Origin of the sequence: Bacillus sp. 491mf (assembly GCF_900112415.1) — a bacterium.
Classification (GTDB): domain Bacteria; phylum Bacillota; class Bacilli; order Bacillales; family Bacillaceae_G; genus Bacillus_A.
This window is the reverse complement of the sequence record NZ_FOLV01000001.1, coordinates 346,030-403,700: the sequence shown is the minus strand read 5'-3', so window position 1 is coordinate 403,700 and position 57,671 is coordinate 346,030. Positions and strand designations below refer to the sequence as shown.

Here is a 57,671-nt window from a genome sequence, read left to right as displayed (position 1 = left end):
TGTGCGTCCTTACAAAGTACCGCTATACCCTATTATCCCGATAATTTCCATTGTAGGTGGATCATTTATTGTTATTAATACTCTATTCACACAAACGCTATTAGCGTTATGCGGTATAGGATTAACTGCTTTAGGACTTCCAATTTACTATGCAATGCGAAACAAGCATGTAGAACCTAATAAATAATCATTTAGTTAGACGTGTATAAAATCCTTATGCGAAATAGATAATGGATTTTATACACGTTTATTTTTTAAGCCCCTATTGATATCCGTTAACTAAAAAATGCACTTCAAATACCACGTTGTACATCTTTTGTTCATTGAGGAGATGTTATTTCTCCCTCATTTCTTAATGCCCTTTTCACGATAACTGCCATTACAATCATCACTATACTTACAATCAGTGTAGGAAGATATACCTTTATACTAAAAGCTTCAAATATGACACCATATATAACTTGACCTACAGGTGCCATGCATTGTGCAACTGCCATAATAATCGCCATGACTTTCCCTAAATTTTCATTTGGTGTTTTCTTCTGCACAGCGGTAATGACAAAAATAGAAATAATAGTCATCACTACTGCAATAAGGATTGCACACAAGATAAAGAGTAGAAATGATGGATAGTATCCGAAACTAAGCGCAAAAGGTGTAATCGATAAAGCCATTGGTATAATCAATAACGCCATTATGAGAAACCAAAGATAAAGTTTTTTCATTTGTATCTTTTTTGCAAAAAAACCGATGGACAATGCCCCTAAAATTGTAGCAAAATCTATGAGGCCCATTCCAATGCCATACATCGTGTCACTACTTTGCATAACTATCCGTATAATGATGGGGCCTCCAACAACAAACAACGGCGTGAGAATTAAATTGAGGAAAGCTGCAAGTATTATACATTTCAAAATAAAAGGCTGCTTAACCACATAGATAAACCCAACCTTTAAATCGTTTACAATTATCGATATGATATGTCCATCCTGCGTTCTTTTCGCGAACGGGATGTGAATAAAGATCGCTAAAACTGCGGCTAAGAAAAAAGCAATACAACTCATTACAACCAATGTTTTTAACCCTACAATGCCATACAATACCCCGCCTAAAACAGGAGCTGCTACACTTGATAGTGCTTGAACACCGTTTACAATACCGTTTGCCTGCTCCAGTTTATTTTCCACTACTAACAAAGGAACACTTGCCATGACAACTGGCGAGTACATGGCGCTAATCATCGCAAGTAATATCATAACAACACCAATTCGTATCACAGAAGTATTACCAGCTGCTAACAACAAAAGAAAACAAAATACAATTGCACTGCTTGCAAAATCAAAAATTATCATGAGGTTGCGGCGGTTGAATCTATCAGCAATAGCCCCGCCAAGAGGTGATAACAAAAGGGGTACATTTGATACGGCATACAAAGTCGCATATATATCTGCCCTGCCTGTTATGTCCAATACATAGAGAGATAAAGCAAAACGCAGGAGTGAAGAACCTAATATTGATACAATCTGTCCAATTACCATTAACTTAAAAGCTTTAGAAAAAGGCTCTATATTGCTATTATTTTGCATTATATATCCACCTTTCATCAAAACCTTAGACCGACTACCGGTCTATAAATTTGTATAAAACACTCATAAAATTTTAATTTTCCGACATGCAAATCATTGCTATGTGAATACAACGTGCCCTGCATTTGCTTTCTCCCTTAGTTTTAAATATAGTAGGAAAAGGTCCTGGCCGCTTCCGCTTTTCTTAAGAAGTTAGGTGGGAGATAAACTGCTGGCATGCGCCCGATTGGTGAGGGCTGATAATCAGTGGGGGATGAAGAAAACCCCCACTGATTAAAGTTTCACTTTATGTCGTTAATCTTATTAGTCATTTTCAGAATGTCCTATCAAAATATCTAAAATGTAATCAAAACTCCCTTTTTTAGCACCAAGAGTAGTCTCCGTTATGCTGATAAACGCCTTTGCTCTTTGCATCACTTCATGCGGCTGCCACTGAAACAATCCTTCATCGAATATTACTTGTGCAGAAGCAAGCAAAAATTCTAATGTTTCTTGTGGATATTCTGTTACAAAAACATGTTCATTGATTCCTTGCTCAATCACCTCCGTCAAAACAGGTGTTAAATGTAAAATAGACTGAACTAAACTTCTCTGATGCATTTCAGCATTACTTGGCTGATGAAATTGTTCAATCATTTTTTCTTTGTTCCCCCCAGCTTTTGGTGCTTGCGCCATTAAAATATGAAATAATTTATCAAGTACAGGGATATTAGGATCTGAAGCAATCTTTTTTGCGGCCGCTACATCTGCAATTACAATCCGCATAATAACCGCATCCATTACTTCCTCTTTTGATTTGAAATAATGATAAAACGTTCCTTTTGCGATACCGATTTCCTGCAGAATATCATTTATTGTCGTTTTCATATATCCTTTAGAAGTAAATAATTTTTCTGCGGTATCTAAAATTTCATTTCTGCGCTCTTCATGTTCTTTTACGATTCTCATCCATTAACCCCTTCTCCTTAGACCGACTACCGGTCTAATATAACTATATGTATAATATATAAAAGAATGTATTTTTTTACAAATACAAACAAAAAAGAAGCAAATTTATTATGCTCCTTTTCCAACAATTACTACAAAACTACTCCCGTCGCAAATCCATCATATCCTTTGCTTCCCACAGTCTGTATTGCCGTAGAAGATAGTTGTGATTCAGATGAAGAGCATCATTCCCTGGATGTTAGAATCACTGCTAGAAGCGTTTACTACCTCTCCCTTGCAAACTCCCCTATAATTACTGTACCCTTTCAAGATAATTTGAGCGCCCACTTTAAAGAAGAGATTCATGTTTCATTCGGGGCTATTCCTGGCTTCGCTGCATTTCCTGCTTCTCCATATAACTGCGCATCCGTCGCATATATTTAGGTGCGTCCACCGAATTCCCTGCGATCATTTCAATGATACAGAGTCTTTCCGTACTTTCCGTTTCAGCTTGAATTATAGCTTGATCAAGCTCTCCATAGGTCCGGACCGTAACGGTAAACGCGTTACCTCCAAAAGCTTCGGCCAATCTGGTGTAAGACCATTGAGGGATTTGATTGTACTTTTGCCCCTCGGTTTTGACATTCAAATATTTCTCGATCGTATAACCATCGTTGTTCAAGACAAAAATTATAGGCTTACAGCCGTAATAAAGCATGGAACTAATTTCTTGGGCTGTTAGCTGCAGAGCGCCGTCACCTGTAAACAGTAACACTCGGCGTTCCGGCGCGGCTATAATAGCACCGAACGCTGCAGGGGTTGCGTAACCGATGGACTGCCATCCTCCTTGCCCAATATATGTTACATTGCACGGTAGTCGCACTTCCGCCATTCCGTTATAGAATGTCCCGGTCTCAGCAATCACAATATCGCCCTCTTTCAGCATGCGCTGAAAACGGGGATAATAGTCGGCCGCCATGAGAGGCTCGTCGGCATTAGTTGTGAATTGATCGTAAGGGAATGTCCATTTCCCCGCCAAACCTTTGCCCGTGTAACCTACCTTCTGCATCGCAAGCAGCAAGTCGGATGCAAGAACATTTGGATATTCCGCCTCAGCGATTTTGACCATGTCCGGTTGAATATTGACAGTCAGAAGCGAGTTCAACTTTGCAGTAAAATTCGCGGTGTTGGTGTCCGCCCATACCATGCCGATTGCAATGATACAATCTGCATTTTCCACCGTACTTTGAACTTCAGAATCTCCGAAAGAGCCTAGGTACATTCCGATATAATTGGGATGGGTTTCGTCAAAGGCCCCCTTCCCATACATCATCGTTACAACAGGCACGTTCATGGCGTCGGCCAGCTGCCGAGCTGCCGTCTGAAGGCTGAAACGCATTGTTTTCACATCTACCAGAATAACCGGTCGGTGGGCACGCCCGAGCAGCCGATGGACATGATCCATCGCAGCCTGAAGGGTTTTCAAGTTGGACGTTGGACGTGGCGGTACCGGCTCTTTTCGGCTCTTGATTGGCTTGGTCACTAAATCATTTGCCACAACCAGATATACCGGCTTTTTCTTTTCCTTAGCAATGCGAATTGCAGCTGGAATTTCAATTTTGGCATTTTCCGGCGTAAGCACTGCGGTATAAGCCGTAATCTGCTCATACACCTTACGGAAGACATCAAAATTTCCATCCATTAAGGTGTGGTGCATCAGCTTATGCTCTTGTTGATCCTTCTCAGGAGGTGCACCCACAATGTGAATGATTGGCACATGCTCGCTGTTGGCTCCCGCTATCGCATTGCAGGCGCTGAGCTCCCCGACCCCGAAGGTTGTAATAAGTGCAGAAATTCCTTTGATTCTTGCGTAACCATCCGCGGCATAACCCGCGTTTAGTTCGTTCCGTCCTTCTATAAACCGGATGCCGTTATAACATTCCAAAGTATCAAGAAGTGTAAAATTATAGTCCCCTGCGACGCCGAAAATTTCGGTAATACCCTCCAGTTTCAGGCAATCGAACAAATACTGGCCAACCGTTTTTTGAGCCTTCCCACTTTGCGAACCAAAGCCGCCTGCATTCATCATGTTGTCCATCGCTCACTCCTTATCCATTTCTTGGGTTGTTCTGTTTTATAGTACTCTTTTTGATAATTCCCTTTCATTAAACAGGTTATCCGTTGTACTGAGCTAAATTGAGGCGCTAAACGTAGTTTTAGAAATGTACTTATCGCCAGTACAAAAGTGTTATGAAAAAGTAACCGAAACCAAAAAATAATTAAAAAAGAAGCGATTTATTCCTATCGCTTTTTTTCCTAACTCGATATTTTGTCAAAATAATAACAAAAAACTTATTATTGCCTTTTGATTTTTCTCTAGTCTAATTAATTTTCCCTCAACACAAAACCATCACATCACCCGTTTGATTAATGGCCTTTATATCTTTTCATTTCATTTCAAAATGTACTCACAAGTATTGTCTTATCATTTTCACATTGTTTTTCTACTCATATATTTTCATTATTTTTTATTTAAATCGTGGTCAAAAATGTGGTCAATGTGGTCTAGTTGAAACATGAAAAAATAAATCTACTTAATCTTGATAAATCATTAAACAGAATGAGGAAAATAACAAAATAGCCCTTCTCACATGAGAGGGCTTTCTACTTTATTCATTGAGTCTCGTGAAAAAGTATCTTCTAAGTATCTAAATATAACAGCCTCTTCTTTTGTCATTTCCCTTACATAAATAGATTCCTCACGTGTCAATGGTTCTAATAATACCAATCCCGACATATTTCTATACTCTCTTTTAAAATTCATTTTATCTTCCTCGCTCAGAAGTTTACTAAGAAATAATTCAACAGGAACAGGTGTTAAAAAATTATTATTTTCATCAATAAGATTAATATCTATGTTGTCATCAATTTCCCGAATATGAAATAAGAAATTTTTGTCTAGATGGGATACTTGTACTAAATACGATGTTACCTTTTGTTCATCGATTACTGTCCACTCCACTAAGATTATCCCCTTAATTGTTATCTCGTGTAAAATTTTAACAATTAAATATTGAGGATGTGTAAAATTATGATTAAATTTATTTATAAAATGTGGGCGGTTCCCCATGCCCATTAACTTATAAGGTTTTAATACCCTCAAATATAAAAAAACATTATTCTTTTTGTAAAAATATACAGAAAGGATGACGTTTTTTTATGGAGTGTGTGAAAAAGAATCGTTCCATTTTCATGAAGTAGGCTTTTTGCTTCATTTCGTAATGTTGATATTGTATCCAGTCTTTTCTGTATATTATAATAACATCATATCAGTTGGTATTATTAGGAATATATATGGTGATAAGGGATGTATTTGACTAAAAAGAAGGAGAGAAGTACTGGATAGAAGCAATAAACAGTATAGATAGAAAAACAAGATAAATATTAAAAGGGGTATTCTAGAATGAAACGTAAACTATTAGCAGTAACATTACCAATTTTATTAGTAGCAGGGGTAGGTTGTTCTAAAGACTCTTCTGAAACTAAAACTGACAGCCTAAAGTCAGCAGAAACAGGTAGTCAAGAGGTATCAAAGTCGAAAGCAACAGAAACGAATGTTGAAAAAGAGTACAAGTCAAACTTAAACTCTTTATTATCAGATATCACAAAACAAGCACAAGAGTTAACTACTATACTCACTAGTGATAAACCGTTCGAAGAGAAAGAAAAGGAATACATGAAGAAATCAGACATCATGTCAGATACAGCAGATAAAGTAATTGCTCTAGAGCCTGGTGAGAAATATACAAACGTACATATTGATATAAAAGGAGCAATGCTTCAATTAAAAACTGGTACTCTTCTAATAAGAAGTGGTATGAATATGAAAAACGATGAGTTCGTGCATAAAGGTGGAGAAGAAACAGAAAAAGCGTCTAAAATGTTGATAGAAGCAGATAAAAAGTTCAAAGAAATCAAATAAGGGGTAGTTAAAAATGAAAGCAAAGAGACTAGTTACGTTGGCAATCCCAACTATGTTACTATTAGGTGGTTGTGCAACAGATAAAGCAGAAACGAAAGCAAAGGATAGCAAGGTAGTAGAAGAGAAAAAGGATTACAAAATGGAAATGGCTTATCTCATGAAAGACTTATCAGAGCAATCAATGGCTATTCAAGGGATATTAACAAGTGAGACATCAATTGACGAAAAAGCAGTAGAGTTTAAAGAGAAGTCTGCACCACTTGTAAAGACAGCTAACAAGCTACAAAAGTTAGAACCTGGTGAAAAGTATAAAGACGTACATGCTACATTAAATGAATCCATGAAGCTAGTAAAAGATTCCGTAGTAAAAACACAAGAAGGTTTAGATAAGAAAGACCGTAACCTTATAACTGAAGGGTTACAGTTGATGTCTAATGGTTCTAAGCTGATAACAGAAGCACACAATAAGTTAAAAGAAATGGGTGAAGCAAATTAAGTAGTATGCTAAAGTTTAATCCATAGTAAAAAAGCCGACTCAATTAATGTAGTGACCCCAAAAAGTTAGACAGGTTATTTCATTAGGCAGCTTCCTGGGCATGAGCTCGGTATTGTACCGGGCTCATGCCCTTTAGTTTTGCCTTAATTCTTTTATGATTATAGTATTCAATATACTTTGCTAATTCTTGCTTAAAGTGTTCAACACTTTCAAATTCTTTTAGATAAAGTAATTCTGACTTCATGATGCCAAAGAAGTTTTCAATCACTGCGTTATCGTAACAGTTCCCTTTACGGGACATGCTCTGTGTAATGCCACGTTTATTGAGGGAATGCCGATATTTTTTCATTTGATAGTGCCAACCTTGATCAGAATGGATAAGGAGTGTGTCCTCATCTGTTAAGCGTTCAAAAGCTTGATCTAACATCCTTGAAACTAGTGAATAAGTTGGTCTTGAGCCAATTGTATACGTGATAATTTCGCCATTAAATAAATCTAACATCGGTGATAAATATAACTTCTCTCCAAACAATTTAAACTCCGTAATATCTGTAACCCATTTTTCATTTGGTTTTTCAGCTTGGAAGTTGCGATTTAAAATATTCGGTGCAATCTTTCCAACAGTTCCTTTATAGGAACGATATTTTTTCATACGGACTAGACATTTTAATCCTAATTCTTTCATGATACGTTGCACTTTTTTATGATTTACTTTGTGTCCGCAACTTGTAAGTTCATCACGAATACGACGATAGCCATAACGTCCCTCATGTTCGTCATAAATAGCTTGAATCAATATCAGGACGATCGAAATTTTTCACCCAATAATAATATGTGCTACGCGGAATATCTGCGAATTGAAGTAGTGCTTTCACCGAAAATTCATGCCTTAATTCATAGATTACTTGGGCCTTGTCTTGTTTTGTGATTTTTCTTTGTTTTAAACTAAGGCATTCAACTTTTTTAAATACGCATTTTCCATACGTAAACGCTCATTCTCCGCTTGTAGTGCTTCAATTGAACCTTCAACTACTTTTTGATTTTTAGTTGTGCTCAGTTTTTTATTTTGCATGGATGGACGCCCCTTTTTCTTTGATTGTAGGGCACCCAATCCTTCTGAGTCATAAGCCACTTTCCACTTCCGAAGTGTTTCGTAAGACGGAATATTGAAAATCGCCGCTGTTTCCCTGATAGATGTCCCTTGTTCGTTCATATACTGAAGTACATCTAGTTTATACTGAAGAGAGTAGAATGCATAGCGTTTTTCAAAAGCTTTTTCACCTAAAGATTCATATCGTTTAATCCACTGATAGAGTACACTGGCATCAACACCTATAGATTTAGCAATTGTCTTTCCGCCTTCAGTACCCTCTAAATATCGTCTCACTGCTTGTATTTTTTCTTTTGAAGAGAATTTAGCCATAAAAAAATGCACCTCCAATTGTTAGACCGTGTCTAACAATTGGGGTGCACTACATAAGAGCCGGCTTTTATTTTATCTAATCCAATGTACATATGACTCATCGAAATACATCCAACCTTCAACGCCTTCACCTGTTACATAAATCCAGTTCTCATAACGATAATGTACGTCATAGGCAGAGCGCTTTGTAATTTTATTGATAACAACGTCACCAGTACTTGCACCTTTTCTAAGGTTAACATCAGTTGCATTAACCCACACGACACCTTTACTTTTTCCGTCCTTATTGATTTGACAAACATCATCTCTCATCCAATTATCAAGATTTACTTTATACCAAAAATGAGCACCATCATAAAGCCATTCATAGTAAGTATGCCCTTGTCCTTTTGTTGCTTGACGCATAATAGGTGCATTTACATTAGGTTCTTTACGAATATTAGCTACATCAGCAGTCGTTGTAAGGTATCCTAAAACATTTTCTTGTGGTAGTAAGGATTGAGAACTACCAATAAACTCAGATAAAGGCTTGTCCCCATTTAAGTAATTTAAGTCTACCTTTCCGATACCATCAAGCCATCCACCTGTTTCTCCGTCTGCATATTGCCAAATGTCACAAGCGACCCTATACAAAATGAGTGGGCTAAAAATGGGGACTTCGATTATAACGAAAAGAAAGCTCAAGCAATACTTTTACCATCAAGTTCTGGTTTGCCACATGCGAAAATTTCTGCTATGCAACGAAAACGAAGAAGAATTGAGGGGTATGATACTGATATACGCTATGAATTTAATGTAAGCTATAGGGAAATGATTGAGGCAGGGGTTGATCAAAAAGTTGCAAGAAAGGTATTAGTTGATGCTTATAAATTTTTTGATAGTTTAGGAGGTTTTATAAAAGAATGATAGACTTATCTAAAATTCCTGATTTAATAAAAAATAACCCAGCAAGTGATATTGAAATTCAAGAATTAGAAGATCTGATGAAAATGGAATTTCCTAATGCATATAAGGATTTATTGAGATACACGAATGGTTTTTCAATTGGTGGAGGTTTAACTATTTATGGTACTGAGGATATTCTAGAAAGAAATGAGACTTGGGAAGTAACTGAATATGCAAGTGGATATGTTTCTATCGGTGATGATGGTAGTGGTAATGTTTTTTTAATGTTGCAAAGTGCAGATGTAAAAGAAGTATTGGTTGTTGATTCTGGTGATATGGATCCCAATCATGCTACTGTAATTACCTTAGATTTTAGTGATTGGGTAAATGCAGGATGTTTAAATGAAAAAATACAGAAGATAGCAGTGGAATTTCCTGATACGTGTAATATAGTGTTAGTAGAAACTCCTAATGGAGGATTAAAAGATTTAGTAAAAATAAAAAGTGTATTAGCACTTGACATTTCAACAGGGGATTTATTAAAGGGTTCAAAAAATCTTCCTTTTATATTAGTGAAGAAATTTCCATATGGTAAGGCAAAAAAATTAATTGAAAAATTAGGACCTGCTGGTGTAGCCCTAAGTGCAGTACCTACTGATATAAATAATTAGTATTAAATATAGACACACTGGTGGTATTGTAAGTAATGAAGGTGAAGTGGATCCTCCTACACCACAAGCGTAACATTTGAATAGAGTTAAAGAACAAGCCGCCCACCTAAAAATGAGCGACTTTCTTTATTAAATCATTAACAATCTAAACTAATATTTTTTTATTATTTTTGTTTTTTCTTTTTCATAAGAAGATATAAAACGAAGAATACAATTATAATTGAGGCAAAACTTATAATTGTATAAATTCCTGTGCCAATATTCATTATTTCCCCCCGCAATTATACCGTACACCTTTGGAAACTATTTATTTTGTATTAAATAATTGCTAAAATAGAAATACATACACCTAAAACAAGTAATATAATTCCATTCTTTAGGTTGTATTTTAATAACTGCTTACCCCATAAAACACTTATCTGATTGATTCCTAAAATAAACAAAATTACTCCTATTCCAAATAAAAATTTTACTTGAAATAAAGCGTCTAACATTGGACCAAATGCTAATATTGCAAGCACAGATAAATTAAATAAAATAAAACTAAATACAATTTTAGAAAGAATTATCACAAATTTATTAGAAGTTTCCACCGTTACCCTCCTTTCATTTTATTGCTTATTGCCAATAAAACTTATCTACACCCCAAGCCCAGTTATAATGAACTACAAAACCATCCCAGTTTGTTGAACTAACAATTCTGTTAGCAACATAAGTACATACTGCAACTACACCTGAACCAACTATTATAGTTGTCCACTATCCATTAGCATGTATGATAAATCCCCACCAAAAGAATTCAACATCAGTATAGCCATATGATTCCTGTTTTGGAATTATACTTTGTAATCCTTGTTTTTTAACTTCTTTATTAATATCATAATGTCCTGTAAATATTTTACTATTTTCTGTATTTAATTCTGTTTTTTCGAGGGTTGGGTAAAAACATTCAAAATGTTAATGTTAATCTAAATAAAAAGACATAATATTCTATTTTTTATTGAAAAATAATTAATATAAACATTTTTCTTATCCAAATTATGTTAATATTTAATCAACAATTATATGGATGAGGAGGATATTATGAACGTATCGGTGAAGGGGAATGAACAAATTACAAAGTTGCTAAATGATTGGTATCAAGCCATGTTGCAGCAACAAGTTTCAAAAGCAACGACATTAAAACAAGAAGTTGATAATGAAATTAACAATGTAGAAACAGATTACAATATATCTTTGTATCATGCATTATTAAATTTTCGCTATACTGTTCTAACTGATTGGGTTTCAATTAAAGTAGACAGTTTTGATCAAGTAGCATCCTTTGAAATCCCAACAGATAAATCCCTAGCATATTATTATCATTTCTTCAAAGCTCTTCACTTAAGACTTATTACTAACTATACTGAAGCAAAAGAACAGTTTGATAAAGCTGAAACACTATTACAATACATTGTAAATCCTTTTGAAAAAGCTGAGTTTCATTATCGTTTAGGAGAATTTTATTATCATTCATATCAACACCTTAAATCCATTGATTGTATTCGAAATGCAAAAGAAAAATTTTCTAAACAGAATGGATATGAGATTAATCTTGCTTTATGTGAAAATATATATGGACTATGTTGTATCGATTTAAAACAATTTGAATTAGCTGAAGAAGCATTAAATACAGCATTAGCTTTATTCCAAAAAATAAATCATGCAAAATATATCCTTATGGTACGCAACAACTTAGGATTACTTTATGCAAATCAAAATTTATCAGAATTAGCACTTCGTCACCTATCAGAAGTAACAAAGAAATCTCCAAATCATTTCCGAGCGTTGTATTTAGAAGCTGATGAAAATTTGAAATTAAATCATCTAAATATAGCTAAACCATTAATAAAAAAAGGGTTATACATCTGTAATCATTTGAAAAATCGAGAATATCAATATCGTTTTATGATTTTAAAAGAAATGAATACAAATACAGATACATTAGAAAAAGCTGTTTTAGAAGGAATTACGTATTTTGAAAAAGAAAAATTATTTGACTGTATTGAAGAATATACAGATCGCTTAGCCGATAAATTTTATAATGAAAACAACTATGAACAAGCAAGCAAATATTATCGTATGAGTAAGGAAGCACAACAAAAACAAAGGGAAAAAGGAGCATTAAAATGATGAAAAAAGTCCTCTTAACAACAATAGGTTGTACATTTGTAGTATCTATAACAGCTGGATTTATAGGATTCAATAAAGGCGACACAGGCGGGTCACCACAAAGACCTGATTTAGCTTATACACATGGAGAAGGTTGGTCTCCAAATTATTCACATGCTGACTTACCTATCTCTGCCGATGGAAATCACAGAGGTTCTCCTTCTTACTCTGAACACGGTGATACACCATCACCTGCTGATAATAAAGGTGATGGTGGCGGTATTATAAGTAATAAAGTTGTAAGTGATCCCGGTGTTGGTGGTGGTATGGTAAGTAATGAGGCTGAAGGTGATACACCAGCACCACAAGCGTAACATTTTAATAGAATTAAAGAACAAGCCGCCCATCTAAAATGAGCGGCTTTCTTTATTATCTAAGCCCATTTGCATAAGATTCATCAAAATACATCCAACCTTCCACAATATGGGGACGGCATCAGAATTGGAAATGTTCCCGATCATAAATCTAAACCAAAACGAACAGGTACAGGTCAAGCATGGTTTCCCGAATCCTGGACTAGAAACGGTATAAAAGAAGCTGGTGAATATGTTGCTAACCTTCAAGAAAATATAAATGTAAAAGACGGAAATATGATATTTGGTGAATATAAAGGCGTAAGAGCTGGAGTAATAAAAACAAACGATAAGATTGGAACTGTATTCCCAGATGGAACAAAACAACCTTAAAAATGCAAATAAAGGAGAATTAATTATGTTTGAAGAACAAGTAAGAAAAATTATAGAGGAACGAAAGGCAGTTCATCCTGAAAATATTTTTTTAATTGAAAAATATTGGGAAGAACTTGCAGAATTATTAAGCGAAGATATTGAGCAAACTATTAAATTTTTAGATACCGCTTCAGAAGAAGAAGTAGAATGGCTTAGTGAGGTATTTGAGGATGTAGATTTTGACGAAAAAACTAAAGAATACGTGGAGTGTTTAAAACGTTTAGTACAAAAATTTCCGAACTCTACAATAAGACCATCTGTTGAAGTTGTAGAAAAAATGATATTTTAAATACAATCGAATTTAGATGAATAGATTCAATCTCATAATGCGACATATATAGATGTCGCATTTAAAAAAGCAGCTATTTCATGCACTTAGAAGCATATACAGCTGCTTTTTATTAAGCAGAACATAGATTATTGGTTTAATTAATTATTATAAGCCCTCATTTACTTTAATTGAAATATAAGCACCATGAACTCAATGGTTATCATAAAAAAATCAAATAAAATCAGAAAAACTATATAAAAATGGACGAAAATCCTGATTATTATATCTAATAAAATAATAAATAAAAATTCGAATTTCAAAGTTGGTGGACGTTTTTACTCTCCTAAAATTATTGAATGGTGAGTTTAAATTAAATAAACCGAAGAAGTAATCTTATTTATACTAGAAAAATAGCAAAGGAGAGTAAAAATGAAAATTTGGGAATTGAGAAGTTCGTTTGATGACTATAAATCCTTTCAACTATTGAATTATAAAGAAGACAAAAAATATTTTAAAGGGAAGTTCAACTCTACAGCAGTTTTATTAGATTCATGGGGAGAAATATTCATTGAATGTATAGAAGAAGGCAATCAAAGCGACTGTCCGCATTTTTGGGGAGAAACTGGTTCAATAATGATTAGTGAAAAAGCAAAAAATTTATTAGAACCTTTAATAGGTACTAATGTTGAGTTTCTTCCACTTGTTTATAATAAAACAAATAAAGTATATTATCTAATCCATGTTTTAAATGTACTAGATGCAATTGACAGTAATAAAGCAATCTTTAAAAAATTAAGTTCAGGTTTAATAATAGGCTGTGAAAAATTTGCATTTATTCCTAGTGTTGTTCAAAATGAAATGATTTTTAAATTGTATATAAATGAAAAAATTCACCCGAACTATATTTTGGTGTCAGATGAATTTAGAAATGCAGTATTAGAAAGTGATTTAAAAGGTTTTGAATTTATAGAGGTATGGGATTCAAAATCGTATATGTGATTAAAGTACTAATTCCATCATATTGTAAACTAAAAATAGTCACTCAGCACGTACAACTTCTATCTCTGATTTTGTTATGAGTGAATTAAAACAACATCGGATTTGGCAAATAGAGAGAAAATTACAATTTAGTGTACCTTATTCAGAAAATGGTTATATTACAGCAAACGAAAAAGGTGGTCCACTGAATCCAAACTATGTGTACAATCACTTTTCTAAAGCAATAAAAAAAGCCAATGTGAAAAAAATCCGTTTTCATGATTTGCGTCATACACATGCATCACTTATGTTACTTCTTGGAGAAACTTAACCATGTCATTTTCTACACCACCTATGTAATTTTTACACAATAAAAAGAAGAGCACCTGTTTCCGCAAGCGCTCTTCTCTTCTATGGGATTTGGATTACGAGGTTCCTTTTAACAAAAGTTAAGAGGTACAAGTAGTATATGCTCGTCCTTAACAAAATGTGCAAAGAGCAACCGAATGCTCACTCACTTATTTTTCAAATACTCTTGAACACATTCATTTCCTAATCTCCAATACTCTTCGTCCATCTCAAAGCCGATATAATTTCGATTAGTATTAATACATGCAATAGCAGTTATAAAACTACCCATACAATTATCTAATACCGCTTCACCTTCTTTTGTATGAGTCTTAATTAGATATTCGAATAATGCTAATGGCTTCTGAGTTGGATGAAATGTTTTACTTTCCCTCTGGAAATCAATAACCGACTTTGGATAGTTAGTATATTTCTTTACATGTACCTTATTTAAGGATTCATTATTTCTTTTACCAAATACCCCAATGTTAGCTATTCTTTTCTTTTTGATCGGCCTATCTAACAAAATTAAATTCTGTGGGTAATATTTGGGTAACTTTTTATAGAATACTAATACATTTTCATGATTCTTTAATGGCATTCTATTTGCATTTGGGAATCCAGTTACATGATTTCCCTTCTTCCATATCCATTCATAACGAAATAACTTCATATTAGAAGCAATTAACTTTGTTGTGAACGGTTGGCTTGCTGTTAACACAATCGCGCCATTATCCTTTATAACCCTTTCATATTGTTCCCATAACAGATCAAACGGAATGATGCTGTCCCATTTACAAGATGTAGTTCCATAAGGTAAATCACATAAAATCATATCAATTGATTTATCCTCTATCATTTTCATTCCTTCTAGACAATCCATATTAAGAACTTGATTTAACAATTTTGTAACCATCCTTTTTGGCATAATAAAAAGGAGCAACATGAATTAGCTGCTCTACTATAAATACGGTAAATGAAGTTTTACTATCAATCAAAGAAAGTAAAAAACTGCTACCCAATCGGATAACAGTTTTAAATAAATAGACAAGTCATGTGTGCTCCATATTTTTTAGTTAAGGAGGTTTTACACCTCTTTCAATCGCCAACTGCATATGCGTTTCCCTGTTAGTACATAATACAATGTGATCTCGGTGTTAGCGACTGAAAGAAGAGCAAAAGCTCTTCAATACTTCAACGTTCATTCAATCTGCAACATCGAAGCTATCGGAAATCAAGTTCAAAACCATAATATAAAATGGGCCGCTTTAATTATAAAGGTATCCTTGTGGGTCGGGTTATTTCCACCACTTCTCACAATACAAATATATCACAGTAATTCCAAATCAACCGGCACATTTGCGGTCAAAAAGCGGTCACGACTCTGCCAGTTTATTTTAAATTATCCACATCTTATATTGACGGAAATAAAAAAGAAGAATACTCTTTCAAGTATTCTTCTTCACTATTATTTCATATAACCGTTGCTATCAAAATAGTATTTTGTCCCGTTAATTACTAATGATTCATTTGTTGCAAGTCCATAATCTCCTGGAATAAAATACATCCATTTTCCATTAGCGCCTTGCTCCCAACCTTCTTTTTTAGATAACTTTCCTCCCGGAGCAAATAAATACCACCTTGCTTTTCCAGCATCACGGTCAATCAGCATCCATCCATTTGTAGTAGGATTACTACATTTATTGACTGGATCAACCATAGTACGTTTATAAATATAATACCAATCTTGTCCAGATTGCACCCAACCATTATATAATGAGTTTCCATTATCGGCATATAAGTTAAAAACCCATATTTTAGAAGGGCACATCGGTCCTGTTTCCAGTTCCTCCCATTCCCCGTGAGTTCCAGCTACATATGTATTAGCTGCAAAAGCATTTGTAGTGGGATAAATAGCAAAAATAACAAAACATAATATCATTGCTTTTACAAATTTTTTCATAATTATCTAATTCCTCCCCAATAAATTCAATACTGTTAAATCATACTATACAAAGATATGATTTCATAGAAAAATTTAGGATAAATAACCAGAATCATACACTTTGAGAGACATCCATAAAAATATAGGAAATACTCTTATTAAAAGCACCGACTAGATTCACTTCAATAAGAAGATATTTATTTATAAAAAAATGTCTTAGCATTTTTTGTTTTGCCTTATGACTTACCCATATCTTATATTTTGTGTAACTGTCCCGAACGCTGAACCCATTGCTATTATTAACTTTATAACACTTTCTTTTTTGAGTTACACAACACAATAAAAATGGTTAACTATAAGTAAAAAAGAAAAAGACCGACTTCTATCGGTCTTTTCAAATATTCTTATATTGTTGGTCTCTTCTAAGACCTAGATTTTCTAGGACCTACAATTAATTTGATTGCTGTTCTTTCTTGATTATCGATTGAAATCTCTTGAAACGCTGGAATAAGAACCAAATCAATACCACTAGGAGCTACGAATCCTCTTGCAATAGCAATGGCTTTAATTGCTTGATTTAAAGCGCCAGCTCCAATCACTTGAATTTCTGCATTACCGCTTTCTCTTAATACGCCTGCAATTGCGCCTGCAACTGAATTGGGATTTGATTTTGATGATACTTTTAATATATTTTCCATGTAATTTGCTCCCTCTGTTATTTAATCATCTTTTTGGTTACTGACTGGAATGTACCTTTAACTAATATTCATATCCAAAGCAAACAATACTATTGAATGTATTTATTCGATACTTTTTATGTTGTACCTGCTCATCTACATAAATAAAAAGCGAATTACTAAATCTTAAACTTAGTCATCGCTCTATCCATTGCGTCTTGGTTTACTCCTATATATCTAAGCGTTACCCGTTCTGATGAGTGATTAAATATTTCCATTAACAATGCTATATTCTTTGTCTGCATGTACATATGGTATCCGAATGTCTTACGTAATGTATGTGTACCAATCTCATCTAAACCAAACTCTGCTGCCGTTGCTCGAAGTATCTTATATGCCATGCTCCTACCTATTGGCCTGTTACTACCTTGTCGGCTTTTAATTAGGTATTCTTGGTCTTCTCTTTCATCAATGAACCATTTCAACTCTCTTCTCAATGCTGCAGTAATTTGAATACGCTTCTGCTTACCTGTTTTCATTTCACGCATTGAAATGTGGCTCCCTTTTAAGTCACCAACCTTTAGCTTCAAGATATCACTAATACGTAAGCCTGTATTGATTCCCATTACAAACAGAATATAATTACGTTCGCTCTTTTCTTTAAGATATTCTTTTATTTGTTGTATTTGCTCTGGATCACGTATTGGTTGGACAAAATTCATTGGTCATCCCTCCCATGATGCTCTTCTATCTCATATACTTCTAATCTAAGAGCAAAGGCGAGCTTATAAAAAGCATTAGATTTATTACGTCTATATGTACGTTCACTCATGCCAATCTCGTTATAAACCATGTAATCAAATACTTCTTCATCTTCCAAATAGCGCTTTACAATTATGTCTCTTTGATTCTTACTAAAACGACTTAATGCTTTATCAATTTGAAAAGACAAACGCTGTAATCTTACTTCTCTCTCACTTAGTTTCACATTAGATAAAGCAACATCTTCAGCTGGTTTTCCCACTATGTTTGTTGGGCCGTGATATCTAACTTCACCGGAAGCTGTAACCTTCATCTCATTTCTAATCATCCCGAACTGTCTATAAATACGAACATTTCCAAGAACTTCTTCTAATCGCACTTGTGTTGCTTTACGATCAATTTTTGGTAAGAATGTTAATTGCGTCATATATAAAACACTCCTTGTCTATTTTAATAAACACAAAAAGCGGACACCAAACTACAGAACAATATTACTAATGCTCTTTATAGTTTGATGTCCGCTGGTTCTTCCAGTAGGACAAAATATTTAATTGTATCTATTGTACCATTTTTCTTAATCTATCTTTCTACTCAAAGGATTATTTTGTTCAGTTTTTCAGTAGTTCTTGATCTTCATAGATGTTACCAATAACTTCTATCGCATGATTACATGTAAAGCATTTTACATAATCTCGTTCCCTGTAATATCCACGCAACCCTTCCCTAACATATAAAAGCTCTTGGAATACAACTTCAAAACAACCATATACAAACTGAACTTCAGCTAGACAATGAAACCCTCTTGAATTTGTAAGTCTTACAATATCCCCTTCAAAAATCTTCTTTCCATTTTTATCTTTCAATCCGGTATATTGCATAATCTTATATTCAGCATGATGACCTCTCGCTATGCCATCGACAATTTCATGGATCCCTTCTTCTTCAAAGAAGTATAAATCGTCAATAATGTACATTTCTTTCCGTTTAATATCCCATGCTCTAAACTCAACTGTTTTCATTCCTCATCCCTCCGCATAATATTTCACCATCTGCGTATACTATAACTGGCTACTCATAGCTGTACTCCATTTGTAGTTTTATTTTCCTCTCCCTCGAGGAGGAGCAGTTAGCTTTTGCTATCTGCTTTTTTTCGTATAATATTTCACCAGCAATACATACTATAGATAAGCTGTTAAACAGCTTAGTCCAATTTTTCTTTCTCTTAACCCTTTTTAGGGAGCAGTTAGTTTTTACTGGCTGCTCTTTTATTGGAAACATTTACTTGATGTTATTAATTTAATATCACGTTATTATAATAACTGTTCAAATAAATCGAACTGTTATACCCATTACCCTAGGAGACTAGGGTCTTAATTTATACAAAATGAAATTTTTATCATAAAACAAACCTTGAATGTTTATGTCACTTTTAGACATCCTAAAAATAGGAGGTGATATAATATGAATAACTCTAAAAAAGAAAAAAATGATGTGACAAATAATAGTGTGCTTGGTCTTGATTTAGATGAACAGGCTATGAACGGATTATACGGAATGCCTGAAACTGATATCGAGGACAAAGATCACCGTAAAAAAAGTAATTCACAAAATATCTAATACATATCAGATATCACATAAAGGCTCCCCCTTAAGTCCATTCTCTAATGGTGAGCGGTTAGCTTTTGCTAGCTGCTCTTTACTCTACTGACCACTTTTTCATATCCATTCTCCTTATAGAATATTTATTAATTCCTTATAACCTTATTTATCAACAACCAACACGTGGAATAAAATTACCATTTTTGGTAATATGAAGGTAACCCTAACGTTTTATATATTTTTTTATAGGGCCTGTAGCGCACCTCAGGCCCTATTTTTTTACAAAGTAGCGTTCTTGTTTAGTTTTCTTCCGCTCTAGCAATAGCGATAATATTGTCTGTATTCACTGCCAAAGGATTGTATAAACCGTTTGATTGCTCAAAGAGCATAATGAATTTATCTTCGTTCAAGAGATCCATTATTGAAGCAAAACTTTCTTGGCTGTACATTGCAATTAATTTATTAGGAACCTTAAGCGTTACATGTAATTTACGATAATTACTCAACTACCCCACTCCTTTTCAAATACCGATCTTGTTTGCTTAATTGATATTATTACGCTCTTTCATCTGTTCAATTAGATAATTGATTTTAAGTAATAATGCCTGTTCACTTTTAAAATCATCTTCTGTAACGTCATCACGTTCCATGTATTTCAATATTGCATGTTTCATTGCGTGTAATTGCTTATACGAGAACTTTGCTAATATTCCACTCATTTCAATCTCCTTTCCTATTTAGACTTCATATTCTTAATGACTTCTTTCACATGCTGCACTAACTGCTCACGATCCATCTTTGTATAACCTTTTATCTTATTGTGTTTACAAACATATTTAAGGTCTTTCATAGTCCACTCTTCTACTGGCGGAATATTAATAACAATTGTTTCTTCACTCATTCTTGTTCCCTCCAAAATAACTATTTTGTTAAAAATTAATATGATAATTCTGGTCTTTCTCCCGGTTGAATAGAATCATTGTCATATGTTTCATCAAGAATTATCTGTGTACGATTCTGATTCAGCTTCATTTGCTAATTGCAGGGCTTTTGTTCGAAGTTTTCCTGCCCTGTCATAATCTCCTTTTAAAGAAGCTTTCTTTGATCTCGTCTCCCAAAGACCTGCTCTATTTAACAATTTTTCTACTTTTCGGCTCACAGTCACATTCACCTACTTCTCTACAAAATTCAAAATTGGTATTAAAGTAACTGTGTTTTCCGCTCATCAACACGAGTTACTTTTCCATTTTTATATACAAATGATTGTTCACCATGTCCGCTGTTTGGTGGATCTATCTCATGAATCTGTCCATCTTTCACAACATAAATCTTGTTTTCTTTTAAATCTATTTCAGCTGTCATTTCTGCAATATTTTCTTGAATAATTGCCAACGAAATCACTCCCATTTATGCTATAATTACTTTGTCGAATAATTATGTCGGGAGCAATCTCGGCTTTTTTTATTTTGTGTAATCTCATAAATATTTCACAACATCTTCTGGGATAAATGTTTGTTCCACTGACAAGTAAAGTCGAATTGGAATCGCTTGTTTAGTATCCCTCGCTTGCTTACATAGTTCTTCAGCTTTTTCCCAATCAAACCGCTGATCTTCCGCACGTTTATATCGCCAAATTCCAATTGTATACTCCTCAAAAAGTTCGTACTTTTCGTCATATGCGGTTGTTTGTTTTAACTCATCAACTGCTTTAGCTCTACGTGGAACTTGAACAATTACATCTGCATAACGCACTTGAGAGCTTGAATATTGAACTTTGGCTCTCTTAATATTAAATTCGGATACTGGTTCGACATCAAAGATTGTTAACTGTTTTGACATGTGCCTCACCCTTTTCTCTTCTCATCATCACAACATAGCAAGTATCTGCATTAGCTTGTCCAAAACTATAATTAGTTGTACTGATTTTTCCATTCGTTCGCTTATGAATAAACTCTTTCTGCCGCTGCGCTAATGATCTAATTGGATGAACGCATGAATATCCGCGTTTTTCTAATTCTTGTACAGCTTTAAGAATATCTTTGAACTTTTTACGTTTAATATGAACAGTGTCACCGTTACGCCAGTTTTTCGTTAGAATCATTTTTCTTATCCTCCAGTAACTTCAAACTTGTTCCTAAAATTCCCTCAAGCTGTGTCAATGTTAATTGATCTAGTGTTCTTCCATCTGACAGTTCAGCTAAACCTAAACTTAATAGTTTACGAATAATAAGTAATCTTCTCCGTTCAACTTCTTGTCGTAGCAACATCATCTCGCCTCCTGTTGCGGCCGTTCACTATATCTGCGCTCTAAATCTACAAATTTACTAAACTCTTTAATGAAGGCTAATCCTATAATTCCTACTGGACCATTTCTCTGCTTTGCAATAATGATTTCAATCACATTTTTATTTTCAGATTCCCTATCGTAATAATCATCCCTATACAAAAATGTAATAATATCTGCATCTTGCTCAAGTTGTCCTGTCTCGCGTAAGTCTGATGGCATCGGTCGTTTGTCTTGCCTACTCTCTACTGCACGACTGAGCTGTGATAAAGCAACTACACATACTCCTAACTTTCGGGCCATTAATTTTAACTTGCGACTAATTTCACTTAACTCCTGCATTCGATTACCTTTATGCTTTGGATCACCACCTTAGGCTAGTTTTTTAGCGTTCTTTGCCATTTTGGCAACATTCTCTTCAAAAAAAGGTCAGCTATGGGTACATCAAAGATATCAGCAACCATTGCTAAAGTTTCAGCAGAAAATTTATTACGACCTGTTTCTAAATAATAATATCCATTAATTGTTTTATAACCAAGACACTTAGACATCTCTTCAACTGAAAACTCTAACTTTTTTCTAATGCGTTTAATTTTGTTTAAATCAACCTTCTTAACTGTTTGTAACATTTTGCACCTCCTCATTTTGCCAAATTGGTAACTTATGACCTTATAATATATTACCATTTTGGCAAAGTTAATAACAAAATATCCTTTTCGGTAAGTTTATTTTAGCTTATTTACCGATATGGTAAAATATTAAATATAAAAGAATGAAGGGGAAAATTATGAGCACATTAGCTAAGCGAATGCGTCACGTGCGCGAAATAAGAGGATATTCTCAGACTAAAGCTGCACAAGCTTTGAATGTTTCAAATGTGCAATTATCCCGCTACGAATCAGGTGAAAGAAAACCTGATCCAGATTTTATTAAACATGCTGCTGCTTTTTATGAGGTTTCTACTGATTACCTTCTAGGGATAATTGACACATATACACATGAAAATGACACAGAAATAGACAAAGCCCTCAATGATCCTGAACTCGGATTATGGTTCAAAGACATCAAAGATGCTTCTCCAGAGAAACAAGAAGAACTTCGCCAGTTTTGGGAGTTTATCAAGGTGAAAGAAAAAAATCGTAAGCCTGGAGATGAACAAAAATAAAACACGCTCTTATTGCGTGTTTTTATTTATTCTACAGCTGTATAAAAATTACACAGTTACATAATTTTTCAGATTAGGAGTACTAGTAAATGAACACTTTTTTCGCAATTTTATTCGTATTAGGAATTATATCCACTTTAATTTTATTAATTACCTCATTTGTGTTTCGTTTTAAAAAGAAACACAACACTAAGAAATTTTTCAAATTTACCGGCATAGCATTTATTGTCTCCATTATTTCTTTTGCGGGATTTGGGATGTCTATGACACCTGAAGACAAACAAAAAGCTGAAGAAAAGAAATTAGAAGAACAGAAAAATCAAGATGAGAAACAAAAACAAGAAGAGGACAAAAAACTTGCAGAACAAAAGAAGCAAGAAGAATTTTCAAACTATGCTCAAAACATTAAAGGTGGAGCATTTATTAAAGACATAAAGCTAACTAATAATGAAGCTGAAATTACATATTATGACTCTTATTCATCTTTTAAATCTCAAAAGCCAGACTCCAACGTGAATGAAGATACATATAAACAATATTTCGCAACTGGAGACGCTATTGAAAAAATGTTGGTAAGTGAACCAGCTAGGTTACTAAGACAATTCCCTGACGTAAATGGAGTTAAAATGACTCTCCCATTCGACGGGAAAACATACAGCATAAACTTAGATAGAAAATCATTAAATAAATACATCGGATTAAAGATTGAGAGTTTAAAATCAGAAGATCAATCTTGGCAGAAGAAATTCCTTAATCCGTATGTATACGCTAAAGCTAAACGTGCGGAATATTTCAAGAAGTTTGTTACTGTTCAATAATACTGAAATTCGCCATAATTACAAAAATTCGTAACAAGTGATTTAAATTCTTCCAAACTAAAAGTAATATTGAGTTTTTTCGTCAAAATGATATATTTTCAATTCGAATCACCGCTTAACAAGATTATAACATCATATAACTAAATAACTTAATGTAAATTGTTTTCTAACACAAAATCAAATATATACCAAAAGCCCCCTTCACGGGCTTTTCTTTTTGCGTTAAAACAGGAACAAACGTTCTCATTTTACAATAATGGAGTGAAATAACATGTACAAATCACAGCCCTACTACACGACACAACTTGAAGACTATACGAAAAACTTGTACCAATCACTCTCTATCTTTGTTCCAGAACAAGTGGATATAATGAAGATTGCACAAAAGCTAAACATTTGGCTTTATTTCGCTCCGATAGAAAGTTGCGCAATAGAGCGTAATGGTCTAGCAAGCATCGTATTAGATAACCGAAAGTCTCCACAAGAACAATTCGAAGATTTTGGTCATGAGATTGCACACCTTCTCTTCCATGCTGGTAATCAATTAAATATGTCAAAGTTGTTGTTGGACTACCAGGAATCAAAGGCACAGAATTTCGCTATGCACTTTTGTATTCCGACTTTTATGTTACAAAGATTATCTCTTCCATCTACACGATCAGAAGCAATCTATTTACTTTCTATTACGTTTAATGTTACGGCAGAACTCGCTAACAAGTGTTTAATTCATTATGAAGGGCAAATACTTGCTAGTCGTATACAAGAGTTTTTACGGGTACATTACGCTGTTTAAGTAATTATTAGGAGGTCTTAGTCCAATGAAAGGATATTTTAGAAAACGCGGTGACAAGTGGTCTTTTACAGTTGATATTGGAATAGATCCAGAGACAGGTAAACGAAAACAGAAAACAAAATCTGGATTCAAAACTAAAAAGGAAGCACAAACAGCTGCTGCTGCACTTATTACCCAATTAGAACGTGGTGAGTATTTTGAAGAAAAGAAAATAACGATTAAGAGTTTTATAGAAGATTGGCTAGAAAACGTAGCTAGACATAATATTAAACCATCTACTTTTGGTGGGTATAAAGGAACCATACATAAAAGAATTATCCCTGCATTAGGTCACTATAAACTTACTGACTTGAAGCCGCCAGCTATAAATAAATTTTATAATCACCTCTTGAAAGACGAAAACTTATCTGAAGAGTATGTGGAGTATATCCATTCTATACTTAAAACAGCTTTTAATACTGCCGTGGAATGGGAATATATTCGAACCAATATATTTCATAAAGTGAAAAAGCCTCGAAGAAAGAAAAAAGAAATGCAAACGTGGAGCTTTGAAGAAGCACGTTGTTTCTTAGAAACTATAAAAGACGGTAAAAGACATTATTACATGTTGTACCTTCTTGCTATTTATACCGGAATGCGTCGCGGAGAAATTTTAGGATTGCGTTGGTCCGATATTAATTTTGAAGCTGGAAAATTAAGCATTCAAAGAACACTCTACTATACAAAAGAGCAAGGTATCATTATTCAGTCCACTAAAAATAATCACTCAGCACGTACAGTTTCTATCTCTGATTTTGTTATGAGTGAATTAAAACAACATCGGATTTGGCAAATAGAGAGAAAATTACAATTTGGTGTACCTTATTCAGAAGATGGTTATATTATAGCAAACGAAAAAGGTGGTCCACTGAATCCAAACTATGTGTACAATCACTTTTCTAAAGCGATAAAAAAAGCCAATGTGAAAAAAATCCGTTTTCATGATTTGCGTCATACACATGCATCACTTATGTTACTTCTTGGAGAACATCCGAAGATTGTATCAGAACGATTAGGACATTCATCTATCGAAATGACAATGAACACATATTCTCACGTGACTTTCGACATGCAAAAGGAATCATCAGATCGGTTTGAAAAAGCTTTTCAGCAAACAAATTGATACAATGTGGTCAAAATGTGGTCAATGTTATAAAAAATAGCGCTAAACCCTTTATAAATAAAGAGTTTAGCGCCATTTTATTTACATCACCCGCTTAAACATCTTCTCCAATTCATAAGTCGAATGATGAACAAGTATAGGTCTGCCATGCGGACAAGTATAGGGATTTGTTGTTGTTCGCAGTTCTTCCAATAAAGCAAAGATTTGATCGTTCGTTAAATATTGATTTGCTTTAATCGATGCTTTGCAGCTCATCATAATAGCTGCTTCTTCACGCAGTTTTTTAATATCGACTTTTTTCAATTTCAATACTTGCTGCATCATTTCATCGATAATTTCCATCTCTTGTCCTTTTGGGAACCATGTTGGATGTGAGCGGACAATGAACGATTGGTGGCCAAATTGTTCTAGAAAGATTCCTACTTTTTTCAGTTCTTCTAATTGTTCTTCAATGCGCAAAAATTCATTAAGCGATAAATCAATTCGGTATGGAACGAGTAATTCTTGTACCTCGGGTGCCACTTTTCCTACTTTATCACGGAAATATTCATAGTTAATGCGCTCCTGAGCGGCATGCTGATCAATCATATATAATCCTTTATCATTTTGAGCGAAAACATATGTTCCGTGCATTTGGCCTATTGGATACAACGGTGGTAAATCGTTTCCGTTCATTTCGATTTCTTGCACTTCTTCAAGTTCTTCTAATTCAAACTCTTCCTCATTGTCATCCCAATCAGTCTCTTGTGGGAGTGGTTCTTCTACGATTGGCTTAGATGGTTGCCAATTGTTTTCTTCTTTCACAAGAGACTCTGGCGGCTGCCATTCTTGTTTTGGTGGATTCCAAAGCGGCGTCTGTGACTTCGGTTTTTCTTCTTGTTCATCCATTCCACTTGGCAACACAATTTTCGGTAGTTCTTGCGATTTTGCGTGCTCAAATCGAAACTGTTCTTGGACGCTTTCATCTTTTTCTTTTTTCTTTGTTGTTACGCCAGCATCAGGAATAAGTTGGATCTTTTTAAAAGCATTCTGCAATGCTTTTTCAATAAGCTGCAATAGCTCCTGTTCTTTACTAAAACGAACCTCTAGTTTTGCTGGATGAACGTTCACATCAACTAGCATCGGATCCATTTCAATTGATAAGAAACCAATTGGATAACGGCCGACAGGTAACAACGTATGATAGCCTTGTTGCACTGCTTTCATTAAGACATAATTTCGAACGTAACGACCATTTACAATCGTTGACATATAGTTACGAGATGCACGCGTCACTTCTGGCAACGTCACATAACCACGAATCGTAAAGTCTAACGATTCTGCTTCAATTGGAACTAATTTTTTCGCAACTTGAATGCCGTAAATTGCCGCAAGAACTTGTCTTACATCACCATTTCCTGATGTATGAAGCAATTTTTTCTCATTGTGAAACAAACGCAACGAGACTTCTGGATGCGACAGGGCAATGCGATATACAATGTCGGTAATATTTCCAAGCTCTGTATGAATCGTCTTCATATATTTTAAGCGTGCTGGTGTGTTAAAAAACAGATTTTGAACCGTAATGTCTGTTCCTTTACGGCTCGCTGTTTTTTCTTGTTTTAAAATCTCGCCGCCTTTAATGACAAGGTGGGTTCCTGGTGTATCCCCTGTACTTGTCATTAAATCTAATTCACTGACAGATGCAATACTTGGCAATGCTTCGCCGCGAAAGCCGAGCGTTCGAATACGAAACAAGTCATTTTCATCTTTAATTTTACTTGTTGCATGTCGTTCAAAGGCAACAACACAATCTTCTTCCGCAATGCCATCTCCATTATCAATGATGCGAATTTTCGATAATCCAGCTTCTTCTAAGTGGATTTCAATAGATGTACTATTCGCATCGATGGAATTTTCGACAAGTTCTTTTACAACCGAGGCAGGGCGTTCTACTACTTCCCCTGCCGCAATTAAGTTAGAAAGCTGATCATCGAGTTTGCGAATTTTCCCCATCTACTTACTCATCCTTTCTTCAACTTTTTCTGTAAACGGTACAATTCATTTAACGCTTCTAACGGTGTCATATCGAGTAAGTCCATTTTTTTAATTTGTGTTAATACTGTTGTTTCTTTTGCATCAAGTACAGGCTTGTCTTCTTTTTTCAATGGTTGTTCCGCTGCAAAGAAGGATAGCTGTGATTCTTCTTCCACTTCTTCTTCTACTTCTTCTTGCGGCAATATTTCTTCTTTTACGATCACAGGTTCCTGTACTTTTTCTTCTAAAACTTTAACTTCCGTTCGTTTCGGAATGATAACTTCCTCTTGTCCTTCAAGCTGCGCTAATACTTCTTTCGCACGAGTGATTAAGCTATCTGGGAGCTCTGCAAGCTGAGCAACGTGAATACCGTAACTCTTATCTGCTGCTCCTTCTTGAATTTTATGCAAGAAGACAACTTTTCCATTCTCTTCAATTGCGGAAACATGTACATTTTTCAACTTATCCAAATTTTCTTCTAGAACTGTTAATTCATGATAGTGTGTTGAAAATAACGTTTTCGCACCAATTTGATCATGAATATGCTCGATAATTGCTTGCGCTAGTGCCATACCATCATACGTAGATGTACCACGGCCAATTTCATCAAATAAAATTAAGCTTCTTTCCGATGCATTCGCAATTGCATTTTTCGCTTCTAACATTTCGACCATAAACGTACTTTGACCTGATATCAAATCATCGGCTGCACCAATTCTCGTAAAGATTTGGTCAAACACAGGGAGAACTGCTTCTGCTGCCGGTACAAAACAACCGATTTGCGCCATAACAGTAATCAATGCCAATTGACGCATATACGTACTTTTACCTGACATATTTGGACCAGTAATTAAAAAGATGTCCATATTTTCTGGCATGATACAGTCATTTGGTACATACAATTTACCGTTTAATACTTTTTCAACGACAGGATGACGACCATCTTTAATAAAGATTTCTCGTTTACCTGTTAATGTTGGTTTTACAAATTGCTCTTCCTCACTTACAGTTGCAAAACTTTGAAGGACATCTAATTCACTAATAATTTTTGCTAATTGTTGCAATTTCGGAATAAATACTTTTACTTCTTCGCGAAGAGCTGTGAATAAATCATATTCTAATTGAACGATTTTTTCCTCTGCTTCTAAAATTAACGTTTCTTTTTCTTTTAATTCATCTGTAATAAAACGTTCTGCATTCGCAAGAGTTTGTTTTCGTTCATAACGTCCTTCTGGAAGTGCAGAAAGGTTTGCTTTTGTAACTTCAATATAGTAGCCAAAAATGCGGTTGTATCCAATTTTCAGCGATTTAATTCCCGTTATATCACGCTCACGCTTTTCAAGCTCTGCAATCCATGTTTTTCCGTTTTTACTTACATAGCGATACTGATCTAATTTCTCACTATAACCATCTTTAATAATGTCACCATCTTTTACTGAAAGCGGTGGGTTTTCTTGAATACTTTTCTCTAGTAACGCTGTTAAGCTTTCACATGGATCAGCGCCTTGAATTAAGGTTGCAGCATAGGCATTATCTAAAAGACTAACCGCCTCCAGTATGGATGGTACTTGCAGTAAAGAACGCTTTAGTTGCAGTAAATCACGTGCATTGACATTTCCATATGAAACTTTTCCTGCTAACCGTTCTAAATCATATACTTCTTTTAATTTTTCTTTTAAATCCTCACGGAAGAAATAATCGTTCACAAATGTTTCAACCATTTCTAAACGTTCTTCAATTTTTTCTTTTTGAATGAGCGGACGTTCCATCCACTGCTTTAGCATACGTCCCCCCATCGCTGTTTTCGTTTTATCTAACAGCCATAATAAAGAACCTGTTTTTTCTTTTGTGCGAATGGTTTCTGTTAGTTCTAGATTACGTTTAGAGTGAACATCAATCTTCATAAATTGATTTGTATAATAAATTTCAACCGGTTGTAGATGATCTAACGAACGTTTTTGCGTACGTAAGACATAATGAAATAAACGTCCAACGGCTGCAAGGAGTTTTGCTTGCGTCACATTTTGAACGAGGTGCATAAGATTCTCTGGAATGTCGGTTTCCTTTTCATATGAAACTGTCATTTTTAGTGTTGCTAACAACTTATCTAGTTCTTCCTCAGAGAATGTAGACGATACAACAATTTCTTTTGCGCCCGTTGCGTATACTTCTAGTATTACATCTTCAAGTGCTCCAGTTAACAATGTTACTGTATTTTGGCCTGTTGTTAAGTCATTACAAGCTAATGCATAGGAACCATCTTCAAACTGTTCTAATGCTGCAAGGAAATTATTTTCCTTTTCATCTATTGTTCGACCTTCCATCATCGTTCCTGGTGTAATTAATTGTACAACTTCCCGGCGCACAACACCTTTTGCTGTTTTTGGATCTTCAACTTGTTCACAAATTGCTACTTTATATCCTTTTTCAACCAACTGTTCAATGTAGTTTTTGGCAGCGTGATATGGTACACCACACATCGGAATGCGATCACTTCCGCCCCCATCACGACTCGTTAATGTAATTTCAAGTTCATGTGCTGCTTTTACAGCATCTTCAAAAAACATTTCATAAAAATCGCCTAAGCGAAAAAATAAAAAGGCATCTTGATAATCTGCCTTGATTTTTAAATATTGTTGCATCATCGGCGTGTACTGTGCCATTTTGTTCCTCCATACATCTTTCTTTTTCACTTTAAAAACATATTATAACACAAATTATACACGAATGATTTTGATCCATCATCTGAAACATAAACAAAAAGCTAGGAAGAGAATCTCCCTAGCTTCAACTTACTCTTCTTCAGCTTCTTCAGCTTCTACAATAAAATTCGGATCAAGTTCTTCAAACTCATCATCATCCACTTCAAATGGCTCTTCTTCTTCTTGGCAACCTTCTGGATTCACACTTACACAAATCTTTGTTTCCCCGATAACTTCTGTGACAAATTCACGTTCTACTGTAACAACCATTTTATTTCCATTTGGTGAAATTACTGCTTCTAAACAATTTGGATGTTGAACGACTCGTGCAATAATTTCAAGATCTTCCCCAGAAAAACTCTTATCACGAAAACCAACTTTCACGTCATCTGTGTAATGTACACGCTCTGTTACAACTTCCGTCTTCGTATTTTCATCATGCGAATACCAAGTATTAATGTCATAGTATCCTTCGATTTCTACATACTTCCCATTCTTTTTCGCTTCGTATGCATGGTTTATAACCCAGCAACCTAGAATACTAGTCGGTGGATGATTCGGTTCAACAGTGTGAGTTGTTTTCATATACTGACGTCCTTTTCCCACAACTGCTTTCGTAATAATCTCTCTAAATTCAGACATCCGAAACCCTCCTCAATAAATATTCAATTAATTATATGCGGGGCAAACGCGGAATGTGTTATTCTTTTTTGAAAAAGCGTTACACCTTTCATTATTATAATAGTAAAACCGCGGTTTCCAGAATTTAATAATCATTATAAATTTTTCATAAGTTAGGTTATTAAGCACATATTCTTCCTCTCCATCTATCTGCTTCATTTACTTTGTACAGCCTTTGATTTGCGTATGGAAACCTCATCCAGTACCTAGCCTTCTATGTAGTTCGAGTTCCTCAGTCTAGAGATTTTCCGCCGACTTCCTTAAATTCTGCATCACCACGTACACACTTGTCTTAAACTAATCGTTACTTCTGCCTTTATGATTTTGGAATAGACGTATGCTGGGTGCACAACAAAAAAAAGATGCCGAACTCGACATCTTTTTAGAAACCACATGTGCCTTTTTTATTTGCTACTTCAGCACCTGTCTCTCCTTTTAACACATCGCCGCCAGTTGAAATTAAAATTTCATCTGTGACTGTGTTTGAAATTGTACTTGCGACAAGCTGCAATATATCATTGACATATGTTTGAGAAGATTTAAACTGCTGGACAACTGGAATTTCATCCAGTTTATCTTGCAGCGCATCAATTTCGGATTCTACTTTTTTTAACGCTTCCCACTTCCCATAATGTTGTAAATTCACTGCTTGTTTTTGCAAAGCTTTAATTTCATCAATCGTACGTTTTACATTTTCATTTTTATGAATTTGCGCTTCTGCACGTTTAAACAAATCCACTTCTTCTGTTTCAGAAATCATTTTTGCTAATTCTTTCGCTTGCTCTACAATTTCATCTTTTGTAAAGATTTTCATCTCTTATTTCACCTCAATCGGCTCCTCTACCAATTCCCCGTTTAGAGACCAAGTTTTCGCTTTAATTATTTTCACTTTTACAAGCTGACCGATTACAGATTTTGGAGCTACGAAGTTTACAAGTTTATTAGCACGTGTATAACCTGCAAGTACATCAGGATTATTTTTACTTTCTCCATCAACAAGCACTTCAACGATTTGCCCTTCATAGGCTTTATTCTTCTTCGCAGAAAATTCATTTACTACCGCATTCAAACGTTGCAAACGTTCTTTTTTCACTTCCATCGGTACATTATCTTGCATTTTTGCAGCTGGTGTACCTTCACGCGGTGAATAAATAAATGTATATGCACTATCAAATCCTACTTCATGATATAACGACATCGTTTCTTCAAATTGTTCCTCTGTTTCATTTGGGAAACCGACGATGATATCAGTCGTTAATACTACATTCGGAATCGCTTCTTTAATTTTACGTACAAGTTCTAAGTAGTGCTCACGTGAGTATTTACGTGCCATAATTTTCAGCATATCCGTACTTCCAGATTGCACCGGTAAGTGAATATGTTCAACTAAGTTGCCACCTTTTGCAAGCACTTCAATTAAATGATCATCAAAGTCGCGCGGATGGCTTGTAGTAAATCGTATACGTGCTACATCAATCTTACGAAGTTCATCCATAAGATCTCCTAAACCGTATTTCAAATCTTCAAAGTCTTTTCCGTATGCGTTTACGTTTTGGCCAAGTAGCGTAATTTCTTTATAACCATTTGCAGCTAAATGACGTACCTCTTTAATAATATCTTCAGGACGGCGGCTACGCTCTTTACCACGTGTATACGGTACGATACAGTACGTACAGAATTTATCACATCCATACATAATGTTTACCCACGCTTTAATATCTCCGCGACGTACTTTCGGAAGGTTTTCAATTACATCACCTTCTTTTGACCATACTTCAACAACTGTCGCTTTCGAGAACATAGCGTCTTTTAAAATGTACGGTAAGCGGTGAATGTTATGTGTACCAAATACCATATCTACATGCTGGTGTTTTTGCATAATTCTGTTTACAACAGATTCCTCTTGTGACATACAGCCACATACACCGATTAAAAGATCAGGATTTCTTTGTTTTAAGGATTTTAAATGACCAAGTTCCCCGAATACTTTATTTTCAGCATTTTCACGAATGGCACATGTATTTAATAAAATTACATCTGCATCTTCTGTAGAGAATGTTGGTTCGTATCCAAGAGTTGTAAAAATACCAGCCATTACTTCTGTATCATGTTCATTCATTTGACATCCATAAGTACGGATGTAAAACTTTCTTCCTGTACCAAAGTTACGGAACTCTTCTGGTAAACCAAAATCACGTTCAATTTTAACTTCTTCTTTACCGCGTTTTTTCGCATCTTTTAAAGAAGGTGGCTGATATACGCTTTCAAAATATTTACTGTAATCTTTTTCTGCTTTTTTAGTAGTTGAAGTTGCTTGTTGGCCTGCTAATCGTTGTTCTTCGTTCATGATTAATCTCCTTTCAACCTTACATATACAAAGTTTCACTTTTATTTGTTGTTTAATTTGTTCTTATAAAAAAGCATATCGCTTCATTCCTATACACATTATTATAGTATAAAGCGTTCAGTCAAATTAAACAATAGAGATAGCTTGGATTCATGAACGATTTTACTTGGTACTAAAGGGGATAAGAGGAACTCATATAATATGACTCCTATTTATAATTTTATCATTCTGAATTTTCTTAGTAAATAAAATACATCTCATTATGAAAAAACTTAATCATAATTTTGTATCAGAAAAGGCTACCGATATTTCGATAGCCTTTCATCTATTACATAAACTCTGCTACAAGCTCATCAAACATGTTTTGGTCCATTTGTAGATCAGCATGAACTAACGGTTGTTCACTATAACCTTTTACAAGCTCTTGGTAAGAAGGTTGTTCTTTATTTTGATAAATTAAACCTGTTACTAGACCTTTGTTTTCCATTAAGGTTTGCATAGCAAGCATACGATTAGATGGATCATATCCTTCTACTTCGCTAAGTCTTGTTAAGTTCTCTTTAAACCAATCGTAAGTGTTTACCTTGTTATATGTTACACATGGGCTATATACGTTGATAAGAGAGAACCCTTTATGCTGAATACCAGCCTCAATTAGCTGTGTTAATTCTTTTAAATCACTAGAAAAACTTTGTGCTACGAACGTTGCCCCAGCAGTTAATGCCATTTCCATTACAGATAATGCTGGTTCAATCGATCCTTGCGGCGTACTTTTCGTTTTAAAGCCAGCTTCACTACGTGGTGAAGTTTGCCCTTTCGTTAAACCGTAAATTTGGTTATCCATAACGATGTACGTAATATCAATATTACGACGAATAGAATGAATTGTATGTCCCATTCCGATTGCAAATCCGTCGCCGTCACCACCAGATGCGATAACTGTTAAATCACGATTTGCCATTTTTACGCCTTGTGCAATTGGAAGGGCACGTCCATGAATACTATGAACACCGTAAGAGTTAATATAACCAGAGATACGACCAGAGCAACCGATACCAGAAATAACCGCTAATTCATCAGGATTTAAACCTACATTTGCTGCAGCACGCTGAATTGCTGCTTGTACCGAGAAATCACCGCAACCTGGACACCAGTTCGGTTTTACACTATTACGAAAGTCCTTAAATGTTGCCATTTAAAACAACCCCTTTTTTGCATTCGTTGTAAATTTCTTTTGGCAAGAATGGGTTTCCGTCATATTTTAGCAGACTAGAAATTTTCTCACCATAGCCAAGATTCATCTTCATAATATTAGCAAGCTGTCCAGTTGCATTGTTTTCTACAACAACAACACGTTTTGCCTCCTTCACAAGCGGCAGCATTTCAGCTGTTGGGAACGGATGAACTAAACGCACATGAGCATGATTTACTTTTAATCCTTCTTGCTCTAAACGTTCCATTGCCTCTTCAATTGCACCGCGAGTTGAGTTAAAGCCTACTAATAATACATCAGCGTCATCATATTTGGCATTTTTGTATACAGGGGTATTAAACTTAATATTCTCCATTTTACGGAAACGTTTGTCCATTTGTGCACTGCGGTTCAGTGCTGATTCAGATGGTTTCCCTGTTTCATCGTGCTCTACACCTGTTACATGGTGAATACCATTTTTCATACCAGGTACAACACGAGGTGAAATTCCATCTTCTGTTACTTCATAACGTTTGAAGTATGCTTTATTTTCACGCTCTGGTAACTCCGCATGTAGATCCAGTTTACCACGACGAATTTCAACTTTTTCTAATTGAAGCGGTTCTACTGTTTGTTTACCTAAAGAAAGTTGTAAATCTGTTAAAAAGATAACAGGCACTTGATATTCTTCAGCTAAGTTAAATGCTTCGACAATATCATAGAATGCTTCTTCAGCAGTACTTGGTGCCATTACGATTTTCGGAATCTCACCATGCGTACCATAAATCATCGCCATTAAATCAGATTGTTCTTGTTTTGTTGGTAATCCCGTACTTGGTCCACCACGCTGCGTATCAACGATTACAAGAGGTGTTTCTGTAATCCCAGCTAATCCAATCGCTTCCATCATAAGAGACAAACCAGGACCAGCTGAAGCCGTTAATGTACGTACACCAGCATAGTTTGCACCGATTGCCATCGTACAAGCAGCAATTTCATCCTCTGTTTGAATAACCGTTCCTCCTACTTTTGGAAGCTTCTTAATTAAGTATTCCATAATCTCAGAAGCAGGTGTAATTGGATAAGCAGACATAAAACGAGCACCGCCAGCTACTGCACCAAATGCGATTGCATCGTTCCCGATCATAAACATACGTTTTTTTCCATCTGCTTTTTCAAGTTGCATCATATTTACTTTTTCGCCGAGCAATTCTTTCATATATTGAGAACCGCGCTGAATTGCATCCATGTTCTTTTGAACAACTTGCTCTCCTTTACGACCGAAAATTTCATCTACAACTTCTAAATACACTTTTTCATCTAGCCCTAATACCGCGCTAGACGCTCCAACTGCAACCATGTTTTTCATTAAAGATGTACCTAGCTCAGAAGCAATATCCGTAAATGGAATCGCATATAAAGTTACATCTGTTCCTTCTGGAATGCTTGGATTGAACTTTGCATCTGCAACAACAATTCCACCAGGACGTAGTTCGTGGAAGTTAAAATCAATCGTTTCTTGATCAAATGCAATTAAAATATCTAAATCATCTGATATCGCACGTACCTCTGTAGTACTTACGCGAATTTTATTGTTTGTATGTCCACCTTTAATTCGTGATGAAAAATGGCGATAACCATATAAATAATAACCTAGTCGATTTAATGCAACACAGAAGATTTCTCCTGTACTTTCAATTCCTTCACCTTGTTGGCCTCCAACTTTCCATGAAAGTTGACTAATCATTTCCTACACCCCTTTAACTGCATACATTGTAGTGTATTTTTTTACAGTACTAGTTTAGCACTTTTTAGAATAAGAAACTACAATGGACACAAATTATACCTCTTCTGATTTCAGTAAATATTTCGCATAATCTTAATTCGTTTACAATTCTAGCCTTACAACCGTAAAAATGCAACAATTTGATACAATTTCATTGTGTATTTTTACGAATTTTCTAACTTTTACAGAACGCTTTTATAGTAGTGTTCTAAAATGGAATATGATGTATAAAATTACGATATATGAAATTGTTTACTTGCTCTTCTTTATATCGCTTTAATAGTTCATTTATGACATATTCATAATGCTCATATCTTTCTACATGTACGACTGTTTCCGTGATTCCATCAAAATCTGATCCGAATCCAACATTCCTTTCGCCGCCAAGCATACATACATGCTCTACATGCCTTAATATATCATCTGTACAAACAGACTTATTTGCAGCTAAAAACATCGGGACGAATGTTATCCCGATCATTCCGTCTTTTTGAATTAATGCTCTTATTTGTTCATTCGTTAAATTTCTTGGATGCGAACATAACTCATAACTATTTGAATGCGACGCAATTGGATTGTCGGAAAGTTCCATTACATCCCAAAAACCTTTCTCTGACAGATGAGAAACATCTGTCCATATCTTGTAACGATTTAATTCTTCCACTACTTTTTCTCCAAACAGTGTTAAACCGCCACCTCGAGACTCTAGCGCTCCATCAGCAACTAAGTTCGCATAGTTCCAAGTAAGCCCAACAGAACGAACACCAAGATAATATAGCGTTTGTAGTTTCGTTAATTCTCTTCCAACTGCATCGCATCCTTCTAAAGTTAAAAGCGCTCCTATATCATCTGTTCCTAATCGTTGAATGTCTTCTTTTGTCCGAATCCATTTTACATTCGGCAGTGCTAAAATTTGTTCATGAAATATATTTGCCATCTCTAATGCAACTGCAAACCGCTGTCCATATGGAACTTCTTCTGGTACATAAATTGCAAAACATTGAATACTACCACGCTTTTTTGTTAACTGATCGTATGTAATATGTAAAGAAGAATCATTTTGAAAAGTTCGCTTGCCTTTCCCCATCCATAATTGCCACAACACATCACAGTGCGCATCAAAAATTTTCAATGCTCTTCTTCCCTTCTGTCTAAAACATTCTTATTATTTATTGTATTGTTACGACTTGAAACCAAAATCTTCTTGTAGCTGCCCCTGCCCCTTAAATTGAAGGTGTGATTGTCCACAAATAGAGGGATAAAAATGACCTGTCTGCAAATGCAAACAGGTCATCCAATTTAACGAGGCTCTACAATTAATTTAATCGCTGTGCGTTCTTCACCATCAATCATAATATCTGTGAAAGCTGGGATACATATCAAATCCACACCACTCGGCGCCACAAATCCTCTCGCAATTGCTACTGCCTTTACGGCTTGATTCAATGCACCTGCACCAATTGCTTGCATTTCTGCTGAACCACGCTCACGAATGACTCCAGCTAGTGCACCAGCTACAGAGTTAGGTACCGAAGTTGCTTTAACTTTTAATATTTCCATTGCTCGTTTCCTCCTCGTTTCTTAAAAAAATATTAGCGATTGAGTTCACTTTTAACTTATATTCACGAGCAATGATTCATATTCCTGCTAAAAATTCGTAATTTTTCTAAAAAATTAAAATATATTCTTTTTTCTAACTTTTATGTCTTTTATTCAAAAAATGGTTGATCATCATTAATTAAAATACGAGCAATTTTTTTAGCTTTTCCTGTATTAGGATCTACATCAATTAGGACGGCACTTAACTGCGTTCTTCCATTCGTTACTTCAAATCGTACAGGAAGATTTGTTAAAAATTTCTTCAGCACCGCTTCGCGATCCATTCCTAAAATACCATCATATGGACCTGTCATCCCAACATCTGTAATATAAGCTGTTCCATCTGGTAAAATACGATTATCCGCTGTTGGAACGTGTGTATGGGTACCAACAACTGCTGTAGCACGTCCATCTACATACCATCCAAGCGCTTGCTTTTCACTTGTTGTTTCCGCATGAAAATCAATAAAAATAATGTTCGTACGTTTTTTTGCGACCTTAATCAATTCGTCCACTTTTCGGAATGGACAGTCAATTGGCGGCAGGAATGTACGGCCTTGTAAATTAATGATCGCTACTTCTACACCATTACAATTTACAAAAATAAGTCCCTTTCCTGGCGTTCCTTCCGGGAAATTTGCTGGTCTTGCAAGATACTTTGCATCATCAATAAATTCAAAAATTTCACGGTTATCCCAGGCATGGTTTCCAAGTGTAACTGCTTGTGCACCGCACTCTAAAAAATTACGATAAATTTTCTCTGTAATGCCACGTCCACCTGCAGCATTTTCTCCATTAATAATCGTAACTGTAGGTGTATATTTTTTCTTTAACGCAGGCACATAATCTTGAATCATCTTTCTTCCTGGCGAGCCTACTACATCCCCAACAAATAAAATTCTCATTTTTCTTACCCTTTCCATCTATACATTCTTCGTAATTTATTCTCATAAAGTGAAACTTTAATCAGTGGGGGTTTTCTTCATCCCCCACTGATTATCAGCCCTCACCAATCGGGCTTTTACGGGCAGTTTATCTCCACCTAACCTCCTTGCTTTCGTCTAATTTTGAGGTGGGGGTATTACTGCCCACGAATAGCGGGATAAACTACAACTTTCACTTATAAAAAATACGGATTTCCTCACATTTTCCCATTTCGTGAATCATTTCCGATTCTACAAGCTTTTCTATATTGTGTCCATTTCTGGCACAAAAAAATAAAGTGGTGCAACACCACCACTTTATTTTGCATATTCAACTGCACGAGTTTCACGAATAACGGTAACTTTAATATGTCCTGGATAATCCAATTCATTTTCAATACGTTTTCGAATATCGCGTGCTAAACGATGAGCCTCTAGGTCATCAATTGTATCTGGTTTCACTAAGATACGAACTTCACGTCCAGCTTGGATTGCATAAGATTTCTCAACGCCTTCATAAGACTCAGAAATCTCTTCAAGCTTTTCAAGACGACGAATATAATTTTCAAGTGTCTCACTTCGTGCTCCAGGTCTTGCTGCTGACAGCGCATCTGCCGCAGCCACAAGAACTGCGATAATAGAAGTCGGTTCTGTATCCCCATGATGAGATGCAATACTATTAATAACAACTGGGTGCTCTTTATATTTTGTCGCAAGCTCGACACCAATTTCAACGTGGCTACCTTCAACTTCATGGTCAATTGCCTTTCCGATGTCATGCAATAAACCGGCACGACGAGCCAGTTTCTCATCCTCACCAAGTTCCGCTGCCATTAGCCCAGCTAAATACGCAACTTCCATAGAGTGTTTTAGGACGTTTTGACCGTAGCTTGTTCTAAATTTCAAACGACCTAAAATCTTAATTAAGTCAGGGTGTAATCCGTGTACACCTACTTCAAAAGTCGTTTGTTCACCCACTTCACGAATATACTCATCCACTTCACGTCTTGATTTTTCAACCATTTCTTCAATACGCGCTGGGTGAATACGTCCGTCTTGTACAAGTTTATCCAAAGCAATACGAGCAGTTTCACGACGAATCGGGTCAAAACCTGATAATATTACCGCTTCTGGTGTATCATCAATAATTAAGTCAATACCCGTTAATGTTTCTAGCGTACGAATATTTCGGCCTTCACGTCCGATAATACGACCCTTCATCTCGTCATTTGGAAGATTGACAACTGAAACCGTTGTTTCGGCGACGTGATCAGCAGCACATCTTTGCATAGCTAAAGATAAAATCTCTTTCGCTTTCTTATCCGCTTCTTCTTTTGCACGAACTTCAGTTTCTTTTACCATAACAGCGATTTCATGCGAAATTTCATTTTCAACTTTTTCTAAGATAATAGCTCTTGCTTGATCACGTGTTAGGTTAGAAATACGCTCTAATTCATCTTGCTGTTTTTGTACTAACTCTCCCACTTTGCTTTCCAAATCTTCAATCTGCTGTTGTCTTGCTACAAGAGATTCCTCTTTCTTTTCTAATAATTGCTGACTTTTCTCAAGCGATTCATCTTTTCGATCAAGGTTCTCTTCTTTTTGCATTAAACGATTTTCTTGTTTTTGCAACTCGCTTCTTCGGTCACGAATTTCTAATTCCGCTTCTGTACGAAGTGTATGAATTTCATCCTTTGCTTCTAATAGCGCTTCCTTTTTCAGTGCTTCTGCTTGACGATTTGCATCTTCTACAATGCGCTTCGCTTCATTGGTCGCACCGTTAATCTTCGCTTCTGCAATGGACTTTCGAACAAAAAACCCAACAACTGCACTGACGATGGCCAGCAAAATGGAGATGAGTATCCAAACTTCATTACTCATAATTTCACCTCCTCTTGCTATGAATGAAAAAAGACTGCATGGATGTACATTGTTTGTAACTGCAACGTACAACGATGACCGTCGTCCCGCCTTTTTAAGGGACTTTCTTCAATTCACAATTAAACTAGACATATGCTTATTTCGGAAAGTATACGTCCTCTCCGAATGTTACTTCTCTTCTTGAGAAGAGTGTATCGTATATAATATAAGAAAAAATATACATTCTCATTGTATCTACCGCTATTTTCATTGTCAAGCATTGTCTACCTTTACTTTCTTTACCTACGATAAACAAAACTTTCATCAGTAATGTTTCTTTATCAATTAATTGATTATTATATGTAAATTTTAAAACAACATAACCCCCTTTCTTTTAGGGGAAACGAGAGCATCTGGCCACGCCCAGAAACGGCCAGAACCATTTTCTACTGCATGCAATGTTAAGAATACATGTAGCGGTCATACTGTATTTTGCATAACAACAACTTATAAAAAAAGCGGATCCGACTGTTTAGACATGAGAGCTTAGGAGGCAGGGCTAGACAAAGATGTCGGAAAATGAAAATGGATTTATATAGTTGCACAGAACGGATCCATTTAAATAGGTTAACAGTTCATAAACAGCGGGATAAAAAAGAAAAGACACGAAACCGTGTCTTTTAATTATCAAGAAGAGTCGTATCTTCTCCGCTTCCAGATGCACCCTCTTCACCAATACCATGATGCTCACGAATAAAGAATGCTATTTCATCTGTAACCTCTGGATTTTCTTTTAAGAATTGCTTCGCATTTTCACGCCCTTGTCCTAAGCGTTCCTCATTATAAGAATACCAAGCTCCACTCTTTTGAACGATATCAAGTTCAGAAGCCATATCTAAAATTTCGCCTTCTCTCGAGATCCCTTCTCCGTACATAATATCAACCTCTGCAACGCGGAAAGGAGGCGCTACTTTATTTTTTACTACTTTCACTTTTGTTTTATTACCAACAATATCGTTACCTTGCTTTAACTGCTCAGCACGACGTACTTCTAAACGTACAGTTGAATAGAATTTCAACGCACGTCCACCTGGAGTTGTTTCTGGCATAATTCTATAGATTTTCCATCTCTATAGCGCGGACTATCTCTTCATCTCTTTACAGAGAGCCTTGCACTTCCAGCAGGAGCCTATCTTCTGCCGTACCCTACTCAGTTAACTTTAAAAGTCCTTTTCGGTAGTCTCTACACCTTCTTCATATCATTTTGAAGCTTGGCACGGTATTACCCTATTATTTGGAGGGCTTCACCGTTAGCAGCTATATAGCTACACCCTTAGGCAATAAGGTTCACAAGGTTTTTTGAACATGCTATCACTAGCAAGGGAAACCCATAGTAAACTCCTTAATCTATAAAGATTAAGCAACCATTTGTTGATTTCCAAACATTACCCCAACTTTTTCACGAATTTGGTTAATGAAAATTGCGATTGTTTTTGACTTGTTAATCGCACCAGATAATTTACGAAGAGCTTGTGACATTAAACGTGCTTGTAAACCGACGTGAGAGTCACCCATTTCTCCTTCAATCTCTGCTTTTGGAACAAGTGCTGCTACCGAGTCAATAACAATAATATCAATTGCACCGCTCCGTACTAATGCTTCAGCAATTTCTAATCCTTGTTCTCCTGTATCTGGTTGAGATAATAATAATTCATCAATGTTAACACCTAATTTTTGTGCATATACAGGATCCATTGCATGTTCCGCATCAATAAATGCCGCTTGTCCACCTTGACGCTGTACCTCTGCAATCGCATGTAAAGAAACAGTTGTTTTACCTGAACTTTCAGGTCCATAAATTTCAATAATACGGCCACGTGGATAACCACCAACTCCAAGGGCAACATCAAGTGCCAATGAACCACTTGATACAGTAGAAATTCTACGTTCTGCTTGCTCTCCTAGTTTCATAATAGAGCCTTTACCGAATTGTTTTTCTATTTGTTTTAACGCCATATCTAATGCCGCTTGACGATCACTCATTCAAAAATTCCTCCTTAACTTAAATGCTAATCTTATTATACATATTTCCTCCCCAATATGCCAACAAAAATCGAACGTTTATTCGTTTTTTTATTTTCCAGTAGAGGAAAAACTCGCTTTTTCTATATAAAATAGCAAAAGCTAGAAGAAGTTTATACTTCTTCTAGCTTCTTATACAAATGATAAAAACCATATTTGACAGTTCGTTCACGAATTTGTTGACGACTTCCACTTAATGTAAGGGGAATTACTACTGTCGGTTGTTCATCTATTGCCAAACCAACAAACACTGTCCCAGGCTCTTTTCCTTCAGATGCATCCGGCCCTGCTACTCCAGTGAAACTAATTCCGACATTCGTTTGCATTAGTTTCTTCACATTTTCAGCAAGATAACGGGCACAATCTTCACTAACAGCTCCAGCGGTTTGTAAAGTCTTTTCTGGTACATCCAGAACATGTTGTTTCACATCATTGCTATAACAAATTACGCCACCTTTAAACAGAGAAGATACACCGGCAACTTCAGTAATACGATCACCAAATAAGCCACCCGTTAAACTTTCAGCACATGCAATCGTTAAACACTTTTGTTTAAGCAAAGCAATGGCTTTTTTATGAAGAAGATCTTGATTGTATCCGTAAAAAAACGGCCCTACTCTTTGTAAAATCAATTCTTCTATATGATTTATTAAAGATTCAGCTTCTTTTGCATCATTGTGCTTTGCTGTCAGGCGAAGCGTTACTTCTCCTTCAGAAGCAAGAGGAGCAATGGTCGGATTCGTTTGAGCATCTATTAAATCTTGAATCTTTGCTTCTAATTGCGATTCTCCAATTCCAAAAAATCGAAGAGTACGAGAATATAGATTCTCACCAACTGTAAAAGAAAGAAGCCAATTTTCTACATAACTTATATACATTGGATTCATTTCTTTAGGTGGTCCTGGGAGTAAAATATATACTTTGTTATCCTTACATAATCCCATACCCGGTGCCATACCATGATCATTTGCAAACACAGTCGCCCCACTTAAAACAAGAGCTTGTTTTTTATTATTTTCAGTAAACTCTCTTCCCGTTCTTTTATAATAATCAGCAATGGAATTGAGCGCTACTTCATCATATACAAGCTCTTCCTGCAAGGAAGAAGCAATTGTTTCTTTCGTTAAATCGTCTTTTGTTGGTCCTAAACCACCTGTAAAAATCAATATATCTGCACGTTTTTGAGCGATTTCAATTGCCCTGCGTAAGCGATTATTGTTATCCCCAACGACAGTGTGATAATATACATCGATTCCGATAGATGCCAGCTTTTCTGATAAAAATTTGGCATTCGTATTCGCAATTTGCCCAAGCAATAGCTCTGTACCAACCGCGATAATCTCTGCATTCATCTTCCATTCCCCCATAAGCCGTTATTTCGAATCCACAAAAACTCCTCTATTCTTCCAGAAATAATCCCATCCTGAAATAATCGTGAAAATAAGTGCAACCCATATTGAAATATCTGCAATTGGAATATGAATTAAATTAAATGGAACATCGTGAAGTAAGTAGGCAGAAATTGCAATAACTTGCATCCACATTTTAATTTTCCCAGGCATCTTCGCAGCAGCCACTTCCCCTGTACCAGCTAATACAAGACGCAAGCCTGTAACAGCAAATTCTCGGCTAATAATAACAACCGCCATCCAAGTCGCTACATAATGTAAATCTACAAGCGTAATTAATGCCGCAGATACCAATAATTTATCCGCCAAAGGATCTAAAAATTTTCCTAGATTCGTTACAAGATTATGTTTTCTTGCATAATAGCCATCAATCCAATCTGTCGCAGAAGCAATAATAAAAACAAGCGCTCCAGCTAAGTGCTGAACTGGCAATTCTACTTCTCCAATTGTATATACTCCCCAATCAAACGGAACGAGCATAATAATTAAAAATATAGGAATTAAGCATATTCTTGATACAGTAATTTTATTTGGTAAATTCACAGCTATTCCTCCATCATGTCAAAAAACGGTTTATGCATTGAAAAAAGTCATCGGAACGATGACTATTATTGTGCAGGTTGTTCTCCTAAGTTTTTAATCACCAAAATTTGATGACGCATTTCTTCTGCATTTTGTGGAAATTCAACAGGTTTACCGTTAATTTTAATTTCAACATTTGGCGCACTACCAATGTTTAAACGCACAACATGTTCTGGCGATAAATCTTGTTGTTGTGTTTCATCCTTATTTAAAGTACCTGTATAAAATTCTTTACCATCTTCGTTTTTAATATCTACATAGCTTGTACCTTTTGCGTGAATTTCTACCTTTAATTCTTTATTATGGCTTAGTTCTAATGTAGATTCTTTTCCATTTTTTTCAACAACTTTAATCTCTTCTTGTGCAGCATTTTGTTGTTGCTGTGGTTGTTGAGGGACTTCTTTTTTCTCTTCTTTTTTCTCTTCTTTCTTTTGATCAAGAGGAGAGTTTTCTGCTTTTTCTACTTCTGTTTGTGCATTTTTCGTTTGATTTACTTGACTAACGTCATTTTTACCCAAAATAAACTGGAATACGAACCAAATTGCAACACCAACAGCAATAACAAGCAATGTAATTAAAATTTTGGGCATATGGTCTGTAATTGGCGCTGACGCTGCTCTTTGCACAGTTTCCTGCGCTTTTTGTCCCGTTGCAACTTGCGGTACATTTTTAGAAACTGACTGCGGTATTTCGTGTCTATATTCTTCTAATACCGCCTCTCCATTTAACCCAACTGCTTCTGCAAACTGCTTTATAAAGGCACGCGCATAAAAATCCCCAGGTAATACGCTAAGATCTCCTTCTTCAATACTAACCAAATAGCGTTTTTGAATTTTTGTAATTTCTTGCAGCTGATTGATGGATAAACCTTTCAATTCTCGTGCTTCTTTCAGCTTTTGTCCTAATTCTGTCAATGCTAACACCTCAATATTTCTTTAAAAGTCGAACATAGAAAAATTATTTTGATTTCCTTGTTCAATTTCATCTACTAGATTGTATTGAATTTCTTCATCGTAATCATTTCTCAGCTCAATAATGTAATCAAAATCATCAAGTGTATATTCTGACTGACTCACAAATACATCTGGATGCTCTACAACCTTTGTTGCTGGCAATCTCATAATTTCGCGAACAAGTTGCCAGTGTCGTTCATTTGCGCGCTTCGTTGAAACAATTCCATCTAAAATAAAGATATTATTATCATTATATTCATCTTCAATTAATTGACTGCGTACCGTCTGTTTAATAAGAGTCGACGATACAAAAAGCCAACGTTTATTTGCACAAACACTTGCAGCAACGATGGACTCTGTTTTTCCAACGCGCGGCATTCCACGAATTCCAATTAATTTATGGCCATCTTTTTTCATAAGTTCTGCCATAAAATCGACAAGTAAACCTAATTCATCACGAACGAAACGAAATGTTTTCTTATCATCTGCATCTCGCTGTATATATCTTCCGTGTCGAACTGCTAATCGATCGCGAAGCTTCGGTGGACGATATTTCGTTACAGTTATATTATCCATCGTATTTAGAATTGATTCAAGTCTAGAAATTTGTTCTTGATTATCACACATTAATAATAGTCCGCGCCTAGCATTGTCTACCCCATTAATTGTTACAATATTAATACCAAGCATACCGATTAACGAAGAAACATCACCAAGCAAGCCAGGTCGGTTTTTATGTATTTCATACTCAAAATACCATTCAATCATTTGATGACACTCCCCTTGCTTACTTTACATCTACGTACTATATTATATGATTTTCCCCTAATAGGAAAGCGAAATGTACAATCGAGGACTCAAATTAATTGACGGATTCTCAAAATCGACAAAAAAAGAGAGGACTCTTCCTCTCTTTTCACTACTTATGTTTGACCATTTTTACCATTAAATTTGCAATTGTATGTTGCTCTTGTTCATCTGCAACTTTCCATAGCTCCGCTAATAATTTTTCTTGGTCATTACGCGCTTCTACTTCATGTGCTAAATAATCCCCAATACGATAAGCCATATCAGAAATCGCACCGCCGTCTAAACCTTTTCCTTGCGCTTGGTCTAAACGTTCTCCTAAAAAGCCTTTCCATTGTTCAAAGTTATCTAATACTGACATTGTTAAGCACCTCACTATAAAGTAATGGAGTCATATTTACTATTTGCCACTACGTTCTTTTTTATGTACAAACAAAACAGCAAAATACACTACTCCTTCTTAAGTGATTAGCAATGCCATCCCCCGTTCACTCCAATGATTTGACCTGTTATATATGATGCTTGAGAAGAAATTATAAATGCAACTGTATTTGCAACTTCCTCTGCCATCCCTAATCGACCAAGCGGAATTTCTTCTGCAATCTCTTGCTTTTCTTCATTTGAAAATACATGCAGCATCTCTGTTTCAATTGCGCCTGGAGCAATCGCATTCACCCGTACACCGCTTAATGCAACTTCTTTTGCCAATGCTTTTACGTATGAATTTTGCGCTCCTTTCACCATTGAATATAACACTTCACATGATGCACCTATTTGTCCCCAAATGGAAGAAATCACAACAATATTCCCACTTCGGCTTCGAATCATAGAGGGAAGTGCAAATGAAACAAGTTTATATACATTTTTCACTTGCAGCTCCACCATCTCATTTAATTGTTCATCTGTAACATCTGTCGTCAATCCAAATATACTTTGCCCTGCTGCATATACAATCGTCTCAATTGGATGATGAATTTGCGACCATAATTGCGAAGCACCATCTATTTCTGATAAATTAGCCTGAACAGGAATAATATCTTTAAGTTCTTGTTCTAATTGCCGGACTCTCTTTTCACCTTGGTTATAATGAACATACACCGCATAGCCATCTTTTACTAATCGTCTTACAATGGCAGAGCCGATTCCCCCACTTCCCCCGGTAACTAATGCAAACTTCTTCATCTTTTTCCTCTCTCTACTTCGTTATTTCTTTGGAAGAACCTGGCAAATACTCACTCGTTCTTCTTTTAAAAAGCTCTTCGCAACTGTTTGTAAATCTTGAATTGATAAACTTTCCAAAACAGTTAATGCGTCAAACAAACTAGAACCGTTAAATGCATATCGAGTGAATTGATTCGCAATATATTCTGGTGAATTTAGTGAACGTAAAAAACCACCTATTTTCTTCTTTTTCACACGTTCTAATGTTTCCGCGCATAACTCATCATAATTCGTTTGAAGTAAAATATCCGTTATTCGCTCTGCTAATTCATCCGGGTGCTTCGTATCTCCACCAATCATCGCAAAACCGAAACTACTTTCTTCTGTGTAATCGTACGAAAACGTATCATCAATTAAACCTTCATTATACAATGTTTCATAATGGGTAGAACTTTTTCCAAATAAATAATCTAACATAAGCGTTAATGCAATTTCTTGTTTTAACAAGTCCTTTCCTTGTTGCTTTAAGTCTTGGGCTTTCACACCAACTAAACATTTTGGTGTTTGTACCGGCATTGTAATAATCGTTTTTTTCTCATTTACTTGTTCTGGCTCCTCATTAAAAGACCGAGCTATTTCAGATTGGGCAGTATAATTTTTTTTCGCTTGATTTTGACGCACTAAATCCATCGTTTTCTCTGGATCAATTGAACCAACAATAAATAGCAACATATTGCTTGGGTGATAAAATGTATGATAGCACTCATACAACAAATCTTTCGTAATTTTACTGATTGAATCAATTGTTCCAGCGATATCAATTTTCACCGGATGTTCCTTATATAAACTGTCAATTAACCCAAAATATAAACGCCAATCGGCATTATCTTGATACATTTGAATTTCTTGCCCAATAATCCCCTTCTCTTTCTCCACCGTTTGTTCAGAAAAATATGGATCTTGCACGAAATCTAACAATGTTTCTAAATTCGTTTCAACGTTCGATGTGCAAGAAAATAAATATGCAGTTCTTGTAAACGATGTGAATGCGTTTGAAGAAGCTCCCTGCTTACTAAATAATTGAAACGCATCGTGATCCTCTTTTTCAAATAATTTATGCTCTAGAAAATGGGCAATTCCATCTGGCACACGAAGCATCTCATTTTTCCCTAGTGGCACAAACGTATTATCGATAGAACCATACTTTGTCGTAAATGTTGCATACGTTTTATTAAAACCTTGTTTTGGGAGAATATATACTTCTAGACCATTGGACAGTTTTTCATAATACAGCGTCTCTTTTAATTGTTCATAAACGATTTTTTCCATCTTAAACTCCCTCCGTCCCATGTAAGAAGTAGATTGTATCTAGCTGAATATCATTGGCTACTTTAACGATTTCATCTTTCGTTACTCGTTCAATCTCTGTTAACCATTCTTCTACAGGGCGGTCATAATTTGCAATTACTCCATGATACAGAAGTTCTACAAGACCGCGCGGCGTATCAATTGTCTCTAAAACTTGATTTTTAATTACACTTTTTGTTTGTACGATTTCCTCATCAGTAAAATCACCATTTTGCATCGCTATCATTTGTTCTTTAATAATCGTTACAGCTTTTTCGTAATTTTCCCCCTCAATTCCAGACATTACAAACAGAAGTCCTTTATGACTTTCATAACGAGAGGCAGCATAATATGCCAAGCTGTTCTTCTCACGTACATTCACAAATAATTTCGAATGTGAAAAACCACCAAACAGGCCATTAAATAACTGCAGGGCAAAATAGTCTTCGTCGCGATACGTAATATATGTACGATATCCAATATTTAATTTACTTTGCTTTAGTTCTTGTTTTTCTACAACCTCTTGCTCTTTTTCATTTTTCTTATGAAGCAACACATTTCTTTCTTTCGGTTCACGTATAGAAACAGAAAAATGCCGTTTCACAAGGTCAAGAGCCCCTTCTTCAATATCACCAATGATATATAAATCCATTTCATCTTCTTCTAACACTTTTTTATAATATTGATACAACGTTTCGTTTGTAATCTTAGAAACACGTTCTATTTGACCATTTGCACTTAAACGGTACGGTTCTACTTTACACATTTCTTCAATGAGACGTTCATTTGCATAGCGCATTTTATCATCAAATGTAGATTCAATACGCTGCACGAGTGCACGCTTTTCACTTTCTACAACCGTTTGTAAAAAACTATTTCCTTCTGTTGCTGGCCTTAGTAAAATATCAGCAAGCATTGCAAGTGCTTTTTCGAAAAGCGGCGGCGCTTCCTGTAAATATGTTTCATTGGCGATGTCTATATAAATAGAAATAACATGATCCTCACCTTTTTTACTTACATCAACAGCTAATGACGAACCGTATAACTCCTCTAAATATTGACGAATTCGAATGACAGACGGATGTGTTTCTGTAGCACTTTGTAATACATAGGGTAGCAACGCCCGTTCTGTTACTGTTTTTTCACATAACGGTGATTTTAACCGTAACACAAGTGTATTCGTTTTATATTTCTCTGTTGGAATCATATGTACACGTAATCCACCTAGTTCATGTGTTTCTTGTTTTATAAGATCCATTCATAAACCTCCTCTAAAAAGGAATTTTCTTCTTCAATATACAGTTTTCACAAAAGAAAATGCAAATTTTCTCATGTATTAACGTTATTGTATGTAAAAAAACTCGCACTAATGTGCGAGCTTTTTATTTTATCGTTTTCCTTTTTCATATGGTGTTCCAAGTGCCTTCGGAGCTTCGGAACGCCCAACAAAACCGACAAGTGCAAAAATTGTTAATACATATGGTAATATCGTTAAAAAGATACTTGGAATTTGATCTAAAACAGGAATTGTACCACCTGTAACGCCAAGTGACTGTGCAAATCCAAAAAATAACGCTGCACCTAGAGCTCCAATTGGATGCCATTTCCCAAAAATCATTGCTGCTAATGCTAAAAATCCTTGCCCTGTAATTGTAGCGCCCGAAAAGTTATTTGAGATAGATGTTGAAAATACAGCGCCGCCAACACCTGCAAACATACCTGATAAACAAACTGCAATATAGCGCATTTTATAAACATTGATACCCATTGTATCAGCTGCCATCGGATGCTCCCCAACAGCACGTAATCGTAAACCAAATGGTGTTTTATAAATCACATACCAAACTACAAATGCTAAAATAATTGCAATATAAGAAGTTAATGGTACATCAGAGAAAAATATTTTTCCAATAACGGGAATATCAGAAAGACCAGGAATATCGATTTTTTCAATACGATATTGGATAAAATCAGTTTGACCTTTTCCAAAAATCTTTTTAATCGCAAACACCGTTAATCCTAACGCTAAAAAGTTAATCGCGACTCCGCTAACAACTTGATCAGCGCGGAATGTAATGGATGCAACCGCATGAAGAAGTGCAAATAATCCCCCGCCAAGTGCTGCAAAAATAAGCGCAATCCACGGCGTCATCGCTCCCCATGTATCTCCCATTAATAAAGTGGTAACAACGCCAACAAACGCACCAAACAACATTAACCCTTCTAATGCAATGTTTACAACACCAGAACGTTCACTAAATACGCCTCCAAGCGCTGTAAAAATAAGCGGCGCTGCCGTATATAACGTACCTGTAACAAGAATGGCTACAATATCTAGGAAACTCATTTATTTCCCCTCCTTGTTAAAACGAGAAAGTGCCCATCGTAAAATATAACTACATGCTACAAAGAAAATAATACATGCAATAATTACATTAATAAGTTCAGATGGCACGTTCGCTTCAAAGTTCATTTGCGGTGCAGCACTTTTCAAACCACCAAATAATAATGCTGATAGCAAAATACCAAATGCATTATTTGCACCAAGAAGAGCCACGGCAATACCATCAAATCCTATTCCTGTAAAGGAAGACATTGCTGTCATACTTTGGAATGTTCCAAGCCCCTCCATTGCACCACCAATTCCCGCAAATGCACCAGCAATTGTCATTGATAATACAACATTACGCGACACTTTCATTCCGGCATATTTAGAAGCGTGCTGATTAAACCCAACCGATTTAAGCTCGTAACCTAATGTTGTGCGATCTAATAAAAACCACATTATAAGTGCTACAACAATCGCGACAACGATTCCCCAGTGCAGGCGAGAGCCATCTGTTAAAGAGGCTAACCAAGAAGAAGATAAAGACGCACTCGCTTTTATGTCATACGATTTTTCATTTGCTTCATGTAGAAAATTCCTTATGATGTAATACGTTACATAAAGCGCGATATAGTTCATCATAATTGTGACAATAACTTCATTTACCTTAAACTTCCCTTTTAAATATCCAGGAATAAATCCCCATAGTCCACCAACAAGCGCTGCAAATAATATCGATAACGGAACATGGAGGAAGGCTGGTAAAGAAACAGCATAACCGAACCAAACAGCAGCAAGCCATCCTACTAGCAACTGTCCTTCTACCCCGATATTAAACAAACCTGTACGGAAGGCAAATGCTACTGATAAACCAGCAAGAACAAGTGGAATCATCGTACGGAGTGTTTCACCTATTGCACGTGGATTTCCGACCATACCATCCCATAATGCGGCATAGCCAACGATTGGATCGTATCCGCTCGTAATCATGACAATGGCTCCAACAAGTAAACCAAAAATAACGGATAATACAGGTACTATAATGTTAATTGTTCGCTCCGTTAAAAATTTTTTAGCCATTTGTGTTCACCTTCTCTTTCTTCTTTCCCCCAGCCATTAATAGACCTAGCTGCTGCTCATTCGTTTCTTTTGCATTTACAATGTCAACAATTTTCCCTTCATAAATGACAGCAACGCGGTCGCTTACATTTATAATTTCATCAAGCTCTAACGAAAGCAGCAGAACTGCTTTTCCTTTATCACGCTGTTCAATTAACTTTTTATGAATAAACTCAATTGCTCCAACATCTAAACCACGTGTTGGCTGCGCAGCAATTAATAAATCTGGATCACGATCTACTTCACGAGCAATAATTGCCTTTTGCTGATTTCCTCCAGATAATGCTCGTGCTGGCGTATGCTCACTCGGCGTACGAACATCGAACTGCCCAATTAATGATTTTGCTTTTTCATAAATCTTTGTGAAATTTAAAACCCCTTTTTTAGAAAAAGGATTTTTATAATACGTTTGCAGTACCATGTTATCTCCGATAGAAAAATCTAGAACAAGACCATGCTTATGACGATCTTCAGGAATGTGTCCAACACCTTCCTCTGTAATACGTCTAACCGGCCAATTTGTTATGTCTTTCTCTCTTAACGTAATAGAGCCTGACTCAACTTTTCGTAAACCAGTAATCGCTTCTATTAATTCACTTTGTCCATTCCCATCGATTCCTGCAATACCAACAATTTCTCCTGCACGAACAGTTAAGTCAAGTCCTTTTACGGTAGGTAAATGACGTGCATCGTGCACAACAAGATTGGAAATTTCAAGTACATTCCCACGTGGTTTGGCGTCTGATTTCTCTGTTTTAAAATTCACTTGACGTCCGACCATTAATTCTGCAAGCTTGTTTTCATCTGTATTTGCAACGTCTACCGTTCCAATTCCCTTTCCTTTACGAATAATTGTACAACGATCACACACTTCCATTATTTCTTTTAACTTATGTGTGATAAGAATAATAGATTTCCCTTCTTGCACAAGCTTTTTCATAATATGAATAAGTTCTTGAATCTCTTGCGGCGTTAGTACAGCTGTCGGTTCGTCAAAAATTAAAATTTCCGCTCCGCGGTAAAGCGTTTTTAAAATTTCTACACGCTGCTGCATTCCAACAGAAATATCCTCTATTTTCGCATATGGATCTACCGATAATCCGTATTGCTCAGATAATGCTTTAATTTCCTTAGCAGCATCGTCAATCGCAATTTTCCCGCTTTTCTTCGGTTCATTTCCGAGAATAATATTTTCTGTAACTGTAAAATTATGTACTAACATAAAGTGCTGATGTACCATGCCAATCCCAAGATCATTTGCTACATTTGGATTGGTAATTTTTATAGGTTCCCCTTTAATTTTAATTTCACCTTGTTCTGGTTGATACAAGCCAAACAAAACATTCATAAGTGTGGATTTCCCAGCACCATTCTCTCCAAGCAAAGCATGAATTTCTCCCTGTTTCACTTGCAGCGTAATATTATCATTCGCCACAATTCCTGGGAATACTTTTGTAATATTATTCATCTCAATTACGTATTCCATATTAATCCTCCTAACAGGATATAGTTCTTTATATATGCAAAGGTTAGTTCTAAGAACTAACCTTTGCTATTGATCTACCATTATTTTTTAAGAGAAGCCTCAAATGTTTTGTACTCATCTGGAGTAGAAGGTACTTTAATTTCACCACTTACAATTTTCTTTTTCAATTCGTCTACTTTTGTTAAAATTTCTGGATTTACTTTTTTCACGTTTTCAGTTGTTTTTGCAATTCCAACGCCATCATCTTGTAAACCAAATACTTCTGTTTTACCGCCTTCAAGTTTACCGTCTTTTGCTTTTTCTGAAACTTTCGCTACCGCAACATCAACACGTTTTACCATTGAAGTTAATGTTACGTTTTCTGGCATACCTTCTTGGTTTTGATCACGGTCAACACCGATAACCCAAACATTTTCACCTTTTTTCTTACGGTTTTTCGCTTCTGTAAACACACCGTTACCAGTTGCACCAGATGCATGATAAATTACGTCAACACCTTGGCCATACATAGCAGAAGCTAATACAGAACCTTTTTCCGGCTTATCAAATGCCTCTGCATATTGAGATACAACTTCAATTTTCGGATTGATAAATTTCGCACCAGCCATGAAACCAGAGTCAAATTTTTGGATTAGAGGACTTTTAATTCCACCAATAAATCCTACTTTATTTGATTTTGTTGTCATTGCTGCTACAGCACCTACAAGGAAAGAACCTTCATGGTCTTTAAATGTAATGCTTGTTACGTTTGGCTTATCAACTACTGCGTCAACAATTGCAAATTGTTTTTTCGAATTCTTTACAGCTGTTTCTTGGATAGCCTCTTGCATTTTATAACCAATTCCAAATGTTAAATTGTAGTTAGTATCTACAAATTTTGCTAAGTTTGGAATATAGTCCGCATCCTTAGCAGATTCAAGATAGCGATATCCTTCATTTTCTTTTAGCTTGTTATCTTTACCAAACTTCTTTAAACCTTCCCATGCAGATTGGTTAAATGATTTATCATCTACTCCACCAACGTCTGTAACCATACCAACTTTAAAGTTTTTACTGTCTTTTCCCTCTTTTTTCTCACTTGACTTATCAGTGTTTCCACAAGCTCCTAAAATTGTGCTTGCCGCTAACGTTAATGATAATAAAATCCCCGCTTTTTTCTTCATACTAAAAACCCCTCCTAAAATATGTATCTAGCTCCTTACAAAGTCATGTCCTATTTTCTTGCTGTCACCTCCCTAAAATGGGCACTACCTACATACGTTTTCTTAACACATGGAAGCTAAATTTGTCTGCTCGAAAATAATTAATAGAATATAAAATCGGTTCATCATTTTGATCATAGTGCATTTGCTTTAACACAAGTAATGCTGTTTCCGGTCCACATTCTAAAATTGGTGATATTTTAGAGTGATAACCGAGTGGTTCAATATGAGCAACAGCATATGTAATGCGTTTATGTGTATTTCTATGTATGACCGTAAGCAATGATTCCTCTTTGTATTCTGACAAATCAGGAAGAACTTCTTTTGGCAACTTATCAACGCAGTAAACTACAGGTTCCCCATCTGCTGTACGAACGCGTTCAATCATAAGTGTTTCAAAACCATCTTCACTATTAAACTTTTCTTTTTCCTCTTCCGTTAAGCTCCCTACTGCTGATGATAAAAATACTGTACCCGGCTGTTTGCCTACACTAGTAATCATATCTGTAATACTAGATAATTGTTCGATTCCTGAAGAAAACAATGGTTTTGCATTTACAAAAGTTCCTACACCATGCCGACGAATGACAACGCTTTCTTCTTCTAAAATTCGAAGTGCTTCTCGTAAGGTCGCTCTACTAACACCTAACTCTTTTGCTAGATCAAATTCGGACGGTAGCTTTTGCTTCTCTTTATATACCCCGTTTTTAATCTTTTCTTTAATGTGGTCAATCACTCGTAAATACAAATGTCGACTATCTGACTTTACTGACATAAGACTCCCCTCGCACTTCACTTATTCGACCTCTGATGTAAGACCTCTTTTCTCTTTTTTCCACAATTACTATATCATGATTTACCCGAAATAAAAATAAGAAAGTTGCAATTTGTCGAATAAGTGTTAATAATTTCTTTAAATGAAATTTTCTTTCTTTAACCTATAAAAAAAACTTTGCACCCTCCATTTCTCACATGTTGAAAAAGTTAGGAACAAAGTTGTTATACACCTTGTATTGACACTTTTTCCTCATAGTCTAGCAGATTTATGGTTGCTAGGTAGAAACTTATGGACCTTATTACCAAGATTATATGAGGTTTATTTTGATTTCGAAGTAATCGTACCACTTGATAGGATAACTGTCAATACAATCCAAGAAAAAATCGAACGTTGAAATTCAAAAACATCCTACCATTCGTATTCTCATTGAAATTCACAAACGGTAAGCGTTATCATTTTTAATCATTAAAGAAACCGACTAGAATCTTTCCTAATCGGTTTCTTTATCCCGCTATTTGCGGGCAGTAATACTCCCACCTCAAAATCAGCGAAAGCGTTGTCCAGGTCTGAACGTGCTTTCAAAGAAGTTGTGCGGGAGGTAAACTGCTGGCATGCGCCCGATCGGTGAGGGCTAATAATCAGTGGGAATGAAAAAACACTGATTAAAGTTTCACTTTATCACGAACTTTTCTCTTGAATATCCTTTATAAGCACTTCACGAGGCTTACTTCCTTCATACGGGCCAACAACACCATTCATCTCCATTGCATCGATTAACCTGGCTGCACGCGTATATCCAATACGAAACCTGCGCTGTAACATAGAGACTGATGCAGTTTGCATGTCTACAACGAGCTGCACCGCTTCATCATATAAATTATCCTCTACCGCTTGCACTGTTTCTTGTACATCTTGCGGAATCATATCCTCTTGATATTGCGCTTTTTGCTGCGCAACAACATACTCGACTACTTTCTCTACTTCATCATCTGATAAGAATGCACCTTGTACGCGAACTGGCTTAGAAGCACCAATTGGTACAAACAGCATATCACCTCGTCCTAATAATTTCTCTGCTCCCCCTGTATCAAGAATCGTTCTTGAATCAGTTTGAGAGGAAACCGCAAAAGCTATTCGCGATGGAATATTCGCTTTAATAACACCGGTAATAACATCTACAGATGGTCGCTGCGTTGCAATAATTAAATGAATACCAGCTGCACGTGCCATTTGTGCCAGACGCATAATCGCATCCTCTACATCAGAAGAAGCAACCATCATTAAATCTGCTAACTCGTCCACAATAACAACAATATACGGAAGTTCTGGTTGCTTCGCTTCGGATTGTTCATTATGTTGTTTAATGTATTCATTATACCCTTCAATATTCCGTGTTCCACTATGCGCAAACAATTCATAACGTCGTTCCATTTCATTGACAACCTTTTTTAATGCCTGTGACGCCTTTTTCGGGTCTGTCACAACAGGTGTTAATAAATGCGGAACACCATTGTATACATTTAATTCGACCATTTTGGGGTCAATCATCATGAGTTTCACTTCATGCGGTTTAGCGCGCATTAATATACTTGTAATAATTCC

The 57,671-nt window shown here is 35.7% G+C and carries 62 protein-coding genes, 4 pseudogenes and 1 riboswitch (2 of these 67 only partly in view); of the genes and pseudogenes, 16 read left to right on the top strand and 50 right to left on the bottom strand.

Going from position 1 to position 57,671, the window contains the following annotated elements:
• On the top strand, positions 1 to 187 hold the 3' portion of the coding sequence (locus tag BM211_RS02115) for an APC family permease (protein ID WP_035436661.1). Its footprint begins 1,157 nt before the window's first position; only the last 187 of its 1,344 coding nucleotides appear in the window; its start codon lies off the left edge, out of view; its stop codon occupies positions 185 to 187.
• A gap of 133 nt (positions 188 to 320) precedes the next feature.
• Here the strand turns inward: BM211_RS02115 and BM211_RS02110 are convergent, their stop codons facing one another.
• The 4 genes from BM211_RS02110 to BM211_RS02090 all read right to left on the bottom strand — a co-directional run bounded on the left by BM211_RS02110 (position 321) and on the right by BM211_RS02090 (position 5,535).
• Entirely contained in the window at positions 321 to 1,586 is a 1,266-nt protein-coding gene (locus BM211_RS02110; RefSeq protein ID WP_371261849.1) for an MFS transporter, read from the bottom strand.
• Between the two features lie 303 nt (positions 1,587 to 1,889).
• Positions 1,890 to 2,534 carry a TetR/AcrR family transcriptional regulator gene (locus BM211_RS02105; RefSeq protein ID WP_035436656.1) on the bottom strand — a complete coding sequence of 215 codons (645 nt, stop codon included), beginning with the start codon at positions 2,532 to 2,534 and terminating at the stop codon, positions 1,890 to 1,892.
• A 358-nt stretch (positions 2,535 to 2,892) separates the two neighbouring features.
• Positions 2,893 to 4,611, bottom strand: coding sequence for an alpha-keto acid decarboxylase family protein (locus BM211_RS02095; protein WP_090994771.1), 1,719 nt, complete (start codon positions 4,609 to 4,611; stop codon positions 2,893 to 2,895).
• Positions 4,612 to 5,160: 549 nt separating this feature from the next.
• Positions 5,161 to 5,535 carry a hypothetical protein gene (locus BM211_RS02090; protein ID WP_035436651.1) on the bottom strand — a complete coding sequence of 125 codons (375 nt, stop codon included), beginning with the start codon at positions 5,533 to 5,535 and terminating at the stop codon, positions 5,161 to 5,163.
• 441 nt (positions 5,536 to 5,976) lie between these two features.
• Here BM211_RS02090 and BM211_RS02085 point away from each other — a divergent pair, with 441 nt between their 5' ends.
• Both BM211_RS02085 and BM211_RS02080 read left to right on the top strand, forming a co-directional pair.
• The gene (locus BM211_RS02085) at positions 5,977 to 6,495 is read left to right on the top strand and encodes a hypothetical protein (protein WP_035436647.1); all 519 of its coding nucleotides are present in this window, start codon (positions 5,977 to 5,979) and stop codon (positions 6,493 to 6,495) included.
• Between the two features lie 13 nt (positions 6,496 to 6,508).
• Positions 6,509 to 6,991 carry a hypothetical protein gene (locus tag BM211_RS02080; protein ID WP_035436645.1) on the top strand — a complete coding sequence of 161 codons (483 nt, stop codon included), beginning with the start codon at positions 6,509 to 6,511 and terminating at the stop codon, positions 6,989 to 6,991.
• An 82-nt stretch (positions 6,992 to 7,073) separates the two neighbouring features.
• Here the strand turns inward: BM211_RS02080 and BM211_RS02075 are convergent.
• Both BM211_RS02075 and BM211_RS02070 read right to left on the bottom strand, forming a co-directional pair.
• A pseudogene (locus BM211_RS02075) lies at positions 7,074 to 8,414 on the bottom strand (IS3 family transposase).
• A gap of 72 nt (positions 8,415 to 8,486) precedes the next feature.
• Entirely contained in the window at positions 8,487 to 9,047 is a 561-nt protein-coding gene (locus BM211_RS02070) for an SH3 domain-containing protein (protein WP_371261848.1), read from the bottom strand.
• Between BM211_RS02070 and BM211_RS02065 the strand changes: the two genes are divergently transcribed.
• Both BM211_RS02065 and BM211_RS02060 read left to right on the top strand, forming a co-directional pair.
• Positions 9,018 to 9,320, top strand: a complete 303-nt coding sequence (locus BM211_RS02065; RefSeq protein ID WP_197059953.1) for a hypothetical protein — start codon at positions 9,018 to 9,020, stop codon at positions 9,318 to 9,320. The genes BM211_RS02070 and BM211_RS02065 overlap by 30 nt on opposite strands.
• Positions 9,317 to 9,970 (top strand): SMI1/KNR4 family protein, encoded by a 654-nt coding sequence (locus BM211_RS02060; protein WP_035434805.1) that lies wholly within the window; start codon positions 9,317 to 9,319, stop codon positions 9,968 to 9,970. The genes BM211_RS02065 and BM211_RS02060 overlap by 4 nt, the downstream gene beginning before the upstream one ends.
• Positions 9,971 to 10,287: 317 nt before the next feature.
• Here BM211_RS02060 and BM211_RS02055 read toward each other — a convergent pair whose 3' ends face one another.
• A complete protein-coding gene (locus tag BM211_RS02055; protein ID WP_035434804.1) occupies positions 10,288 to 10,563 on the bottom strand; it encodes a hypothetical protein in 276 nt (91 codons plus the stop codon).
• Between the two features lie 490 nt (positions 10,564 to 11,053).
• Between BM211_RS02055 and BM211_RS02050 the strand changes: the two genes are divergently transcribed.
• From BM211_RS02050 to BM211_RS02025, 6 genes are all read left to right on the top strand, one after another.
• Positions 11,054 to 12,142 carry a response regulator aspartate phosphatase gene (locus tag BM211_RS02050; RefSeq protein ID WP_090994769.1) on the top strand — a complete coding sequence of 363 codons (1,089 nt, stop codon included), beginning with the start codon at positions 11,054 to 11,056 and terminating at the stop codon, positions 12,140 to 12,142.
• On the top strand, positions 12,139 to 12,495 hold the full coding sequence (locus BM211_RS02045; protein ID WP_051957352.1) for a hypothetical protein: 357 nt from the start codon (positions 12,139 to 12,141) through the stop codon (positions 12,493 to 12,495). Before BM211_RS02050 ends, BM211_RS02045 begins: the two co-directional genes overlap by 4 nt.
• A 69-nt stretch (positions 12,496 to 12,564) precedes the next feature.
• On the top strand, positions 12,565 to 12,867 hold the full coding sequence (locus BM211_RS02040; RefSeq protein WP_081904919.1) for an EndoU domain-containing protein: 303 nt from the start codon (positions 12,565 to 12,567) through the stop codon (positions 12,865 to 12,867).
• A 25-nt stretch (positions 12,868 to 12,892) separates the two neighbouring features.
• Positions 12,893 to 13,198, top strand: coding sequence for a hypothetical protein (locus BM211_RS02035; RefSeq protein ID WP_035434801.1), 306 nt, complete (start codon positions 12,893 to 12,895; stop codon positions 13,196 to 13,198).
• Between the two features lie 411 nt (positions 13,199 to 13,609).
• Positions 13,610 to 14,179: an imm11 family protein gene (locus BM211_RS02030; protein ID WP_035434798.1), complete on the top strand. Its 570-nt coding sequence runs from the start codon at positions 13,610 to 13,612 to the stop codon at positions 14,177 to 14,179.
• A gap of 61 nt (positions 14,180 to 14,240) precedes the next feature.
• Entirely contained in the window at positions 14,241 to 14,489 is a 249-nt protein-coding gene (locus BM211_RS02025; protein WP_305728491.1) for a tyrosine-type recombinase/integrase, read from the top strand.
• Positions 14,490 to 14,672: 183 nt separating this feature from the next.
• Here BM211_RS02025 and BM211_RS02020 read toward each other — a convergent pair whose 3' ends face one another.
• From BM211_RS02020 to BM211_RS01995, 6 genes are all read right to left on the bottom strand, one after another.
• A complete protein-coding gene (locus tag BM211_RS02020; RefSeq protein WP_090995003.1) occupies positions 14,673 to 15,410 on the bottom strand; it encodes a DNA-methyltransferase in 738 nt (245 codons plus the stop codon).
• A gap of 564 nt (positions 15,411 to 15,974) precedes the next feature.
• On the bottom strand, positions 15,975 to 16,469 hold the full coding sequence (locus BM211_RS02015; protein ID WP_090994763.1) for a hypothetical protein: 495 nt from the start codon (positions 16,467 to 16,469) through the stop codon (positions 15,975 to 15,977).
• Positions 16,470 to 16,873: 404 nt separating this feature from the next.
• Complete coding sequence (locus BM211_RS02010) at positions 16,874 to 17,149, bottom strand: stage V sporulation protein S (RefSeq protein ID WP_035434673.1); 276 nt, start codon at positions 17,147 to 17,149, stop codon at positions 16,874 to 16,876.
• A 158-nt stretch (positions 17,150 to 17,307) separates the two neighbouring features.
• Positions 17,308 to 17,850, bottom strand: a complete 543-nt coding sequence (locus tag BM211_RS02005; protein ID WP_035434671.1) for a site-specific integrase — start codon at positions 17,848 to 17,850, stop codon at positions 17,308 to 17,310.
• Positions 17,847 to 18,317 (bottom strand): ArpU family phage packaging/lysis transcriptional regulator, encoded by a 471-nt coding sequence (locus BM211_RS02000; RefSeq protein ID WP_035434668.1) that lies wholly within the window; start codon positions 18,315 to 18,317, stop codon positions 17,847 to 17,849. The genes BM211_RS02005 and BM211_RS02000 overlap by 4 nt, the downstream gene beginning before the upstream one ends.
• Before the next feature lie 181 nt (positions 18,318 to 18,498).
• Entirely contained in the window at positions 18,499 to 18,909 is a 411-nt protein-coding gene (locus BM211_RS01995; protein WP_051957342.1) for a YopX family protein, read from the bottom strand.
• 442 nt (positions 18,910 to 19,351) lie between these two features.
• On the opposite strand from BM211_RS01995, the gene BM211_RS01990 reads away from it, so the two are divergent.
• Positions 19,352 to 19,507 (top strand): DUF4021 domain-containing protein, encoded by a 156-nt coding sequence (locus BM211_RS01990; RefSeq protein ID WP_081904915.1) that lies wholly within the window; start codon positions 19,352 to 19,354, stop codon positions 19,505 to 19,507.
• A gap of 281 nt (positions 19,508 to 19,788) precedes the next feature.
• Here BM211_RS01990 and BM211_RS01985 read toward each other — a convergent pair whose 3' ends face one another.
• From BM211_RS01985 to BM211_RS01950, 10 genes and pseudogenes are all read right to left on the bottom strand, one after another.
• The gene (locus BM211_RS01985) at positions 19,789 to 19,995 is read right to left on the bottom strand and encodes a hypothetical protein (protein WP_035434666.1); all 207 of its coding nucleotides are present in this window, start codon (positions 19,993 to 19,995) and stop codon (positions 19,789 to 19,791) included.
• Positions 19,996 to 20,031: 36 nt separating this feature from the next.
• Entirely contained in the window at positions 20,032 to 20,208 is a 177-nt protein-coding gene (locus BM211_RS01980; protein WP_035434663.1) for a hypothetical protein, read from the bottom strand.
• A gap of 14 nt (positions 20,209 to 20,222) precedes the next feature.
• A complete protein-coding gene (locus BM211_RS26280) occupies positions 20,223 to 20,390 on the bottom strand; it encodes a hypothetical protein (protein WP_177206865.1) in 168 nt (55 codons plus the stop codon).
• 93 nt (positions 20,391 to 20,483) lie between these two features.
• Positions 20,484 to 20,648, bottom strand: a complete 165-nt coding sequence (locus BM211_RS26275; RefSeq protein ID WP_156107955.1) for a hypothetical protein — start codon at positions 20,646 to 20,648, stop codon at positions 20,484 to 20,486.
• A gap of 41 nt (positions 20,649 to 20,689) precedes the next feature.
• Positions 20,690 to 20,881 (bottom strand): DUF3954 domain-containing protein, encoded by a 192-nt coding sequence (locus BM211_RS01975; protein WP_035434661.1) that lies wholly within the window; start codon positions 20,879 to 20,881, stop codon positions 20,690 to 20,692.
• A gap of 84 nt (positions 20,882 to 20,965) precedes the next feature.
• On the bottom strand, positions 20,966 to 21,328 hold the full coding sequence (locus BM211_RS01970) for a hypothetical protein (RefSeq protein WP_035434658.1): 363 nt from the start codon (positions 21,326 to 21,328) through the stop codon (positions 20,966 to 20,968).
• A complete protein-coding gene (locus tag BM211_RS01965; RefSeq protein ID WP_090994760.1) occupies positions 21,303 to 21,590 on the bottom strand; it encodes a hypothetical protein in 288 nt (95 codons plus the stop codon). The genes BM211_RS01970 and BM211_RS01965 overlap by 26 nt, the downstream gene beginning before the upstream one ends.
• On the bottom strand, positions 21,565 to 21,756 hold the full coding sequence (locus BM211_RS01960; protein WP_035434656.1) for a Fur-regulated basic protein FbpA: 192 nt from the start codon (positions 21,754 to 21,756) through the stop codon (positions 21,565 to 21,567). Before BM211_RS01960 ends, BM211_RS01965 begins: the two co-directional genes overlap by 26 nt.
• A pseudogene (locus BM211_RS01955) lies at positions 21,756 to 22,142 on the bottom strand (replicative DNA helicase); the annotation flags it as partial. The pseudogene BM211_RS01955 and the gene BM211_RS01960, both read right to left, overlap by 1 nt.
• Positions 22,143 to 22,150: 8 nt before the next feature.
• Entirely contained in the window at positions 22,151 to 22,402 is a 252-nt protein-coding gene (locus tag BM211_RS01950; protein ID WP_090994758.1) for a helix-turn-helix transcriptional regulator, read from the bottom strand.
• Between the two features lie 158 nt (positions 22,403 to 22,560).
• On the opposite strand from BM211_RS01950, the gene BM211_RS01945 reads away from it, so the two are divergent.
• The 4 genes from BM211_RS01945 to BM211_RS01930 all read left to right on the top strand — a co-directional run bounded on the left by BM211_RS01945 (position 22,561) and on the right by BM211_RS01930 (position 25,711).
• Complete coding sequence (locus BM211_RS01945; RefSeq protein WP_035434648.1) at positions 22,561 to 22,938, top strand: helix-turn-helix domain-containing protein; 378 nt, start codon at positions 22,561 to 22,563, stop codon at positions 22,936 to 22,938.
• A gap of 89 nt (positions 22,939 to 23,027) precedes the next feature.
• Positions 23,028 to 23,756, top strand: a complete 729-nt coding sequence (locus tag BM211_RS01940) for a hypothetical protein (protein WP_090994756.1) — start codon at positions 23,028 to 23,030, stop codon at positions 23,754 to 23,756.
• A gap of 271 nt (positions 23,757 to 24,027) precedes the next feature.
• Positions 24,028 to 24,549, top strand: a complete 522-nt coding sequence (locus BM211_RS01935; RefSeq protein ID WP_090994753.1) for an ImmA/IrrE family metallo-endopeptidase — start codon at positions 24,028 to 24,030, stop codon at positions 24,547 to 24,549.
• A gap of 25 nt (positions 24,550 to 24,574) precedes the next feature.
• A complete protein-coding gene (locus BM211_RS01930; protein WP_090994733.1) occupies positions 24,575 to 25,711 on the top strand; it encodes a site-specific integrase in 1,137 nt (378 codons plus the stop codon).
• An 81-nt stretch (positions 25,712 to 25,792) separates the two neighbouring features.
• Here the strand turns inward: BM211_RS01930 and mutL are convergent, their stop codons facing one another.
• The 27 genes and pseudogenes from mutL to BM211_RS01790 all read right to left on the bottom strand — a co-directional run.
• A complete protein-coding gene (gene mutL, locus BM211_RS01925; RefSeq protein ID WP_090994730.1) occupies positions 25,793 to 27,706 on the bottom strand; it encodes a DNA mismatch repair endonuclease MutL in 1,914 nt (637 codons plus the stop codon).
• Between the two features lie 8 nt (positions 27,707 to 27,714).
• Entirely contained in the window at positions 27,715 to 30,390 is a 2,676-nt protein-coding gene (gene mutS / locus BM211_RS01920; RefSeq protein ID WP_090994728.1) for a DNA mismatch repair protein MutS, read from the bottom strand.
• Positions 30,391 to 30,519: 129 nt separating this feature from the next.
• Positions 30,520 to 31,071, bottom strand: a complete 552-nt coding sequence (gene cotE / locus BM211_RS01915; protein ID WP_090994725.1) for an outer spore coat protein CotE — start codon at positions 31,069 to 31,071, stop codon at positions 30,520 to 30,522.
• 421 nt (positions 31,072 to 31,492) lie between these two features.
• On the bottom strand, positions 31,493 to 31,924 hold the full coding sequence (locus BM211_RS01910; protein ID WP_090994722.1) for a YlbF/YmcA family competence regulator: 432 nt from the start codon (positions 31,922 to 31,924) through the stop codon (positions 31,493 to 31,495).
• A 3-nt stretch (positions 31,925 to 31,927) separates the two neighbouring features.
• A complete protein-coding gene (miaB, locus tag BM211_RS01905) occupies positions 31,928 to 33,457 on the bottom strand; it encodes a tRNA (N6-isopentenyl adenosine(37)-C2)-methylthiotransferase MiaB (RefSeq protein WP_090994719.1) in 1,530 nt (509 codons plus the stop codon).
• Positions 33,458 to 33,785: 328 nt separating this feature from the next.
• Positions 33,786 to 34,652, bottom strand: coding sequence for a 2-oxoacid:ferredoxin oxidoreductase subunit beta (locus tag BM211_RS01900; RefSeq protein WP_035428917.1), 867 nt, complete (start codon positions 34,650 to 34,652; stop codon positions 33,786 to 33,788).
• A complete protein-coding gene (locus BM211_RS01895) occupies positions 34,639 to 36,396 on the bottom strand; it encodes a 2-oxoacid:acceptor oxidoreductase subunit alpha (protein ID WP_035428918.1) in 1,758 nt (585 codons plus the stop codon). Before BM211_RS01895 ends, BM211_RS01900 begins: the two co-directional genes overlap by 14 nt.
• A gap of 247 nt (positions 36,397 to 36,643) precedes the next feature.
• The gene (locus BM211_RS01890) at positions 36,644 to 37,567 is read right to left on the bottom strand and encodes a dipeptidase (protein ID WP_035428920.1); all 924 of its coding nucleotides are present in this window, start codon (positions 37,565 to 37,567) and stop codon (positions 36,644 to 36,646) included.
• A gap of 167 nt (positions 37,568 to 37,734) precedes the next feature.
• Complete coding sequence (spoVS, locus tag BM211_RS01885) at positions 37,735 to 37,995, bottom strand: stage V sporulation protein SpoVS (RefSeq protein WP_020059065.1); 261 nt, start codon at positions 37,993 to 37,995, stop codon at positions 37,735 to 37,737.
• 149 nt (positions 37,996 to 38,144) lie between these two features.
• Positions 38,145 to 38,939: a TIGR00282 family metallophosphoesterase gene (locus BM211_RS01880; RefSeq protein WP_035428921.1), complete on the bottom strand. Its 795-nt coding sequence runs from the start codon at positions 38,937 to 38,939 to the stop codon at positions 38,145 to 38,147.
• A 336-nt stretch (positions 38,940 to 39,275) separates the two neighbouring features.
• Positions 39,276 to 40,838 (bottom strand): ribonuclease Y, encoded by a 1,563-nt coding sequence (gene rny, locus BM211_RS01870; protein ID WP_035428922.1) that lies wholly within the window; start codon positions 40,836 to 40,838, stop codon positions 39,276 to 39,278.
• Positions 40,839 to 41,497: 659 nt separating this feature from the next.
• Positions 41,498 to 41,923, bottom strand: a pseudogene (locus tag BM211_RS01865) (DNA recombination/repair protein RecA); the annotation flags it as partial.
• Between the two features lie 322 nt (positions 41,924 to 42,245).
• Positions 42,246 to 42,860: pseudogene (gene recA / locus BM211_RS01860) on the bottom strand (recombinase RecA); the annotation flags it as partial.
• Positions 42,861 to 43,012: 152 nt separating this feature from the next.
• The gene (locus tag BM211_RS01855) at positions 43,013 to 44,251 is read right to left on the bottom strand and encodes a competence/damage-inducible protein A (RefSeq protein WP_035428923.1); all 1,239 of its coding nucleotides are present in this window, start codon (positions 44,249 to 44,251) and stop codon (positions 43,013 to 43,015) included.
• Positions 44,252 to 44,272: 21 nt separating this feature from the next.
• Positions 44,273 to 44,851 carry a CDP-diacylglycerol--glycerol-3-phosphate 3-phosphatidyltransferase gene (gene pgsA, locus BM211_RS01850; protein WP_035428924.1) on the bottom strand — a complete coding sequence of 193 codons (579 nt, stop codon included), beginning with the start codon at positions 44,849 to 44,851 and terminating at the stop codon, positions 44,273 to 44,275.
• A 65-nt stretch (positions 44,852 to 44,916) separates the two neighbouring features.
• A complete protein-coding gene (locus BM211_RS01845) occupies positions 44,917 to 45,804 on the bottom strand; it encodes a helix-turn-helix domain-containing protein (RefSeq protein WP_035428926.1) in 888 nt (295 codons plus the stop codon).
• A gap of 21 nt (positions 45,805 to 45,825) precedes the next feature.
• Positions 45,826 to 46,611: a DUF3388 domain-containing protein gene (locus BM211_RS01840; RefSeq protein WP_035428927.1), complete on the bottom strand. Its 786-nt coding sequence runs from the start codon at positions 46,609 to 46,611 to the stop codon at positions 45,826 to 45,828.
• 151 nt (positions 46,612 to 46,762) lie between these two features.
• Positions 46,763 to 47,011 (bottom strand): DUF3243 domain-containing protein, encoded by a 249-nt coding sequence (locus BM211_RS01835; RefSeq protein ID WP_035428928.1) that lies wholly within the window; start codon positions 47,009 to 47,011, stop codon positions 46,763 to 46,765.
• Positions 47,012 to 47,118: 107 nt separating this feature from the next.
• Positions 47,119 to 47,832, bottom strand: a complete 714-nt coding sequence (gene ymfI / locus BM211_RS01830) for an elongation factor P 5-aminopentanone reductase (protein ID WP_035428929.1) — start codon at positions 47,830 to 47,832, stop codon at positions 47,119 to 47,121.
• 21 nt (positions 47,833 to 47,853) lie between these two features.
• Entirely contained in the window at positions 47,854 to 49,140 is a 1,287-nt protein-coding gene (yfmH, locus tag BM211_RS01825) for an EF-P 5-aminopentanol modification-associated protein YfmH (protein ID WP_035428931.1), read from the bottom strand.
• 1 nt (position 49,141) lies between these two features.
• Positions 49,142 to 50,416, bottom strand: a complete 1,275-nt coding sequence (gene yfmF, locus BM211_RS01820) for an EF-P 5-aminopentanol modification-associated protein YfmF (protein WP_035428932.1) — start codon at positions 50,414 to 50,416, stop codon at positions 49,142 to 49,144.
• Positions 50,417 to 50,545: 129 nt separating this feature from the next.
• Positions 50,546 to 51,505 (bottom strand): ABC transporter permease, encoded by a 960-nt coding sequence (locus BM211_RS01815; protein WP_035428934.1) that lies wholly within the window; start codon positions 51,503 to 51,505, stop codon positions 50,546 to 50,548.
• The gene (locus BM211_RS01810; RefSeq protein ID WP_035428936.1) at positions 51,506 to 52,564 is read right to left on the bottom strand and encodes an ABC transporter permease; all 1,059 of its coding nucleotides are present in this window, start codon (positions 52,562 to 52,564) and stop codon (positions 51,506 to 51,508) included.
• Positions 52,557 to 54,089 (bottom strand): ABC transporter ATP-binding protein, encoded by a 1,533-nt coding sequence (locus BM211_RS01805; protein WP_035428937.1) that lies wholly within the window; start codon positions 54,087 to 54,089, stop codon positions 52,557 to 52,559. The genes BM211_RS01810 and BM211_RS01805 overlap by 8 nt, the downstream gene beginning before the upstream one ends.
• Before the next feature lie 80 nt (positions 54,090 to 54,169).
• Positions 54,170 to 55,252, bottom strand: coding sequence for a BMP family lipoprotein (locus BM211_RS01800; protein ID WP_035428938.1), 1,083 nt, complete (start codon positions 55,250 to 55,252; stop codon positions 54,170 to 54,172).
• Between the two features lie 88 nt (positions 55,253 to 55,340).
• Positions 55,341 to 56,066: a GntR family transcriptional regulator gene (locus BM211_RS01795; RefSeq protein WP_035428939.1), complete on the bottom strand. Its 726-nt coding sequence runs from the start codon at positions 56,064 to 56,066 to the stop codon at positions 55,341 to 55,343.
• 235 nt (positions 56,067 to 56,301) lie between these two features.
• Positions 56,302 to 56,404: riboswitch (purine riboswitch) on the bottom strand.
• A gap of 343 nt (positions 56,405 to 56,747) precedes the next feature.
• On the bottom strand, positions 56,748 to 57,671 hold the final stretch of the coding sequence (locus tag BM211_RS01790) for a DNA translocase FtsK (protein ID WP_035428940.1). It continues 1,446 nt past the right edge of the window; the window shows 924 of its 2,370 coding nt (coding positions 1,447-2,370); its start codon lies off the right edge, out of view; it ends in the stop codon at positions 56,748 to 56,750.

Bases quoted from the DNA above. Each gene is read 5' to 3' on its own strand.
- BM211_RS02110 (WP_371261849.1), bottom strand. From the start codon at position 1,586: ATGCAAAATAATAGCAATATAGAGCCTTTTTCTAAAGCTTTTAAGTTA.
- BM211_RS02105 (WP_035436656.1), bottom strand. From the start codon at position 2,534: ATGAGAATCGTAAAAGAACATGAAGAGCGCAGAAATGAAATTTTAGAT.
- BM211_RS02095 (WP_090994771.1), bottom strand. From the start codon at position 4,611: ATGGACAACATGATGAATGCAGGCGGCTTTGGTTCGCAAAGTGGGAAG.
- BM211_RS02085 (WP_035436647.1), top strand. From the start codon at position 5,977: ATGAAACGTAAACTATTAGCAGTAACATTACCAATTTTATTAGTAGCA.
- BM211_RS02080 (WP_035436645.1), top strand. From the start codon at position 6,509: ATGAAAGCAAAGAGACTAGTTACGTTGGCAATCCCAACTATGTTACTA.
- BM211_RS02060 (WP_035434805.1), top strand. From the start codon at position 9,317: ATGATAGACTTATCTAAAATTCCTGATTTAATAAAAAATAACCCAGCA.
- BM211_RS02050 (WP_090994769.1), top strand. From the start codon at position 11,054: ATGAACGTATCGGTGAAGGGGAATGAACAAATTACAAAGTTGCTAAAT.
- BM211_RS02045 (WP_051957352.1), top strand. From the start codon at position 12,139: ATGATGAAAAAAGTCCTCTTAACAACAATAGGTTGTACATTTGTAGTA.
- BM211_RS02035 (WP_035434801.1), top strand. From the start codon at position 12,893: ATGTTTGAAGAACAAGTAAGAAAAATTATAGAGGAACGAAAGGCAGTT.
- BM211_RS02030 (WP_035434798.1), top strand. From the start codon at position 13,610: ATGAAAATTTGGGAATTGAGAAGTTCGTTTGATGACTATAAATCCTTT.
- BM211_RS02015 (WP_090994763.1), bottom strand. From the start codon at position 16,469: ATGAAAAAATTTGTAAAAGCAATGATATTATGTTTTGTTATTTTTGCT.
- BM211_RS02010 (WP_035434673.1), bottom strand. From the start codon at position 17,149: ATGGAAAATATATTAAAAGTATCATCAAAATCAAATCCCAATTCAGTT.
- BM211_RS02005 (WP_035434671.1), bottom strand. From the start codon at position 17,850: ATGAATTTTGTCCAACCAATACGTGATCCAGAGCAAATACAACAAATA.
- BM211_RS02000 (WP_035434668.1), bottom strand. From the start codon at position 18,317: ATGACGCAATTAACATTCTTACCAAAAATTGATCGTAAAGCAACACAA.
- BM211_RS01995 (WP_051957342.1), bottom strand. From the start codon at position 18,909: ATGAAAACAGTTGAGTTTAGAGCATGGGATATTAAACGGAAAGAAATG.
- BM211_RS01990 (WP_081904915.1), top strand. From the start codon at position 19,352: ATGAATAACTCTAAAAAAGAAAAAAATGATGTGACAAATAATAGTGTG.
- BM211_RS01980 (WP_035434663.1), bottom strand. From the start codon at position 20,208: ATGAGTGGAATATTAGCAAAGTTCTCGTATAAGCAATTACACGCAATG.
- BM211_RS26280 (WP_177206865.1), bottom strand. From the start codon at position 20,390: ATGAGTGAAGAAACAATTGTTATTAATATTCCGCCAGTAGAAGAGTGG.
- BM211_RS01970 (WP_035434658.1), bottom strand. From the start codon at position 21,328: ATGTCAAAACAGTTAACAATCTTTGATGTCGAACCAGTATCCGAATTT.
- BM211_RS01965 (WP_090994760.1), bottom strand. From the start codon at position 21,590: ATGATTCTAACGAAAAACTGGCGTAACGGTGACACTGTTCATATTAAA.
- BM211_RS01960 (WP_035434656.1), bottom strand. From the start codon at position 21,756: ATGTTGCTACGACAAGAAGTTGAACGGAGAAGATTACTTATTATTCGT.
- BM211_RS01950 (WP_090994758.1), bottom strand. From the start codon at position 22,402: ATGTTACAAACAGTTAAGAAGGTTGATTTAAACAAAATTAAACGCATT.
- BM211_RS01945 (WP_035434648.1), top strand. From the start codon at position 22,561: ATGAGCACATTAGCTAAGCGAATGCGTCACGTGCGCGAAATAAGAGGA.
- BM211_RS01940 (WP_090994756.1), top strand. From the start codon at position 23,028: ATGAACACTTTTTTCGCAATTTTATTCGTATTAGGAATTATATCCACT.
- BM211_RS01935 (WP_090994753.1), top strand. From the start codon at position 24,028: ATGTACAAATCACAGCCCTACTACACGACACAACTTGAAGACTATACG.
- BM211_RS01930 (WP_090994733.1), top strand. From the start codon at position 24,575: ATGAAAGGATATTTTAGAAAACGCGGTGACAAGTGGTCTTTTACAGTT.
- mutL (WP_090994730.1), bottom strand. From the start codon at position 27,706: ATGGGGAAAATTCGCAAACTCGATGATCAGCTTTCTAACTTAATTGCG.
- mutS (WP_090994728.1), bottom strand. From the start codon at position 30,390: ATGGCACAGTACACGCCGATGATGCAACAATATTTAAAAATCAAGGCA.
- cotE (WP_090994725.1), bottom strand. From the start codon at position 31,071: ATGTCTGAATTTAGAGAGATTATTACGAAAGCAGTTGTGGGAAAAGGA.
- BM211_RS01910 (WP_090994722.1), bottom strand. From the start codon at position 31,924: ATGAAAATCTTTACAAAAGATGAAATTGTAGAGCAAGCGAAAGAATTA.
- miaB (WP_090994719.1), bottom strand. From the start codon at position 33,457: ATGAACGAAGAACAACGATTAGCAGGCCAACAAGCAACTTCAACTACT.
- BM211_RS01900 (WP_035428917.1), bottom strand. From the start codon at position 34,652: ATGGCAACATTTAAGGACTTTCGTAATAGTGTAAAACCGAACTGGTGT.
- BM211_RS01895 (WP_035428918.1), bottom strand. From the start codon at position 36,396: ATGATTAGTCAACTTTCATGGAAAGTTGGAGGCCAACAAGGTGAAGGA.
- spoVS (WP_020059065.1), bottom strand. From the start codon at position 37,995: ATGGAAATATTAAAAGTTAAAGCAACTTCGGTACCTAACTCTGTAGCT.
- BM211_RS01880 (WP_035428921.1), bottom strand. From the start codon at position 38,939: ATGAGAATTTTATTTGTTGGGGATGTAGTAGGCTCGCCAGGAAGAAAG.
- rny (WP_035428922.1), bottom strand. From the start codon at position 40,838: ATGAGTAATGAAGTTTGGATACTCATCTCCATTTTGCTGGCCATCGTC.
- BM211_RS01855 (WP_035428923.1), bottom strand. From the start codon at position 44,251: ATGAATGCAGAGATTATCGCGGTTGGTACAGAGCTATTGCTTGGGCAA.
- BM211_RS01840 (WP_035428927.1), bottom strand. From the start codon at position 46,611: ATGATTGAATGGTATTTTGAGTATGAAATACATAAAAACCGACCTGGC.
- BM211_RS01835 (WP_035428928.1), bottom strand. From the start codon at position 47,011: ATGTCAGTATTAGATAACTTTGAACAATGGAAAGGCTTTTTAGGAGAA.
- ymfI (WP_035428929.1), bottom strand. From the start codon at position 47,832: ATGAAGAAGTTTGCATTAGTTACCGGGGGAAGTGGGGGAATCGGCTCT.
- yfmH (WP_035428931.1), bottom strand. From the start codon at position 49,140: ATGGAAAAAATCGTTTATGAACAATTAAAAGAGACGCTGTATTATGAA.
- yfmF (WP_035428932.1), bottom strand. From the start codon at position 50,416: ATGGATCTTATAAAACAAGAAACACATGAACTAGGTGGATTACGTGTA.
- BM211_RS01815 (WP_035428934.1), bottom strand. From the start codon at position 51,505: ATGAGTTTCCTAGATATTGTAGCCATTCTTGTTACAGGTACGTTATAT.
- BM211_RS01810 (WP_035428936.1), bottom strand. From the start codon at position 52,564: ATGGCTAAAAAATTTTTAACGGAGCGAACAATTAACATTATAGTACCT.
- BM211_RS01805 (WP_035428937.1), bottom strand. From the start codon at position 54,089: ATGGAATACGTAATTGAGATGAATAATATTACAAAAGTATTCCCAGGA.
- BM211_RS01800 (WP_035428938.1), bottom strand. From the start codon at position 55,252: ATGAAGAAAAAAGCGGGGATTTTATTATCATTAACGTTAGCGGCAAGC.
- BM211_RS01795 (WP_035428939.1), bottom strand. From the start codon at position 56,066: ATGTCAGTAAAGTCAGATAGTCGACATTTGTATTTACGAGTGATTGAC.